The 57,671-nt window shown below is 42.8% G+C and carries 56 protein-coding genes and 1 pseudogene (1 of these 57 running past the window's edge); 19 read left to right on the forward strand and 38 right to left on the reverse strand.

Annotated elements, in window-relative coordinates:
* On the forward strand, window positions 1-268 hold a 268-nt coding region (locus BWD47_RS13925; RefSeq protein ID WP_143474491.1), incomplete at its 5' end, for an IS3 family transposase.
* Between the two features lie 61 nt (window positions 269-329).
* On the opposite strand, the pseudogene rplQ reads toward BWD47_RS13925, so the two are convergent.
* The 18 genes and pseudogenes from rplQ to BWD47_RS14015 form a co-directional block, all read right to left on the reverse strand.
* Window positions 330-596 (reverse strand): annotated as a pseudogene (gene rplQ, locus BWD47_RS13930) (50S ribosomal protein L17); the annotation flags it as partial.
* Entirely contained in the window at window positions 590-1,567 is a 978-nt protein-coding gene (rpoA, locus tag BWD47_RS13935; protein ID WP_075594157.1) for a DNA-directed RNA polymerase subunit alpha, read from the reverse strand. The pseudogene rplQ and the gene rpoA, both read right to left, overlap by 7 nt.
* A gap of 24 nt (window positions 1,568-1,591) precedes the next feature.
* Entirely contained in the window at window positions 1,592-2,212 is a 621-nt protein-coding gene (gene rpsD / locus BWD47_RS13940) for a 30S ribosomal protein S4 (RefSeq protein WP_036974007.1), read from the reverse strand.
* 21 nt (window positions 2,213-2,233) lie between these two features.
* Window positions 2,234-2,620 carry a 30S ribosomal protein S11 gene (rpsK, locus tag BWD47_RS13945; RefSeq protein ID WP_036974009.1) on the reverse strand — a complete coding sequence of 129 codons (387 nt, stop codon included), beginning with the start codon at window positions 2,618-2,620 and terminating at the stop codon, window positions 2,234-2,236.
* Between the two features lie 13 nt (window positions 2,621-2,633).
* Entirely contained in the window at window positions 2,634-2,990 is a 357-nt protein-coding gene (gene rpsM, locus BWD47_RS13950) for a 30S ribosomal protein S13 (protein WP_036974011.1), read from the reverse strand.
* Window positions 2,991-3,118: 128 nt separating this feature from the next.
* Entirely contained in the window at window positions 3,119-3,232 is a 114-nt protein-coding gene (rpmJ, locus tag BWD47_RS13955) for a 50S ribosomal protein L36 (RefSeq protein ID WP_002959476.1), read from the reverse strand.
* Window positions 3,233-3,254: 22 nt separating this feature from the next.
* The gene (gene secY / locus BWD47_RS13960) at window positions 3,255-4,583 is read right to left on the reverse strand and encodes a preprotein translocase subunit SecY (protein WP_036974013.1); all 1,329 of its coding nucleotides are present in this window, start codon (window positions 4,581-4,583) and stop codon (window positions 3,255-3,257) included.
* 10 nt (window positions 4,584-4,593) lie between these two features.
* Window positions 4,594-5,028, reverse strand: a complete 435-nt coding sequence (gene rplO / locus BWD47_RS13965) for a 50S ribosomal protein L15 (protein ID WP_036974015.1) — start codon at window positions 5,026-5,028, stop codon at window positions 4,594-4,596.
* A gap of 4 nt (window positions 5,029-5,032) precedes the next feature.
* On the reverse strand, window positions 5,033-5,215 hold the full coding sequence (rpmD, locus tag BWD47_RS13970) for a 50S ribosomal protein L30 (protein WP_016710201.1): 183 nt from the start codon (window positions 5,213-5,215) through the stop codon (window positions 5,033-5,035).
* Window positions 5,216-5,218: 3 nt separating this feature from the next.
* Window positions 5,219-5,725 (reverse strand): 30S ribosomal protein S5, encoded by a 507-nt coding sequence (gene rpsE, locus BWD47_RS13975; protein WP_036974018.1) that lies wholly within the window; start codon window positions 5,723-5,725, stop codon window positions 5,219-5,221.
* A 9-nt stretch (window positions 5,726-5,734) separates the two neighbouring features.
* Complete coding sequence (rplR, locus tag BWD47_RS13980) at window positions 5,735-6,085, reverse strand: 50S ribosomal protein L18 (RefSeq protein ID WP_036974021.1); 351 nt, start codon at window positions 6,083-6,085, stop codon at window positions 5,735-5,737.
* 9 nt (window positions 6,086-6,094) lie between these two features.
* On the reverse strand, window positions 6,095-6,628 hold the full coding sequence (gene rplF, locus BWD47_RS13985) for a 50S ribosomal protein L6 (RefSeq protein ID WP_036974024.1): 534 nt from the start codon (window positions 6,626-6,628) through the stop codon (window positions 6,095-6,097).
* 13 nt (window positions 6,629-6,641) lie between these two features.
* Window positions 6,642-7,034, reverse strand: coding sequence for a 30S ribosomal protein S8 (gene rpsH / locus BWD47_RS13990; protein ID WP_036974026.1), 393 nt, complete (start codon window positions 7,032-7,034; stop codon window positions 6,642-6,644).
* A 21-nt stretch (window positions 7,035-7,055) separates the two neighbouring features.
* Complete coding sequence (rpsN, locus tag BWD47_RS13995) at window positions 7,056-7,361, reverse strand: 30S ribosomal protein S14 (RefSeq protein ID WP_036974028.1); 306 nt, start codon at window positions 7,359-7,361, stop codon at window positions 7,056-7,058.
* A 10-nt stretch (window positions 7,362-7,371) separates the two neighbouring features.
* The gene (rplE, locus tag BWD47_RS14000) at window positions 7,372-7,911 is read right to left on the reverse strand and encodes a 50S ribosomal protein L5 (RefSeq protein ID WP_036974030.1); all 540 of its coding nucleotides are present in this window, start codon (window positions 7,909-7,911) and stop codon (window positions 7,372-7,374) included.
* A gap of 16 nt (window positions 7,912-7,927) precedes the next feature.
* On the reverse strand, window positions 7,928-8,242 hold the full coding sequence (gene rplX, locus BWD47_RS14005) for a 50S ribosomal protein L24 (RefSeq protein ID WP_036974032.1): 315 nt from the start codon (window positions 8,240-8,242) through the stop codon (window positions 7,928-7,930).
* Window positions 8,243-8,252: 10 nt separating this feature from the next.
* Entirely contained in the window at window positions 8,253-8,621 is a 369-nt protein-coding gene (rplN, locus tag BWD47_RS14010) for a 50S ribosomal protein L14 (RefSeq protein WP_010378257.1), read from the reverse strand.
* 276 nt (window positions 8,622-8,897) lie between these two features.
* Complete coding sequence (locus BWD47_RS14015) at window positions 8,898-10,841, reverse strand: AsmA family protein (protein ID WP_036974034.1); 1,944 nt, start codon at window positions 10,839-10,841, stop codon at window positions 8,898-8,900.
* A gap of 224 nt (window positions 10,842-11,065) precedes the next feature.
* Here BWD47_RS14015 and BWD47_RS14020 point away from each other — a divergent pair, with 224 nt between their 5' ends.
* From BWD47_RS14020 to BWD47_RS14035, 4 genes are all read left to right on the forward strand, one after another.
* Complete coding sequence (locus tag BWD47_RS14020) at window positions 11,066-11,485, forward strand: hypothetical protein (RefSeq protein WP_036974036.1); 420 nt, start codon at window positions 11,066-11,068, stop codon at window positions 11,483-11,485.
* A gap of 8 nt (window positions 11,486-11,493) precedes the next feature.
* Window positions 11,494-11,694, forward strand: coding sequence for a helix-turn-helix transcriptional regulator (locus tag BWD47_RS14025; protein ID WP_036974038.1), 201 nt, complete (start codon window positions 11,494-11,496; stop codon window positions 11,692-11,694).
* A gap of 149 nt (window positions 11,695-11,843) precedes the next feature.
* Entirely contained in the window at window positions 11,844-13,010 is a 1,167-nt protein-coding gene (locus BWD47_RS14030; protein ID WP_065978370.1) for a hypothetical protein, read from the forward strand.
* A 287-nt stretch (window positions 13,011-13,297) separates the two neighbouring features.
* Window positions 13,298-13,975, forward strand: coding sequence for a TorF family putative porin (locus BWD47_RS14035; RefSeq protein ID WP_036974042.1), 678 nt, complete (start codon window positions 13,298-13,300; stop codon window positions 13,973-13,975).
* A gap of 70 nt (window positions 13,976-14,045) precedes the next feature.
* Here the strand turns inward: BWD47_RS14035 and BWD47_RS14040 are convergent, their stop codons facing one another.
* Window positions 14,046-14,939, reverse strand: coding sequence for an aldo/keto reductase family oxidoreductase (locus BWD47_RS14040; protein WP_036974044.1), 894 nt, complete (start codon window positions 14,937-14,939; stop codon window positions 14,046-14,048).
* A gap of 169 nt (window positions 14,940-15,108) precedes the next feature.
* Here BWD47_RS14040 and BWD47_RS14045 point away from each other — a divergent pair, with 169 nt between their 5' ends.
* The 7 genes from BWD47_RS14045 to BWD47_RS14075 all read left to right on the forward strand — a co-directional run bounded on the left by BWD47_RS14045 (window position 15,109) and on the right by BWD47_RS14075 (window position 21,020).
* Window positions 15,109-15,819: a YIP1 family protein gene (locus BWD47_RS14045; protein ID WP_075594158.1), complete on the forward strand. Its 711-nt coding sequence runs from the start codon at window positions 15,109-15,111 to the stop codon at window positions 15,817-15,819.
* 47 nt (window positions 15,820-15,866) lie between these two features.
* Entirely contained in the window at window positions 15,867-17,033 is a 1,167-nt protein-coding gene (locus tag BWD47_RS14050; protein ID WP_036974048.1) for an efflux RND transporter periplasmic adaptor subunit, read from the forward strand.
* Window positions 17,033-17,740 carry an ABC transporter ATP-binding protein gene (locus tag BWD47_RS14055; protein ID WP_036974050.1) on the forward strand — a complete coding sequence of 236 codons (708 nt, stop codon included), beginning with the start codon at window positions 17,033-17,035 and terminating at the stop codon, window positions 17,738-17,740. Before BWD47_RS14050 ends, BWD47_RS14055 begins: the two co-directional genes overlap by 1 nt.
* Window positions 17,733-18,971, forward strand: coding sequence for an ABC transporter permease (locus BWD47_RS14060; RefSeq protein WP_036974052.1), 1,239 nt, complete (start codon window positions 17,733-17,735; stop codon window positions 18,969-18,971). Before BWD47_RS14055 ends, BWD47_RS14060 begins: the two co-directional genes overlap by 8 nt.
* A gap of 120 nt (window positions 18,972-19,091) precedes the next feature.
* Window positions 19,092-19,934, forward strand: a complete 843-nt coding sequence (locus BWD47_RS14065) for an endonuclease/exonuclease/phosphatase family protein (protein WP_065978371.1) — start codon at window positions 19,092-19,094, stop codon at window positions 19,932-19,934.
* Window positions 19,931-20,305, forward strand: coding sequence for a DUF5329 domain-containing protein (locus BWD47_RS14070; RefSeq protein WP_036974056.1), 375 nt, complete (start codon window positions 19,931-19,933; stop codon window positions 20,303-20,305). The genes BWD47_RS14065 and BWD47_RS14070 overlap by 4 nt, the downstream gene beginning before the upstream one ends.
* A gap of 37 nt (window positions 20,306-20,342) precedes the next feature.
* Window positions 20,343-21,020, forward strand: a complete 678-nt coding sequence (locus BWD47_RS14075; protein ID WP_036974058.1) for a nitroreductase family protein — start codon at window positions 20,343-20,345, stop codon at window positions 21,018-21,020.
* On the opposite strand, the gene BWD47_RS14080 is transcribed toward BWD47_RS14075, so the two are convergent.
* The 3 genes from BWD47_RS14080 to BWD47_RS14090 are packed head-to-tail and all read right to left on the reverse strand — an operon-like array spanning window position 21,013 to window position 25,660.
* Window positions 21,013-22,074 carry an efflux RND transporter periplasmic adaptor subunit gene (locus BWD47_RS14080; protein ID WP_075594159.1) on the reverse strand — a complete coding sequence of 354 codons (1,062 nt, stop codon included), beginning with the start codon at window positions 22,072-22,074 and terminating at the stop codon, window positions 21,013-21,015. The genes BWD47_RS14075 and BWD47_RS14080 overlap by 8 nt on opposite strands.
* Window positions 22,064-25,351, reverse strand: coding sequence for an efflux RND transporter permease subunit (locus BWD47_RS14085; RefSeq protein ID WP_075594160.1), 3,288 nt, complete (start codon window positions 25,349-25,351; stop codon window positions 22,064-22,066). Before BWD47_RS14085 ends, BWD47_RS14080 begins: the two co-directional genes overlap by 11 nt.
* A 3-nt stretch (window positions 25,352-25,354) precedes the next feature.
* A complete protein-coding gene (locus BWD47_RS14090; RefSeq protein WP_036974065.1) occupies window positions 25,355-25,660 on the reverse strand; it encodes a metalloregulator ArsR/SmtB family transcription factor in 306 nt (101 codons plus the stop codon).
* A 134-nt stretch (window positions 25,661-25,794) separates the two neighbouring features.
* On the opposite strand from BWD47_RS14090, the gene BWD47_RS14095 reads away from it, so the two are divergent.
* The 3 genes from BWD47_RS14095 to BWD47_RS14105 all read left to right on the forward strand — a co-directional run bounded on the left by BWD47_RS14095 (window position 25,795) and on the right by BWD47_RS14105 (window position 28,176).
* Window positions 25,795-25,983, forward strand: a complete 189-nt coding sequence (locus BWD47_RS14095) for a DUF2892 domain-containing protein (protein WP_036974067.1) — start codon at window positions 25,795-25,797, stop codon at window positions 25,981-25,983.
* 1 nt (window position 25,984) lies between these two features.
* Window positions 25,985-26,329: a rhodanese-like domain-containing protein gene (locus BWD47_RS14100; RefSeq protein WP_036974070.1), complete on the forward strand. Its 345-nt coding sequence runs from the start codon at window positions 25,985-25,987 to the stop codon at window positions 26,327-26,329.
* 62 nt (window positions 26,330-26,391) lie between these two features.
* The gene (locus BWD47_RS14105; RefSeq protein WP_075594161.1) at window positions 26,392-28,176 is read left to right on the forward strand and encodes an alkaline phosphatase; all 1,785 of its coding nucleotides are present in this window, start codon (window positions 26,392-26,394) and stop codon (window positions 28,174-28,176) included.
* Here the strand turns inward: BWD47_RS14105 and BWD47_RS14110 are convergent.
* From BWD47_RS14110 to BWD47_RS14135, 5 genes are all read right to left on the reverse strand, one after another.
* Complete coding sequence (locus BWD47_RS14110) at window positions 28,173-28,712, reverse strand: PH domain-containing protein (RefSeq protein ID WP_036974075.1); 540 nt, start codon at window positions 28,710-28,712, stop codon at window positions 28,173-28,175. The genes BWD47_RS14105 and BWD47_RS14110 overlap by 4 nt on opposite strands.
* 108 nt (window positions 28,713-28,820) lie before the next feature.
* Entirely contained in the window at window positions 28,821-33,137 is a 4,317-nt protein-coding gene (locus tag BWD47_RS14115) for an alpha-1,6-glucosidase domain-containing protein (RefSeq protein WP_075594162.1), read from the reverse strand.
* Between the two features lie 22 nt (window positions 33,138-33,159).
* Complete coding sequence (locus tag BWD47_RS14120; protein ID WP_036974081.1) at window positions 33,160-36,054, reverse strand: TonB-dependent receptor; 2,895 nt, start codon at window positions 36,052-36,054, stop codon at window positions 33,160-33,162.
* A 180-nt stretch (window positions 36,055-36,234) separates the two neighbouring features.
* Window positions 36,235-36,852: a LysE family translocator gene (locus tag BWD47_RS14125; RefSeq protein ID WP_036974083.1), complete on the reverse strand. Its 618-nt coding sequence runs from the start codon at window positions 36,850-36,852 to the stop codon at window positions 36,235-36,237.
* A 181-nt stretch (window positions 36,853-37,033) separates the two neighbouring features.
* Entirely contained in the window at window positions 37,034-37,438 is a 405-nt protein-coding gene (locus BWD47_RS14135) for a DUF3224 domain-containing protein (RefSeq protein ID WP_075594164.1), read from the reverse strand.
* Between the two features lie 78 nt (window positions 37,439-37,516).
* On the opposite strand from BWD47_RS14135, the gene BWD47_RS14140 reads away from it, so the two are divergent.
* Window positions 37,517-39,289 (forward strand): ABC transporter transmembrane domain-containing protein, encoded by a 1,773-nt coding sequence (locus BWD47_RS14140; RefSeq protein WP_075594165.1) that lies wholly within the window; start codon window positions 37,517-37,519, stop codon window positions 39,287-39,289.
* A 69-nt stretch (window positions 39,290-39,358) separates the two neighbouring features.
* On the opposite strand, the gene BWD47_RS14145 is transcribed toward BWD47_RS14140, so the two are convergent.
* Together BWD47_RS14145 and BWD47_RS14150 are read right to left on the reverse strand one after the other, a co-directional pair.
* Window positions 39,359-39,991 (reverse strand): OmpA family protein, encoded by a 633-nt coding sequence (locus tag BWD47_RS14145; protein ID WP_036974089.1) that lies wholly within the window; start codon window positions 39,989-39,991, stop codon window positions 39,359-39,361.
* 69 nt (window positions 39,992-40,060) lie between these two features.
* Window positions 40,061-40,840: an ABC transporter substrate-binding protein gene (locus BWD47_RS14150; protein WP_036974287.1), complete on the reverse strand. Its 780-nt coding sequence runs from the start codon at window positions 40,838-40,840 to the stop codon at window positions 40,061-40,063.
* Between the two features lie 122 nt (window positions 40,841-40,962).
* Between BWD47_RS14150 and chrA the strand changes: the two genes are divergently transcribed.
* Window positions 40,963-42,102 carry a chromate efflux transporter gene (gene chrA / locus BWD47_RS14155; RefSeq protein ID WP_075594196.1) on the forward strand — a complete coding sequence of 380 codons (1,140 nt, stop codon included), beginning with the start codon at window positions 40,963-40,965 and terminating at the stop codon, window positions 42,100-42,102.
* Here the strand turns inward: chrA and BWD47_RS14160 are convergent.
* Genes BWD47_RS14160 through speA form a run of 4 tightly spaced genes read right to left on the reverse strand, consistent with a single transcriptional unit; the run spans window position 42,099 to window position 47,082 of the window.
* The gene (locus BWD47_RS14160) at window positions 42,099-43,352 is read right to left on the reverse strand and encodes a mechanosensitive ion channel family protein (RefSeq protein WP_075594166.1); all 1,254 of its coding nucleotides are present in this window, start codon (window positions 43,350-43,352) and stop codon (window positions 42,099-42,101) included. The genes chrA and BWD47_RS14160 overlap by 4 nt on opposite strands.
* Entirely contained in the window at window positions 43,349-44,272 is a 924-nt protein-coding gene (locus BWD47_RS14165; protein WP_075594167.1) for an acyltransferase, read from the reverse strand. The genes BWD47_RS14160 and BWD47_RS14165 overlap by 4 nt, the downstream gene beginning before the upstream one ends.
* A gap of 29 nt (window positions 44,273-44,301) precedes the next feature.
* Window positions 44,302-45,180, reverse strand: a complete 879-nt coding sequence (locus tag BWD47_RS14170) for an acyltransferase (protein WP_036974093.1) — start codon at window positions 45,178-45,180, stop codon at window positions 44,302-44,304.
* Between the two features lie 21 nt (window positions 45,181-45,201).
* Window positions 45,202-47,082, reverse strand: a complete 1,881-nt coding sequence (gene speA, locus BWD47_RS14175; RefSeq protein WP_075594197.1) for a biosynthetic arginine decarboxylase — start codon at window positions 47,080-47,082, stop codon at window positions 45,202-45,204.
* A gap of 197 nt (window positions 47,083-47,279) precedes the next feature.
* On the opposite strand from speA, the gene speE reads away from it, so the two are divergent.
* Window positions 47,280-48,143 (forward strand): polyamine aminopropyltransferase, encoded by an 864-nt coding sequence (speE, locus tag BWD47_RS14180; protein WP_074989836.1) that lies wholly within the window; start codon window positions 47,280-47,282, stop codon window positions 48,141-48,143.
* Window positions 48,144-48,221: 78 nt separating this feature from the next.
* On the opposite strand, the gene BWD47_RS14185 is transcribed toward speE, so the two are convergent.
* Window positions 48,222-49,823 (reverse strand): methyl-accepting chemotaxis protein, encoded by a 1,602-nt coding sequence (locus tag BWD47_RS14185; protein WP_036974095.1) that lies wholly within the window; start codon window positions 49,821-49,823, stop codon window positions 48,222-48,224.
* Window positions 49,824-50,060: 237 nt separating this feature from the next.
* Here BWD47_RS14185 and BWD47_RS14190 point away from each other — a divergent pair, with 237 nt between their 5' ends.
* On the forward strand, window positions 50,061-52,103 hold the full coding sequence (locus tag BWD47_RS14190) for a glycoside hydrolase family 97 protein (protein WP_075594168.1): 2,043 nt from the start codon (window positions 50,061-50,063) through the stop codon (window positions 52,101-52,103).
* A 57-nt stretch (window positions 52,104-52,160) separates the two neighbouring features.
* Here BWD47_RS14190 and BWD47_RS14195 read toward each other — a convergent pair whose 3' ends face one another.
* The 4 genes from BWD47_RS14195 to acnB all read right to left on the reverse strand — a co-directional run.
* The gene (locus tag BWD47_RS14195) at window positions 52,161-53,402 is read right to left on the reverse strand and encodes a cysteine desulfurase-like protein (RefSeq protein ID WP_074989839.1); all 1,242 of its coding nucleotides are present in this window, start codon (window positions 53,400-53,402) and stop codon (window positions 52,161-52,163) included.
* A 10-nt stretch (window positions 53,403-53,412) separates the two neighbouring features.
* On the reverse strand, window positions 53,413-54,045 hold the full coding sequence (locus BWD47_RS14200) for a 2OG-Fe dioxygenase family protein (protein ID WP_075594169.1): 633 nt from the start codon (window positions 54,043-54,045) through the stop codon (window positions 53,413-53,415).
* 362 nt (window positions 54,046-54,407) lie between these two features.
* Complete coding sequence (locus tag BWD47_RS14205) at window positions 54,408-55,349, reverse strand: hypothetical protein (protein ID WP_075594170.1); 942 nt, start codon at window positions 55,347-55,349, stop codon at window positions 54,408-54,410.
* 217 nt (window positions 55,350-55,566) lie between these two features.
* Window positions 55,567-57,671: the 3' portion of a bifunctional aconitate hydratase 2/2-methylisocitrate dehydratase gene (gene acnB, locus BWD47_RS14210; RefSeq protein ID WP_065978931.1), read on the reverse strand. 493 nt of this gene lie beyond the right edge of the window; 2,105 of the gene's 2,598 nt are visible here — the last part of the coding sequence; its start codon lies off the right edge, out of view; the stop codon is at window positions 55,567-55,569.

Genomic DNA, 57,671 nt, shown 5'->3' on the forward strand with positions numbered 1-57,671 from the left:
AAACAAACAATATCAAAATCATCTCAAGGAAAAAGGGTTGCAACAAAGTATGTCTAGAAAAGGAAATTGTTTAGATAATGCGGTTGCTGAGAACTTCTTCGGCATATTGAAGAGTGAGATGTACCACAACGAAACGTTTAAAGACGTGAATGAGCTTATTGAAAACATCAAAGAATATATCCACTATTACAACAACGAGCGTATTAAGCTGAAACTAAAAGGCCTGAGTCCGATACAGTATCGAAATCAGGCCTTGGCAGCCGCTTAAAAATGAGTCCAACTTTATGGGGTCACTTCACATAAGCTCGGCTTTTTGGTGTCTTTACGACTTACTCTGCAGACTGTGCGTCTTCTTGAACTTCTTCGTTTGTCGCTGGGCGACCAACTAGTTCAATATAAGCCATTGGTGCATTGTCACCAGCACGGAAGCCACACTTAAGAATACGAGTGTAACCACCTGGACGGTCTGTATTACGAGGACCGATTTCGCTGAACAATTTGCCAACTACTTCATTATCACGCGTGCGAGCAAACGCTAAACGGCGGTTTGCTACACTGTCAGTCTTAGCCAGTGTGATTAAAGGTTCAATTACACGGCAGGCGGCCAATTTTCTAGGCGCATACCTAGAGATAGACCACGTGAAGCTAGCACGTCTTTAATTTCAGTTAGAGACTTCTTACCTAAGTTAGGCGTTTTAAGAAGCTCAACTTCAGTGCGCTGAACTAAATCACCGATATATTGAATTTGCTCGGCTTTCAAACAGTTTGCTGAACGTACTGTTAGTTCAAGATCATCAACTGGACGAAGTAGAATAGGATCGAATTCTGGCTTCTCTTCTTTCTCTTCTGGCTCAGTTACATCACGTAAATCTACGAATGCATCTAATTGCTCAGCTAAGATAGTAGACGCACGGCGGATCGCTTCTTCAGGATCTAAAGTGCCGTTCGTTTCCATATCAATGATTAACTTGTCTAAGTCTGTACGTTGCTCAACACGGGCTGATTCAACCGAGTACGCAATACGTTCAACTGGGCTGAATGATGCATCAAGCAGCAATCGACCAATTGGACGCTCATCGTCATCAGAGGATAAACGACTAGATGCCGGCACATAACCGCGACCGCGCTCAACACGAATACGCATGCTGATCTCGCTGCTATCTGTCGTTAGGTGACAGATAACGTGATCTGGGTTGGCGATAGTTACATCACCATCGTGCTGAATATCAGCCGCAGTCACAGGGCCTACACCAGATTTAGTCAGGGTCAGAAAAACTTCATCTTTGCCTTCTAAAGTTACTGCTAGACCTTTAAGGTTTAACAGAATTTCAATGATGTCTTCTTGTACGCCCTCTTTCGCGCTGTACTCATGCAATACACCGTCGATTTCTACTTCAGTTACTGCACATCCAGGCATAGATGATAACAGTATACGGCGTAAGGCATTACCCAGAGTATGACCGAAGCCACGCTCTAATGGTTCTAAAACTACTTTAGAACGCGTTGGGTTGATAGCGTCGATATCGACTAACCTTGGTTTTAGGAATTCGGTAACAGAACCCTGCATTTTATCCTCTCTTAACTCTTAACTTTACTTAGAGTAAAGTTCGACGATTAGTTGTTCGTTAATGTCCGCAGACAGATCTGAACGCTCAGGTAGGCGCTTGAAGCTACCTTCCATTTTCTTACCGTCAACTTCAACCCAAGTCGGCTTTTCACGTTGCTCAGCCAACTCTAGAGCAGCGATGATACGTGCTTGTGTTTTAGACTTCTCACGAATTACAACAGTATCTTCTGGTGTAATTACGTATGAAGGAATATTCACAACACGACCATTAACTAAGATCGCTTTGTGGCTAACTAACTGACGTGCTTCTGCACGTGTGCTAGCAAAACCCATGCGATATACAACATTGTCTAAACGTTGCTCTAAAAGCTGTAACAAGTTTTCACCTGTATTACCTTTAAGGCGAGCAGCTTCTTTGTAGTAGTTACGGAATTGCTTTTCTAATACACCGTAGATACGACGTACTTTTTGCTTTTCACGTAACTGTAAACCGTAATCAGATAAGCGACCTTTACGAGCGCCGTGCTGACCAGGTGCAGTCTCAAGTTTACACTTAGAGTCGATAGCTCTTACGCCGCTCTTAAGGAACAGGTCAGTACCTTCACGACGACTCAGCTTGAGCTTAGGGCCCAAATATCTTGCCATGTTATTTCTCCTAACCTATTGTTAAACGCGACGTTTCTTCGGTGGACGACAACCATTATGAGGGATTGGCGTCACGTCAGTGATGTTGGTGATACGGTAACCAGCAGCATTCAAAGCACGTACAGCAGATTCACGACCTGGACCTGGACCTTTAATGAACACTTCTAGATTTTTTAAACCGTATTCTTGAGCAGCAGTACCTGCACGCTCTGCAGCAACCTGAGCAGCAAATGGAGTAGATTTACGTGAACCACGGAAACCTGAACCACCGGCAGTAGCCCATGATAGTGCATTACCTTGACGGTCTGTAATTGTTACAATAGTGTTGTTGAAAGAAGCATGAACATGAGCCATACCATCAGCAACTTGCTTTTTAACCTTCTTACGACGAATTGGTGCTTTAGCCATAATCTACCCCACCTTATTTCTTGATAGGCTTGCGAGGACCCTTACGAGTACGCGCGTTAGTCTTAGTACGTTGACCACGTAGTGGTAACGAACGACGGTGACGTAGGCCACGGAAACAACCAAGGTCCATAAGGCGCTTGATATTTAATGTAACTTCACGACGAAGGTCACCTTCTACAGTGTACTTGCCAACTGCTTCACGCAATACGTCAAGTGTTTCGTCTGAAAGCTCACCGATTTTTGTGGTCTCGGCGATACCAGTCGCTGCTAAGATAGCCTTAGAGCGAGTCTTACCTATGCCATAAATAGCAGTTAAACCGATAACTGCATGTTTATGATCAGGGACGTTAATGCCAGCGATACGGGCCACTAACACATCTCCTATATTTGAATTTGGTTATCATCTGTTTGAAAAGCCCGTAAGGATACTCAAACGAAGACCAAATCACAACTAAAAACACAGGCCGAGTAAATAACTCAGCCTGCACGACTGTTTAATTAGCCTTGCCTTTGCTTATGCTTAGGCTCACTGCAAATTACGCGTACTACACCAGCACGTTTAATAACTTTACAGTTACGGCATATTTTCTTAACGGAAGCACGTACTTTCATTGCTCAACTCCGTAAACTGACCTTATCGGCCGTAGCCTTTAAGGTTTGCTTTTTTCAGCACAGAATCATACTGATGTGACATCAGATGCGTCTGTACTTGTGCCATAAAGTCCATGATTACAACAACGATAATCAAAATTGATGTACCGCCGAAATAGAATGGCGTTTGCCATGCCATAGTCATGAATTCGGGCACCAGACAGATAAAGGTTATATACAAAGCACCTGCCAATGTCAGGCGTGTCATCACTTTATCAATGTATTTAGATGTCTGCTCACCTGGACGAATACCTGGGATAAATGCGCCAGATTTTTTCAGGTTATCTGCTGTTTCACGCGGGTTAAATACCAACGCGGTGTAGAAAAAGCAGAAGAAGATAATAGCCGCAGCTAAAACCATCGCATATAACGGTTGACCTGGAGTCAATGTTGTAGCGATTGCTTGTAGCACATCAGCGACCGGACCTTCACCCTGGCCGAACCAGCTTGCAATTGTACCAGGGAACAGAATTATACTGCTAGCAAAGATTGGTGGAATAACACCCGCCATGTTTACTTTCAGCGGTAAGTGCGTGCTTTGAGCAGCAAATACCTGACGACCTTGTTGACGCTTAGCATAGTTAACGACGATACGACGTTGACCACGCTCGAAGAATACAACGAGGTAAGTAACAGCGAATACGATTACAGCAATCAATAACAGTACAAGTACATTCAGATCACCTTGGCGCGCCATTTCGGCTGTCGAACCAATAGCAGACGGCAGGTTTGCTACGATACCAACAAAAATCAGAACTGAAATACCGTTACCGATACCGCGTTCTGTAATTTGCTCGCCCAACCACATAAGGAACATAGTACCGGTAACTAAACTCACTACAGCAGTGAAGTAGAAACCGATACCAGGGTTAACAACTAACCCGTCCATCATACCCGGTAAGCTTGTGGCAATACCGATTGATTGGATAGTAGCAAGCACAAGCGTGCCATAGCGTGTATACTGGCTGATTTTCTTACGCCCTTGCTCGCCTTCTTTCTTAAGCTCTATAAACGGCGGATACATATGCGTTAATAGTTGCGTAATAATCGAAGCCGAGATATACGGCATAATACCCAGTGCCAACACTGAAGCGCGCTCAAGCGCACCACCGCTGAACATGTTAAACATTTCAACAATGGTGCCCTTTTGTTGCTCGAAGAAATCGGCAAGTACAGCGGCGTCAATCCCAGGGATCGGCACGAATGAACCTAGACGGTAAATAATGATAGCACCCAATACAAATAGTAATCGACGCTTCAATTCCGAAAGCCCACTTTGTGCACTTTTCATATCTTGACCTGGTTTAGCCATTAGTACTTCCTTAGTCTTCTACCTTGCCTCCGGCAGCTTCGATAGCTTCGCGAGCACCTTTGGTCACTTTAAGACCTTTAACGGTAACTGCGCGTGAAACTTCGCCAGATTTTACTACTTTAACGAACTGGATGTTCTTTTTAACTAGACCAGCTGCTTGTAACGCGTTTACGTCTACTACATCGCCTTCAACTTTAGCGATTTCAAAAAGGTTTACTTCAGTAGATACTAATGATTTACGTGAAGTGAAACCAAATTTAGGTAGACGACGTTGCATAGGCATTTGACCGCCTTCGAAACCAACGCGTACTTTACCGCCAGAACGTGATTTTTGGCCTTTATGACCACGGCCACCAGTCTTACCAAGACCAGAACCAATACCACGACCTAGACGTTTCTTTTCAGTTTTTGCACCAGCAGCAGGTGAAAGTGTATTCAAACGCATCGAATTAACCCTCAACCTTTACCATGTAAGAAACTTGGTTAATCATACCACGCACACATGCTGTGTCTTCTAACTCAACAGTGTGATTGATACGACGTAAACCAAGACCGCGTAATGTAGCTTTATGCTTCGGTAAACGACCGATAGAGCTCTTTACTTGTGTTACTTTAACAGTTTTATTAGCCATGGTTTACCCCGTGATTTCGTCTACGCTAAGACCACGTTTAGCAGCGATTGACTCTGGAGAGTTCATGTTCTCTAGAGCTGCAATCGTTGCACGAACGATATTGATCGGGTTAGTTGAACCGTATGCTTTTGACAATACGTTCTGTACACCAGTTACTTCTAGTACTGCACGCATCGCACCACCGGCGATGATACCTGTACCTTCTGAAGCAGGCTGCATGTATACTTTAGAACCCGCGTGGCGACCCTTGATTGGGTGCTGTAGCGTGTTACCGTTTAGGTCTACACTGATCATGTTACGACGTGCTTTTTCCATTGCTTTTTGAATAGCAGCTGGAACTTCACGTGCTTTACCATAACCGAAACCTACTTTACCTGCGCCGTCACCAACTACAGTTAGTGCAGTGAAGCTAAAGATACGACCACCTTTAACCACTTTAGACACACGGTTTACCGCGATTAGCTTTTCAGCCAAATCAGGCTGTTGTTGCTTTGCTTCTACGTTAGCCATTGTCTACTCCTAGAATTGCAAACCGGCTTCACGCGCTGCATCAGCAAGCGCCTTCACACGGCCGTGATATTTAAAGCCACTGCGATCAAAAGCAATCTTTTCGATGCCTTTGTCAGCTGCACGTTCAGCAACCGCTTTACCAACTGCTTGAGCAGCTGCTACGTTACCTGTGCCTTTAACTGTTTCGCTAATTGCTTTTTCAACAGTAGAAGCAGCAGCCAGTACAGTACCCTCAGCAGTAACTACTTGAGCGTAAATGTGACGTGGCGTGCGGTGGATAACAAGACGCGTTGTGCCTTGTTCAATGTAATTTCTACGAGTGCGCTTAGCACGACGTAGACGAGCTGTTTTTTTATCCATCGTCTTACCTTACTTCTTCTTAGCCTCTTTACGGCGTACATTCTCGTCCGCGTAACGAACACCTTTACCTTTATAAGGCTCAGGTTTACGGTATGCACGGATGTTAGCAGCTGTTTGACCAACTAACTGCTTGTCTACGCCCTTAACTAGAACTTCTGTTTGGCTTGGTGTTTCAATCGTAATACCTTCAGGTACTTCGAAATTCACTGGGTGTGAGAAACCAAGAGTTAAGTCTAAAACTTTGCCCTTAGCCGCTGCACGGTAACCAACACCTACTAACTGAAGCTTCTTCTCGTAACCTTCATGCGTACCAACAATCATATTGTTGATTAGAGCGCGAGCAGTACCTGCTTGAGCCCATGCATTGACTACGCCTTCACGAGGTAAAGTTGTAATAACGTTGTCGTTAACTTGTACTTCAACAGCATCGTTGATAGTGCGAGTTAATTCACCGTTTTTGCCTTTAACTGTGATGTCCTGGCCTTTTAATGTAACTTCTACACCGGCAGGAACATTGATTGGTGCCTTTGCTATGCGAGACATAGTTCCCCTCCGATTAAGCTACAAAGCCAATGATCTCACCACCAACGCCGGCACTACGTGCTGCGCGGTCTGTCATTAGGCCTTTAGAAGTTGATACGATAGCGATACCAAGACCACCCATTACCTTAGGTAATTCGTCACGTTTCTTATAGATACGTAGACCAGGGCGGCTAACACGCTGGATATTTTCAATAACAGCTTTGCCTTCGAAATATTTTAATTCGATTGCTAGCTCAGGCTTCGCTTCACCGCTTACAGCGTAATCTGCGATATAACCTTCATCTTTTAATACTTTAGCTACTGCTACTTTCAGTTTTGAAGTTGGCATCGTTACTGATACTTTCTTCGCTGACTGACCGTTACGGATACGTGTAAACAAATCCGCAATAGGATCTTGCAAGCTCATAGTCTTACTCCCGTGATACTATTACCAGCTAGCCTTTTTAAGGCCAGGAATTTCACCGCGCATAGCTGCTTCGCGAACTTTAATACGGCTCATGCCGAATTTGCGAAGGTAACCATGTGGGCGGCCCGTAACGTTACAACGATTACGTTGACGTGAAGAGCTAGAATCACGTGGTAAAGCTTGTAGCTTTAATACCGCGTCCCAACGATCATCGTCAGATGTTTTCACATCACTGATGATAGCTTTTAGTGCAGCACGCTTTTCAGCATACTGAGCAACTAATTTAGTGCGCTTTGCTTCGCGCGCTTTCATAGAATTCTTTGCCATAACCCTACCCTTATTTCTTAAATGGGAAGTTAAACGCTTCTAACAACGCACGGCCTTCCTCATCTGTTTTCGCAGAAGTAGTGATAGTGATATCCATACCGCGTACACGGTCTACTTTATCATAATCAATTTCTGGGAAGATGATTTGCTCACGTACGCCCATGCTGTAGTTACCACGTCCATCAAAAGACTTAGCACTTACACCACGGAAGTCACGGATACGTGGGATAGCGATTGAAACCAAACGCTCAAAAAAGTCCCACATACGCTCGCCACGTAGGGTTACTTTACAACCAATTGGGTAACCTTCACGCACTTTGAAGCCAGCAACAGATTTGCGTGCTTTAGTGATTAGAGGTTTCTGACCAGAGATTGCTTCTAGATCTGCAACAGCATTATCTAGGATCTTCTTGTCAGCTAGAGCTTCGCCCACACCCATGTTTAATGTGATCTTTTCGATCTGAGGGACTTGCATGACAGAGCTGAAACCAAACTTCTCTTGAAGTTCAGCCACTACTTTGTCTTTATATACTTCATGCAGTTTCGCCATCATTCTACTCCAACTATTAGATAGTTTTACCAGTAGATTTAAAGATACGTAATTTCTTACCATCTTCAATCTTGAAACCTACACGATCTGCTTTACCCGTTTCCGAGTTGTAGATCGCAACGTTTGATACGTCGATAGACGCTTCTTTCTCAACAATACCGCCAGCTTGGTTCAACTGAGGAACAGGCTTTTGGTGCTTCTTGATTAAGTTGATGCCTTCGACAAATACTCGACCAGACTCAGTAACAACTGAAAGCACTTTACCGCGCTTACCTTTGTCTTTACCGGCTAGTACGATTACTTCGTCATCACGACGGATTTTTGCTGCCATGATAGACTCCTTATAGTACTTCTGGTGCTAGTGAAACGATTTTCATGAACTTTTCAGTACGAAGTTCACGAGTCACAGGGCCGAAGATACGAGTACCAATTGGCTGTAAGTTATCATTTAAGATAACAGCCGCATTGCTATCGAAACGGATCAAAGAACCGTCCGGACGACGAACGCCTTTTTTAGTACGCACAACTACTGCGTTTTTAACATCACCTTTCTTCACTTTACCGCGAGGAATCGCTTCTTTTACAGAAACTTTGATGATATCGCCAACCGCTGCATAGCGACGGTGCGAACCGCCAAGGACTTTAATACACTGCACTTTGCGAGCGCCGCTGTTATCAGCAACGTCCAGCTGAGTTTGCATTTGGATCATGTTAATGACCTCCGGTGTAGATATTACAACACGCCTTAATTTTGTTTAAAATCAAGACATTTCGGTTAAATTCCACTCAAAAAACACACGAGTTGTCTCTTAAGGGCGGGCAATTGTATCAGCAATAGCAATGAAGTGGTAGGTTATTTTTTAATTAATTTATAATAAAGGGTCGCTATATCAAGGTGGGCTTACAACCGTTGACTGGTTTGTTATTGATTATAAAACAAACAGGGCGCCGATGCGCCCTGCTTTAAGGATTAAATTAAATTTTTATTAATTTCCAAATAAGCCTTTAAGCTTATCTTTTATTTTATCTTTCGCTTTTTCTTTCACTTCTTCTTTGGCCGCATCACTCACATCGAGGCTATAACCCACATCATGGAATGGGCCTTTAATACGCAGTGGAATTTTAAAGCCTGTGCTGTCATCTGTGGTACCTTGCCCTTCAATTGAATCAACGATGCCTGTCACGAGACGATAATCAACGTTGGTCATCGGTAAATCCACCTTACCAGCCCCCGAAATTCGAATAAGCGGGCTTAATAATGACAAGTCACGGTTTTCACCCACCCCATTAGTGAAATTAAAGCTGCCTGTTAACGCTGAGAAATCTGTTTGCTCAGAGTTATCGAAGCCTGTATCGAGACCTTCTGATACGGCCCCTAAGTTACCTTTGATTAGCTCTTTTGCTTTACGGACCATTTCAGCAATGTTTGCGCCTTTAACTGCCCCATCTGCAAATTCAAATGCTAATTTACCATTCAACGCATTAATAAAGCTTTTCTGGCTTTGACCCGTTGTCGTTAAATTCCAGTTTAATGAACCTTTACCCATTAACTTATCAAAACCTGCTGCGTCAGTTAATAATGGCTGCGCATCTATTTTATCTAAAGCGAAGTTAGTTGAGATTGCATAAGGAGCTTGCTTTGCATTGAGTGTAATAACACCTTTACCATTGCCCTCATAAGCAACAAATTTGTCTAGGCTTACTTTCGCTACAGCATTTTTAAGGTTTACAGTGAATTGGTTCTCACCGAGTGTGATCTTCTTGGCTTTTAGACCACTTGAGCGAACAACTACACTCGCATCCAAGACATTTAAACCACTTAAATCAATTTTAGTATCATCCCATACGATAGGCTGAGCGGGTGCATCTTCTGCAGGTAAAGGTTGTGCCTCTTTTGCAACGCCTTCTGGAAGGTACGGATTTAAGTCGAGCATGCCTAAATCAATATCCGCATTGACCGCTAAGCGATTACCAAGGTTAATGTCGCTTTTACCTTTGATTTGTAATTCATCTAATGTTGCCAAAAGCTCTGTTAGTTTGAATTTGTCACCTTGTAGATGCATGGCCCCTTTAACATTAAAGGCATTAAAAGCATTGTCTTTGGCATTTAAGTCCACACCTTGCCAATTAGCAATATTTTTAACCGAATCACCGCTGATAGACAATTGACCTTGTACATCTTGACCCATTTCAGCAATCGCACCTTTAAAAGTCATATCTACCAAACGTGAATCAACCTCTGTACTGACATTAAAAGTCGCTCCTTCAATCACTTTCACGGGTGTATCAAGGGTTACATCAAGTTCAAAGCGCTCCCCCATATATGTAATCCCGCCTTTAAGCTCTAATGTTTTACGCAGTGATGGGAGTAAAATAGCCAGCTCTAAGTCACTAATCTGTTGTTTTGCGCCCGTTTTACCATCTAGATACGTGAAGGTTCCGCCATAAATTGCCACTTCACCTAACTGAATATCAAAGTTATCAGGCAAATTTACAGCTCCTGAGCTCTTTTGTTGCTCAGTCTCTGGTTGTTCGGCTACGCCATCAAACAACTGCCAGTTAGCTTTGCCATTTTTATCAGTTTCTAACAAAATTGTTGGCTCGTTGATAACGAACTTATCAAGTTTAAACTCACCACCGAAAAGCGACATCCAGGGAATATGAATGGCCAACTGTTGCATGCTTGCCATGTCTTTTTGTGAACCCGTTTGCATATTAGCAAAATGCACATCATTCAGTTCAAGCTTCAACGAAGGGAAAACCGACAGTTTTTTATCACCGTTAATGGTGAGGCTTCGACCCGTCGTTTGTTCAACTTGCTGCGAGACTTTGTTAAAGATTGCATCAGTTGGGATAAGAAACGGTGCGGCGATTACTAAGGCAATTAGTAATACGAATATGACACCAATAATCTTTAGTAAGGTTTTCATAATCATCCTTAAAAATGGGCAAACATTGTTCATATCATAGCGGGTGTTAAGCCGAAAATCATTGCTAAACAAATAAAAAGGCTATTCAGCAAGCTTAGGTAGACAAATATGAATCGTCGCTGAAATATTTTGAAACCTTTAGGTTACATTAAATAGTTGACTAGATGATACCCAAAGGTTACATTGATACCTATAGGTTACAATTAAAATTAAAAGGAAGATTTATGTCAAAGCAAGATATCCAAACGGAAGAGAAATTTATGAGCCAAAATGCATGGTTTTCAGTGTTTATGGGGATCACTCTACTCATTATCAGTGTTTACCCTGCGCTTAATCAAACATCGGCCCCCTTGTTGTTTTTAGGCAGTGCTGCTTTTCTGGGATCATTCTGTATGTTTGTGATAAGAGGTGGATTTACATGGAAAATGAAATATCGCCTTACTTATAAAGATGAGTTTTTAAATACGATTGACACCATTGCCTATAAACATGTTGTACTTGGTTTACTCTTTAGTATGGGTGCGGTGTATTTATTGTCTGATGAGTTAGCTTTAGATGTTTCTCATAGCATGATGGCTACCTTTTACCTGGCTGAAATGAGTTTAATATATGGCATCTCAATTCTTTGGCAAAGTAGAGACTAGGAGCAATAGTGCAAAATCATATTGCAAAATATCGCAAAGCCGCAGGGCTTTCGCAACAAGAGCTAGCCGATGCTATCGCTGTTTCACGTAAAACAATTAGTACGGTCGAAACGTCTCGCTTTACGCCTTCAGTGATCATTGCATTAAAGATAGCCCGGCAGTTTAATACAACTGTCGAGCAATTATTTTCACTAGACGAAGCAGATTAACGCCTTTAAATGCAATCTTGTGCAGATTTAACTTATCAAGATTGCATCCCCTGTATTCTTCGGTATGATGCACGCCCCTGTTGCTGTTAGCTTATTTAAGCTAAAATAAAGTGACTAAAAAATATATCAAACTGGAGAGTCTACAAGGCATGAAGAAACTGCTTATTTCACCGTCAAAAATGGCGCTTAGCGAGCAAGAAAGTCAAATTTATCAAAATATTCTCAAGCAATCTTCAGAGCTAAGCCTCAACCTAATGGCCGTGAAAGTAGACAACCACCCAGAAGACTTTTTAGGTTGGTGCTATGAGCTACTCAGTGCAAGCCGCGATCGTATTAACTATGATTTATTAGAAGATAAGCAGTTACCGACATTAAAAAAACTTCACGACTTACTGATCTCTGCCATTAGCTTCTTGCAATTGAAAACGCTGCGCGTTGCACCTTGGCCTGTTGTTACTGGCTTTATTGAGCAACATAAAGAGCTCATTGCGCTTGATGAGCAATTACGTTTAGCAAACTACATTGGCACAATTAAATCACAAACTTTAAAAGAAATGATTCCAGAAGACCGCTTGGCTTTTGCAGGCAAACACACGGCTTCTCTTGACCCAAGTAGCTATAACTTTGATGTTGAATGGTTTGCTTCAACCAAAAGTGCCAAAGGGTTTCATCAAATGCTGAGCGACCTGCCTGCGGCTTTTGACGAGGCCCTAGCGCACATTCCCCTAGAAGGCGATGTGACGCAAGAACACTATCAACATTTTATGGTTGCTTACTTTATGGCCTTTACAGGCAGCGAAGAAAAACCAACGCTTGCGCCTGCAACACGCTTATTAGCAATGCGCCGCCCAGATGTATTTACGCCTATTACAAATAGTAAGCTTGATGCGCTTTGCGCTTCGTTGGGAGTTCCTAAATTAAACAACCGTGATTTTGAACGTTATTGGCAAGACGTGGTTACTGCAATTCATAGCATGCCTTGGTTTAAAATGGCTGCTGCAGCAAATGATCATGAACAATCACTTATTGAGATAAAAGCGTTACTACCGTGCTTTTTCTATTATGCCGATAACACCACGGCTGATAACTCTAACTACATTAAACTGCTTAGCAAACCGAAGAGCACGGGCAGTTCTGCAGGCAAAAAAACCGTGCGTCGCGGCAAAGAGTCTGCTGAGATTTTAGTAGACCGCGCGCTTGCAAGTGACGATATCCCCGAGCATATAAAAGCAAAACGAGACTCTATCGTCAGCGAAGTTGAAAAAGGCCGTAGCGTTGAAGAAACAATCAGCCTAATGCGTGCCATTTTTGGCTAAGTCTCTATCAAACAAGAAAAACCTGGTTGCTTCGCGATTGTGCAACCGGGTTATTTTTTGCACCACAGGTGTGCGCATGAACAATTCAAATAAATCTAAACTTTAAAAAATAACACGCTTAAAAGGCTGTTTTTAAAGCAGTTAAACATAAAATATCCCTTTCAGAATTAACTTGGCACAACCAGTGCTACATCGTATCCAGACAACACATAAAAACTGTCCTCAAATAATAACCAGACTGCAATCTGAAATGGGGCAAATCAACATAACAACAGGATACGAGAAACATGCTAAAACTAAAAAAAACGGTCGTAGCAAGCGCCATTGCGCTATTAACTTTGAGCTCAACATATAGTTATGCAGAAGTAACAGCAAACGCTGCGGCTACTTCAAACTATTTATGGCGTGGTCAAGAGCAAACTGGGGGTGATGCTGCAATTCAGGGCGGTATTGATTACGCAAGTGAATCTGGCTTTTACGCAGGTACTTGGGTATCGAATGCCAGCTGGGCTGACGACATGACTTACGAGCTAGACCTTTATGCAGGTTTTGGCGGTGATATCAATGAAACATTTAGCTACGATGTTGGCTACATTTATTATGCTTACCCTGATGCAGCATCTTATACTGACGCTGACTTTTCAGAGATCTACGGTAGCATCAGCATGGGTAGTTTCACTTTTGGTGCTGCAATCCTTGCTACATCAGCAGCCAGCGGTGACGGTACAGATTTTGGAGATTCTTTATACTTAAATGCTGACTATAGCTTCCCAGTTGGCAGTACCGGTGCAGAAATGGCTCTTCATCTGGGTCATTACTCAGGCGATTTCATTGGTGATGATAATATCATTGACTACGGTGTTTCTGTGTCAAAAGACGGCTTTACATTTGGCGTGTCTGACACAGACATTGATGGCTCTGATGTAAAAGTGTATGTCGCTTACGCAGTTGACTTTACGCTTTAAAAAAGAATGTGTTACTTGCTGCAACACGAAGGGCCGAAAGGCCCTTTTCTCGTTAAAGCGCACTTTAAAATTATGGCACACTGTGGCCTGTAGAGCCTTGCCAAATACGATACCATTGCTCACGATTCATCGTGAATTCTTTCGCTGCGACGGCTGATTTAACCCGGGCAATGTTGCCTGTACCCAATACTACCGATGGCAAACTTGGGTGCATGAGTAACCAAGTATACACAACTTGATCGATAGAGCTGGCTCCAATTTCGTTGCCAACTTGCTCCAACACCGCACGCAAACGCACTGCTTTTTCATCGTCATTTGAAAATAAACGCCCGCCCGCTAAAGGTGACCAAAGCATGGGTTTAATATCAAGTAATTGGCATTGATCCAAAGTCCCATCATCAAGCGCTTTCATCTCATAAGGCGAAAACTCTATTTGATTCGTGACTAAATCAAAGTCTAAACGGGACTGCAGTAAGCTGAGTTGTGACGGCGTGAAGTTTGAAACACCAAAGTCAATAACATCACCATTTGCTTTTAAAGTATTGAATGCTTCAGCTACTTCATCTGCATTCATTAAATAATCAGGGCGATGGATCAATAACACATCTAATCGGTCGGTATTAAAGTGTTTAAGCGATTGCTGAGCGGATGCGATGATATGGGCTGCACTCGAGTCATAATGATTCGCTTTGCCTTGCAAGCCTAAACTGGGAAATGCGGGTTTAATTCCACATTTAGTGATTATTTTTATTTCATCACGAATACTCGGCTTTAGTTGTAACGCTTTACCAAATTCAGCTTCGCAGCCGTATTCACCATAAATATCAGCATGGTCAGTGTGTGTAACCCCTACTTCAATGGCTTGCTCTAAAAAGCTTAAGCATTGCTGTGGTGATATTTGCCAATCTAGCAAGCGCCAAAATCCCAGTACTAATTCATCAATACAACGCACATTGTTATTCACTATATATACCTACTTAATCTTGATTATTACACCTATCTTACTCTTTAAAGAATAACACAATTTCCCTATTCACAACTGTTAACATATAGTTACAAATCAGACTTCTAATTAATAATAAATCAGGGTATTTTAGTACCTAAAAATAAATGTTACTTAACAAGGAATAATAATGAAATCGTCGAATGCAGTGACAGCACTAGTTGATATTTTTATCAGCCCAAGCAAAGCGTTTAATGGAGTGAAGGAGGCAAAAGGCTGGTCTTTTGTTGCTTTCATATTACTTGCAGGCATGCTCGCGGCAAGTATGCTCGCTTTTTATAACAAAGCAGATCCTCAGTTTTTAATCGATCAGCAAGTCGCTGCAGCCAGTGTTGATGCCACAATTGCTGAGCAAAAAATGATCCGTCAAAGCATGGAGCAAACGCTTGATATGCAGGTATGGTTTGCGCTCTTTGGTGGTATTATTGGCTTAGCTGTTATTAATGCATTGATGGCGGGTTACTACCTATTTGTATCAAAGCAAGATCCAGAGGCTAACTATAGTTACGGTGCGTGGTATGGGTTTGGCGTGTGGACCATGATGCCAATGGTTATTTCAAGCTTGGGTATATTGATCCTCGTTTTAACTGCCAGCAACAACCAGCTTTCACCAACCCTCTTTAATTATGCCTCAATCAATCAATTGCTCATCGGCCTTGAGGTCGGTCATCCTTTTTGTACCATGCTTGAAAGCCTAAACATTTTCTCTATCTGGGGCATTGTACTAGCGGCAATCGGTTTAAAGTGTTGGACTAACTTCAACTTTAATAAAGCACTCCTGTTTGCTGCCCTACCCAGTATCGCGATCTACGGTATTTGGACAGTTATTGCAATCATCTAGCTATCAAATGAGCGGCATTGCCGCTCTTACTCCCACAAGGAAGTAACATGAAAAAAGCCATCATTATTGGCCTTGCTATCACGGCATTTGCAGCATTACTCATATCTAAGCAAATAACAAACAGCAAAAAAGTGCCTGAAATGCATGTAGCAAGCGTTGAACAAGGTAGTATTGCTGATTCAATTTTGGCCTCTGGTAATCTGGTATTTAACACCCAAGTACAGTTACGCTCAGAAGTCACTGGGCGGGTTGCGAAGGTATTTGTTGAAGAAGGTGAAAGTGTCACCGAAGGCGATATTTTAATGCGCCTTGATACCACTGCATTTGAATCTGAGGTGGCGCGAAACAAAGCGGTGTTACGTGCAACCGAGATTGATATTAAACACAGCGAAACACGCCTGAAAAATATTGAGCGACAATTAAGTCGACAAAAAGAGCTCTACGAAGTCGGACTTGCAGGCCAAGAAGTGTATGAAAACCTACAAAACGCGCGTGATTTAGCCGAAATTGATATTGAAGCGAAACGTGAAGCCTATCATCAAGCACAAGCGTCGTTACTGATTGCCGAAGACCGTTTAAATAAAAGTGTGTTTCGCGCACCCATGAGTGGGCTACTCGCTTCGGTCAACATTAAAGAAGGTGAAACCGTGATAGCCGGTACGACAAACATTATTGGTTCAGACCTAATGCTAGTCGCCGACCCCAGTGCAATTTTAGCGGAGTTACGGGTTGATGAAACTGATATTGCTGGCATAAAGTTAAATCAACATGCCGACATTTATGCCGCAGCCTACCCTAATCAACCCTTTACAGGAAAAGTCATAAACATTGGCACTTCAGCAAAAAACCAACCAGGTTCGCAAGGGCTATCGTTTAAAGTCAAAGTGCTGCTTGATGCCACTGAGCGTCAACTTTATGCTGGTATGAGTTGCCGAGCTGAAATTGCCACAAGCATTACCGAAAATGGTTTAAAACTCCCCATTGAAGCAATTCAAAAGGAAGACGATACCTACTTTGTATGGAAGCTAAACGCCGATAACACCGTCACTAAATCGCCAGTTAAGGTGGGAATTTCATCAGATATAGAACAAGCGATAACACAGGGTGTAACGGTGGGTGAACGCATTGTGATTGGTCCTGCAAGACCGCTTAGTTCATTAAAAGATGGCGATACCGTGGCAATTAAAGACAGCCTTGTAAAAGGGGCATCCTGATGTCTGTGGTAATCAAACTGACTAATATTAATAAACAATACAAAATGGGCGAGCAAGTTTTCAAAGCCCTGGATGACATCAATATCGAAATTGCACAAAATGAGTATGTTGCCATCATCGGCCCATCGGGTTCAGGTAAATCAACCTTAATGAATTTGCTTGGCTGTTTAGATACCCCAACCAGTGGTGATTACTATTTAAAAGATAAGTTAGTTAAACAAATGAGTGAAACTGAGCTTGCTCATCAACGTAATGAAAGCGTGGGTTTCATATTTCAAAGTTTTAACTTATTACCCCGCGCTTCCGCACTGGAAAATGTTATGCAGCCGCTCGTTTATCGTTTTATCTCCGCGAAAGAACGCAAAAAAAAAGCGCTTGAGTCATTACAGCGTGTTGGCCTTGGCGATAAAGTGAACCATTTATCTAGCCAGCTATCTGGCGGTCAACGACAACGTGTAGCCATTGCCCGCGCGCTCGTAACCAAGCCACACATTCTACTTGGTGATGAGCCAACCGGTAACTTAGATAGCAAAACGACCACCGAGATCATGGCCCTATTTGATGAATTACATAACGAAGGCCACACCATTATTTTAGTGACTCACGAGCAAGATATTGCCGACCATTGTCAACGCGTTATTCGACTCGTCGATGGGAAAGTGGTGAGCGACACTCGTAAAGGTGAAGGAGCAAGGCTGCATGTTTAGATCTGCTATTGCAATAATGGAAGGAAGTAAAGCGGCACTCATGGCAATTAAAGCCAATGCCATGCGCAGTGCCCTCACCTGTTTAGGGATCATCATCGGGGTCGCTGCGGTTGTCACTGTGGTGGCCGTTATGCAGGGTTTTACCAAACAAATTAATGACCAACTCGCTGATATGTCTCCAGATGTAACCAATATAAAGCCCTATACCAGTGTTGAAAAAGAAATGGTGGGACAGCAAGCCAAGCTAACTTATAGCGACTTCTTAACCTTAAAGGCGCGAATAAAAGAGGCTGAAACCTTCACTGCATTAATGTTTACATGGCGATTTTCTGGCGCTGCTGAGTATGGCAACAAAAGCCACTCGTCACGAGTGATGGGCACCGAACAAGATTATCAAAGAGCCTACCGTACCTACCCTGAATTAGGCCGATTTATTCGCGCAGAAGATGACGAAAAGCGCCGTCGCGTTGCTTTTATTGGTCCATCGATAATTGAAAAGCTTAACTTACCCGACAACCCCGTTGGCGAGTACATTAAACTGGGCGGTGAGTGGTTTCGCATTATTGGTGTAGCTGAAAAGCAAGGGAGCTTACTTGGCTTTGATCAAGACGATTATATTAATATTCCGATCAGCACCATGAGCGCCCTCGAAGGGGGTAGCGTTGATACGAATGTACAAATGATGTTCCGCTTAAAAGACGACGCTAACGAAGCACAAGTGTTGGCTAAAATTCGTCGAATTCTCAGACAGCTTCATAAATTAAAAGATGGTGATGAAGACGACTTTGAATTTGAGACCGCGGAAAAAGTCCGTGCTAATGTTGATAAATTTACAGGTAGCGCAACTGCCATTACCGCTGGAATTGTAGGTATAAGCCTAGTCGTCGGTGGAATTGGTGTGATGAATATCATGCTGGTTTCGGTAACGGAACGTACCCGCGTTATCGGCACCTTAAAAGCCTTAGGGGCAACACCTGGTTTTATCATGCTGCAATTTCTAGTTGAAGCTGTCGTGCTATCGCTGTTTGGCGGCTTAATTGGTTTAGCGATTGGTTATGGCGCTGCCGCACTGATTTCAATATTAGTGCCGAGCATGCCAGAAGCCTACATACCGGGTTGGGCGATTATGCTGTCGTTTGGCTTTACTTCATTGATTGGTATTGTGTTTGGTTTAGCGCCCGCTATTAAGGCTGCGCGTTTAAACCCAATTGATGCGCTGCGTTATGAGTAAAACATCGCAGTGTTTATATGTGATTGAGTACCAGAAAAGCATCTCTTTTTTAGCATGCTTACTTTGAACTAAACTTAAGTTGTCTTCAACTAACGGTTAGGTCAGCAATTTAGGGGCATTATGGCATCGTATCTGCACTTATTGTTTTTGAGTTTATTATCTTGGCACAGTCTTTCAAGTGAGCCACTTTCTGATGAACAACAAGGGATCACAAAAACGGCGGCTAATTTAGCTGGCTGCCAGCAACAATTAGCACAAAGCCGTCTGCAAACTTATGCGGGACACTATATATTGCCATATCAATTTGAACTGCTCAGTTGGAATATTTATAAAGCCCAAATTGACGGCTTACTCAACGACTTAAACACACTCAATGAGAGTGCAGATATTGTCTTATTACAAGAAGCCATTAAAGACTCCACCCTAACCAATCTAAAGCCTTATTGGCGTTTTGCCAAAGGCTATAAAAGTGGTAACGTGCAATCTGGTGTCATGACCTTAAGCCGCTGGCCAGCTACCGTACACTGTACATTAACGCATGTAGAACCGTGGCTGCGCAGCCCAAAAGCGACCAATATCGTTGAATATGCCTTACCAAATCAACAGTTATTACTCAGTGTTAACCTACACGCTATAAACTTTACCTTGGGCATTAGCGACTTAAAACAACAACTCGATGATGCCGCAGACATTATGCGCCATCACACCGGCCCCATTATATTTGCTGGCGACCTCAACACCTGGAGTGATGAAAGACAACAACTCGTCACACAAACACTCAAAAACCTTGGTTTACATGAAGCCATCTATTTAGACGATAAACGCACCAAAGCATTTGGATTAGCACTTGACCAAGTGTGGGTACGTGGTGTCAAAATAGAAACAACGGTTGTACCTGAGCTTGAAAGTTCAGATCACAATCCCATAATTGCAACCCTCACGATAGAGCAAGAAGCACAATGAAAGTAATGATCAAAGGATATTGGCTACTGAGCCTGATGTTACTATCTGTTAGTCAATTAAGTTATGCCAACACTGCAGAGCAAGAGATTAATCATTTAATAGATTTTGTGGCGCAGAGCGATGCTATTTTTATTCGCAACGGGACCGAACATTCAAGTAAAGATGCCGCCGAGCACTTGGCGATGAAATACAGTAAAGCAACTCGTTACGCTAAAACCGCCGAAAAGTTTATAGAGAATCTCGCCAGTAAAAGTTCATGGAGCGGTAAGCCCTATAAAGTCAGACTTAGCAATGGCACGTTACTTACATCAAAAGACTGGTTAAGTAATGAGTTAGAAGACTACCGCCGAAACCTGCATACACAACTATAATGTGATGACATCATTAACAGATAAGAAGCGAAAAGCCATGCAAGAACACAAAAATAAGCCACTCAATGATTTTATTGAATACCCTCATGACGAAATGCTCAAGCGTGCAGAAGAATTTTTAGCCGTGAGTCAGCGACGACACAGTATTCGCAGTTTTAGTGACCGCCCAGTACCAAAAGAAATAATTGCAACCTGTATTAAAGCCGCAGGTACTGCACCGAGTGGCGCAAACCATCAACCTTGGCACTTTGTTGCGATACACAGTCATGACGTTAAAAAACAAATTCGTGATGCGGCAGAAAAACTGGAACGCTCCTTTTACGAAGGCCGTGCTGGCGAAGAATGGCTGAACGCTCTAAAACCACTTGGCACCGATGCCAGTAAACCCTACCTTGAGCATGCCCCTTGGCTGATTGCTGTATTCAGTCAAAAGAAAGGCGGTATTACATCCGATGACAAAAACACCAACTATTATGTGCATGAATCTGTCGGCCTTGCCACAGGCTTTTTGATTCAAGCCCTGCACAGAGCAGGACTTGCCACACTAACGCATACGCCAAAACCAATGAGCTTTTTAACCGAGATTTGTGGTCGAGATAAAGATAACGAACGCCCTTATATGCTCCTTATCGCAGGCTACCCGAGTGCTGATGCAACCCTGCCTGAGCATGCCTTAGTGAAAAAGCCACTGGACGAGATAGCAACCTTTATTTAAGCTCAAAATCAACAGCCAGCACATCACCAGGGTTTAAGCCTGTAACGATGTGCTGCTTATTACGCACCATTTCGCCTAAGCGTACGTAGCGACGCACAATATGACCGCCTTCTTTCACATACACCATACTTAATTGACCATATTGATGCACCCAGCTTGGGTCAATCAATACGCCTTTGGCAGTGACCAATGGTAAACGTAATTGCGCATACAATCCCGGCATTAACCCTATTTGAGCCTGCGTTTCTAAGCGGATTTCCATACTGCGGGCTGCGCTATCAGCTACGGGAACAATTTCGGTTACCGTTGCGCTCATAGATGTCGATAATGCTGGAAGCGTTACTGTTAATGTTTGCCCAACAGCCAACTTAATAGCTTGCTGCTCCCTGACATTAAACGCCAATTGCAATTGTTGTGGGTTATAAAGCGCAAGTAACGGTTTGCCCGGAGTAGCGGTATCACCCGGTTCAGCAAATCGCTCTACGACCACGCCTGAAATAGGCGCTTTAATTTTTGTAAAACTCAATGCCACTTGCGCTTGAGTTTGCTGCTGCTTAGCAATGGTTAGATTTGCGCTTAAATTATCAAACCTTGCTTTCGCATCATCATAATCACTGACTGACACTAAACCTTGTTTGAAAAGGTCATTAACTCGCTTGAGCTGCTTTTCAGCTTGGGTAAGCGAGGCATTAATAGCATTAATTTGTGCGTCACTTTGAGCAAGCTGTGCTTTAAAATCGTCTTGTTGTAAGGTAATTAATACATCACCTTGGCGCACAGTGTCACCAGCACGCACATTTAAACGTTCAACTTGCGCCATAACGCGCGATGATATTTGGGTATTTTGCTTAGCAATAACGGTCCCTGGCACAATTTCATCACGTGCAATATCAGCCAATGTCACGGTTAGTAACTGACCTGCGTACTCACTCGCCGCGGGATTTTTTATGCCTGGGGCTTGTTTATCAGAAAAGCTGCCAGCCATGTAAAGTACCGCAACAATAATGACCATTAACGCGATAATTGAACCAATTAGTTTCGATTTACCCTGCATGAGCGTGTTCCTCTTTGGCTGCATCCTTTGCAAACACTAAATAATAAACCAGTGGCACAACAAACAATGAGAACAGTGTTGATGCCACAATACCAAAAATAATCGCAATCGCTAGGCCACTGAACACAGGGTCTAAAGTGATTACCAAGTTACCTAATAAAGTGGTGCCTGCGGTCAGTAAAACAGGCCGCATACGCACAGTACCCGCTGCAATAAGTGCTTCTTTAATAGCCATACCTTGCCCGCGCGCTTGATTAATAAACTCAACTAAAATAAGTGAGTTACGCACAACTATCCCCGCAAGCGCAATCATGCCTATCATGGCCGTTGCAGTGAACAGCACAGGCTCAGGGGCGCCAGCAATACTGCGCTCACCAAATTGATTCAATAACCAAAAACCCGGCATGATACCAATGACCGTCAAGGGAATAGCCGACATAATAATCAGTGACAAACTGGCAGAGTGTGTTTGAATACGCAGAATGATAAAAATGGCCGTTAATGCAAACGCAAACGCAATCCCCATGTCACGGAATACATCAATGGTTATGCGCCATTCACCTTCACCACTGAAAGTGACCTCTGTCCCCGCAGGTAATTGCCATGACGCGGTGCCACCGTTACTAAAAAAATGCCTGCTTTGCCAATCACTTTGCTTGAACGCATTACTGCTAACAGCTAAATCTGCATTAACATCGGCAATTACCTCAGCGGGTGTCCGGCCATTGAGTTCAGCCATGACGTAAATCACATTTCGCTGATCTTTACGCATAATCGGTTTTGCAACATCGCGATATTTAAATGCCCCTAACTCAGATAATGCCACCAGCGGGCGTGGCGCACTTTGCAGCCCAAACTCATCGCTGGTTTTTGCAAGCTCTCTGTCGCCACGAACTTGCAATGCGAGTAACTGAGCAAATTGGTTACGATCTTGATATGGTAGCTGCAATTTAATAGCGACAGGGTTAGTTTCTCCACTAACATACAGCACACCAACATTTTGGCCGTGCGAGGCAATCGCTAAAGCGTGTGCGATATCTTGGGTTGAAACAGCCGATAACGACGCTTTGGTTTTATCCGTTATGAAGCGTTGTAATGGCGCACTGGCAGCCATACTGGTATCAACTTCGACTACATGCGGTTCTTGTTTAAGTCTATTTGCAACAGCAGCTGCAGCCTGATGGTGCGTGTGTGTATCAACAAATGGATCACTGTATACTTCGGCCACCAAGGTGCTTAGGACAGGAGGCCCTGGCGGTACTTCAACCACTTTTAGCACAATACCCTCGGTTGCCAGAGGGGCTAATGCAGCACGTAAGCGCATAACCACACCATGAGATTGATGGTCACGCTCGGTTTTATCAAGTAGTAATACTCTAAGCTCAGCAAGGTTTGCGGCTTCTCTTCGGTAATACCCACGGACCATACCATTAAAGTCCATGCTTGATGGCTGGCCGACATACGCTGCGGCTTCGCTCACTTCATTTAATTGCCAAGTGACCGATTGCACTTTTCGGGTAAAAGCGGCTGTTTGCTCAAGACTGGTGCCTTCTGGCATATCGATTAAGACTTGGAGTTCGTTTTTATTATCAAACGGTAGCAACTTTAATGGGACAGCGCGCATTACTGGCAGCATGGCACTGGCGATAAACAACCCTAAGGTGGTCCATAGTACTAGTTTTGCACGGCCTTTAGATTCAAGTAATGGCGACAAAATACGCTCATATAAACTATGAGGGTTGGCCTCTAATTGCATGTTGTCATCAACGGGGGCTTTGAGTAATTTCATGGCCAGCCATGGCGTCACAAAAAACGCCACCATAGTTGAAACCATTACACTAACAGGCACATTGAATGCCATAGGTGCCATGTAAGGGCCCATCATGCCAGTAATAAACGCAAGCGGAATGAATGCCACCATAATGGTTAGAGTCGACATAAATAGAGCCACTCTAATTTCACTCATGGCATCAACAATATTTTGTTTTTTATCACCTTTTTTAGTTATAAAACGGCTGATATTGTCGATTCCTGTAATAGGATCATCAACAAGTAAGCCCAGAGATAAAATCAGTGCAAACAGTGTTACTCGGTTAATGGTATACCCAAATACGAAATCGAGCGTTAAAGTAATACCGTAGCAAATAGGCACCGCAAGACCGACCACAATAGCGGGTCGCCAGCCTAAAAACACGCCAACAAAAATAACCACTGTAAATACTGCAAACACCAAACTAGAAGTGAGGTTATTCACTTTTTCATTGGCAGTTCGGCCATAGTCACGCAGTACCGTGTAGCCAACTTCATCAGGCAATAATGTCACCGATAGCTGGTTCATCACATCATGCACTTGATTCGCAACAGCCACCGCATTTGTGCCTGCTTGCTTGGCAACACTAATCGTCACTAATGGCAGTTGCTGCTCAGTATCTGACTGAGCAAGCCATTGATAACTTTGGGCTTCGCTGGGACCATCGGCGACAGTCGCCACATCATTCAAATAAACACTTTTACCATTTACTACGTTAACAACGAGGTGTTCAATTGCCGACTGAGTACGTAATACATCCCCCACTTGCAAAGCAATGTGCTGTTTACCATCTACAACACTGCCAACATTAACTAGCTGGTTAGACACCTTGAGGGCATAATATACGTCGTTTAAGGTGGTTTGGTGTGCCGCTAATGCACTGGCATCAAGGTCGATAGTGAGCTGCCGAGTTCGACCTGCTATCACTTTGACTTCGCTGGTATTTTCAATGCGCTGTAAGCTTGTGGCAATTTCATTCGCAAAACGCGTTAACTGGTAGTCATCATAGAGTTTTGGGTCTTTGCTGAACAACCCAAGCATCACAATTGGCACATCATTCACCTCAACGGGGCGAATTTGCCACGATGTAATCACTGACGCCATAGTGTGCTGGTAACTGTAAAGCTTGGCATACGTATCGAGTATCGCTTTTTCGCGATCATGGCCCACTTCAAAGCGCAATGTAACCACGGCATTATTACTGTGTGTCGTCGAGTAGATGTGTTCAACACCGGTTAATTGCGCTAATAGCTTTTCTAATGGTTCTGTCACTAACCGAGCGACTTCTGGGGCTTCAACATTCGGGGCAGCAACATAAATATCGAGCATGGGCACCACTATTTGTGGTTCCTCTTCGCGTGGTGTTTGCTTTAGCGCCATGAGACCAAGCAGTATCGCCATTATAAAAATAATGACTGGAATTCGCCCACTTAAGCTATTTTTTACGGCATTATCGATAGCATTCATCCCTTAACTACCTTTACAAAATAAACCATGAAGTGTTTCTAAAATAGCCATCACACTTTTATCAACGACACGATAGTAAATTGTTTGGCTTTCACGACGAGTCGCCACAATTTCAGCTTTTCTGAGTGCAGCTAAATGCTGAGACAAAGCAGACTGTGCCAGAGGAACCGCTTCATTAAGCTCACTGACACTCAGTTCTCCCTCTTGCAATGAGCATAGAATCATCAAGCGATTTTTATTCGCTAAGATCTTTAATATTTGCTCTGCTTGTTCAACATTGTCGGCCATTGCCGCAAAATCGATGTTCATAATCACACCACTCTATATTCTTAAATACCCGTAAAGTATAGATAGATATATTAGAAAAGTCTAATATTAGAATTTACTAATGTAGATTTTTCTAATATATTAATTACATCACCCTTTGTTATTGAGGTTTAATTATGAAACTAAATGACGCGCTCCGCCTTATTGCTGGTGTAATGATCTGTATTTCATTGTTGCTCCAACAGTTTCACAATCCTATGTGGATTTGGTTTACGGTATTTATTGCTCTAAACTTAATTCAATCGGCATTCACTAAGTGGTGTCCTATGATCACCCTATTACGCAAACTTGGCATGGAGGATTAGTATGCTAACCCCAATTCCTGACCTAATGAAAATTGTTGCCCCTAATCAGCGCCGCATTAGTGCAGAGCAAGCAAAACAAGAATTAAGCGAAAATCATGGTTTATTGATTGATGTACGTGAGCCCGCCGAGCATGCCACAAAAGCCGCAACAGGTGCGATTAATATCCCGCGCGGTGTGCTTGAAATGAAACTAATGGAAATTGAAAAAGACCCTGCTCGGCCAATCTATTTGCACTGTGCAAGTAGCGCCCGGGCCACACTCAGTGCTGAAGCACTAACCCGCGTAGGTTACGAAAATGTCACAGTAATTACGTGTAATGCTGAACAAATCTGCCACGTTTTTTAGCTTCACAGAACAGTAACACTGGTCGGATAAGCTCTTACTTTTCTATTAACAGGTACAGAGCAATGACATTTACACGAAGACATTTTTTAAAAGCATCGGCGGCCGGATTTGGGGTCGCCGTTTTATCTTTAGGCTTAACGGGCTGCACTTTAGACGACGATGAAGATGTCAGCACCCATGTCAGTTTTGACCATGGCGTTGCAAGTGGTGACCCACTGGCCGATAGCCTTATAATTTGGACCCGCGTTACGCCTCTTGATACCGCAACCTCCAGTATTAAAGTCAAGTGGCAAGCATCTACCGATGCTAATTTTGACACGATTAGCCACGATGGCGAGACCGACGTAACAGCGGCAACTGATTTCACCTTAAAAGTTGATCTACAAGGATTAACTGCAAACACCACCTATTATTTCCGCTTTATAAGTAATGGCAAAACATCACCTATTGGGAAAGGTAAAACACTCCCTACGGGCACCATTGAGCAAGTAAAATTTGCAGTTGTGTCATGTGCCAACTACCCCGCAGGCTTTTTCCATGTGTATGGTGAAATAGCTAAGCAAACCGATTTAGATGCGGTACTGCATTTGGGTGATTACATTTACGAATACGGTAATAACGGCTATGCCACAGAGGATGCAGCCTTACTTGGACGCTTACTGCCCAATGATAACAGTGAAGAAATTATTTCGCTTACTGATTACCGCAAACGCTATGCCCATTACCGTACAGATAAAGACTTACAAGCCGCACACGGTAATTGCGCATTTATAACGGTGTGGGACGACCACGAAATTACCAACGACACGTGGAAAAATGGAGCTGAAAACCATAACGAAGGAGAAGGCGATTTTACCGAACGTAAGCTGCACGCCTTACAAGCCTATTTTGAATGGATGCCAATACGCAATGTCGCCGATAAAGAACGAATTTATCGCCGTTTTGAATTTGGTAATTTAGTGTCATTGCACATGCTCGATACGCGTGTTTTAGCCCGTGATGAACAACTAAACTATGCCGACTTTGATTTAACAAGTGCACAAGGACAAAGCGATTTTGCCGCTGCAATCAGTTCACCATCGAGAGCCCTATTAGGAAACGAGCAACTCACTTGGCTTACCGATGGGTTAAGTACGGCAACAACACAATGGCAAGTACTGGGTCAGCAAGTATTAATGACTAAAATGCACTTACCTTTTGAAATACTGCAACTATTAATGTCAATTCAAATAGCACAAGCCGGAGGCAATGATCCCAGTGAGTTACTTGCAAAAGCCAATGTATTATTCAGCGAACTTGCGCAAATTAAAGGACGCATTTTAGCGGGGGATCCAAGTGTGACAGCACAAGAACGAGCACGGGTAGAAACAACAGCACCTTATAACCTAGATGCATGGGATGGTTATGCTTACGAGAGAGAAGTGATACTTGGCACGGCAATCACTGCAGAGAAGAACCTCGTGGTCCTCGCTGGCGACACTCACAATGCATGGGCAGGCCAACTCGTTACCGATGCGAGTAATCCGTTTGCAGCGTCACACACTGCCGGCGTTGAGTTTGCAACGTCTTCTGTATCATCACCTGGCCTTGAAAACTATTTGGCACTCAACAGCCAGTCAGCCGATACAGTTGCACAGATGGAACAAGTGATCGCATTACTGGTTAATGACTTGGCCTATAATAACCTAGTTGAACGCGGTTATTTAACAGTCACTTTCACCGAACAGCAAGCGCATGCAGAATGGCAATTTGTAAGCAGTATTAAAACGGCCAGTTACACCATGCTCAATGATCGCAAAAAAGCCTTTACGCTAAAAGCTGGAAGCACAACGTTGCAATCTGTTTAACGCTTTTCATCTAATAGCGTAACTAACATTTGCTCAATGTTTTTTACGCTATAGGTCAGTGAACGCAAAAGCGCTAACTGGCTATCCTCAGATTGTGGCTCAGCCTTAGCGCTTGTTTGGCTTATTTCATCCTTTTGCTTTAGGATGGCTTCACGAAATTCAGCAGCATCAATCACGCCGAGTAAAGACACCAAAGCCCCCTGCCCAGATTGCCCAGCCGTTTCGAAGCTGAGTCGGTACAAACCAAACTGACGCATTAAAGGCCCTTGGCTTAATGCCACATCAGTGATTTTTTCAAGCGGTATTGATTTTTCTTCTTTGAAGAACACACCTCGTTTAACCACCAGTTTTCGCGTTAATAGCTGTGCCGACATAGCGGCTAGAATACGCCCTGCCACCAGCCAAATAATAAGAGCAACAATAGGGATAAAAGGAATACCTATCATACTAATCACACAGGTAAACATACCCAGTAATAACCAATACTGTTTTACTTTAGGATTAAAGCGGGCGCTCAATATACTTGTTTCTGACATCACAGGCTCCTTTATAGGTGATTTATCACCATAAACAATCTTCAGCTCTGCTTCAATAAAAATAAAAAAAGCCGAGCAAAGCCCGGCTTAAGGGTACTGCAGGGAAAGCTATTCCACAGCTTCAACCATTACTGTTAGTTTATTCAGATCAGGTCCTTGCACTGTAAAACGATAGTTACCCGCCTGTGTAATACTCAATGAGATATTGGCACCGACAGCTTCTAACGAGGCCGCTTCGCCAAGAACAGCGAGTGGCGATTCACCACTACCACCTAAATTCACTGTGTTCCAGTCACTAGACGCAACTTTGAATTCATAATCGTCAACATCGAGTGCTATTGTCGTACTATATATAGCATCGCCTGCATAGGTTAATAGGTTAACTGGATCCCAATTGTTCATACTTCCACGCAGATAGACAGGGGTTTCACCAAACATTTCTGCGTTAAACACGGTCATGAGTGGCTCTTCAAGGTTGCTAGCATCAAATACAAACTGATATTGGCCATCCCTTGCAATGTCGATAGTCATGTTTGTACCTTTCACTGCAAGCAGTTTCTCAGTTCCTACGGTAACAACCGCACTGCTTTCACCTGAACCATAATCCACCGTTTTCCAATCTCCAGAGGCTACTTTGAACTCATAGCTGCCAGCTATTAATTGCTTAGTGAAGGTGTAAACGCCTTTACCTTGATACATCAATTCGTCACTGGTACTCCAATCATTTAAATTACCACGTACATAGATTGAAGTACCCACAAATGGCTCCTCGTTATACACTTTAAGCACTGGGTTCTCGATGTCGGTTGCATCAAATGAGAACACATAGATAGCGTCCATTGTTGCAGTAAAGGTCATATTGGCCCCACTGCGTGCAAGTGGCTCGTCTTCACCTTCAATCACTTCAGCAACATCTGCAGAAAGCGCACCAAAATCAACCGTAGACCAATCTTCAGATGCCACTTTAAACTCATAGCTACCTGCTGTAAGTGGGATGGCAATTTTATATTCGCCATTACCTACATAGTCAAAGCCGTTTGCCGTACCCCAATCGTTTAATGAGCCACGAACATAAACGGTTGTACTACCGAATGGCACGATATCTGGTGCACCCGCAGTAGCATTAGCACTTAGACCTTCACCTTGCGTAACACCTTGTGGTTTCACAAACACAGCAATCGTGTAAGCAGGAACTGTAAAAGTCCCCTCCCCCTCACCTGTCATAAAGCTTGCTGCTGACATACTTGAATCAACACTCGCTTTTAAAACAGGATGTAACTCAAAACCGTAGGCAGTAGATATCGTATGCGATAAGCTTTGCTCGGTTCCATTCATAATCACTACAATCGCATCATACTGGCTATCAAGGTCCGTCAAACCAACGCCATCATCAATGCTCATAACCACTAAACCTTGCTGTTGACGTTTTCCAATATTATGGAAACCTACGCGGTCTAATATGTCTTGTTCCGTGGTTAGGCTAAATAGCGGACTACTACTGCGAATTGATAAGAACTCAGTAAATACATTACTTGCATATTCAATGTCGCTTGCCATCGCTTGCGCATTGGTATTTGCTGAAATTGGTGCGATTTCGCCCCATTTAGCTTGGTTATCTTGTGCCGGTGGTAAACCGACATTCCAGTTATTAGTTGCTTTACTGAAATCAACAAAATTGAACCAATCGCCAGAATCATAGCTGTTACGATCCATTGATTTAGAACGCAACATATCCGCACCCATTTGCATAAATGGAATACCTTGGCTCATTAATGGCATCGCTAGAGCCATATTGTGAATACGCACACGCTCTTCAATATTTAGGTTATTGCCGTGTTTATATTGCAGCTGATCCCACAATGTTTCGTTATCATGCTTAGAGACATAGTTAATACTATCAGCAGGGTCCAGTGCATAGGCTGCAGGCTGCGTATTCCAACTAAAGCTACTGCCTTTTGCTGAATTGCCTTTAAAGTCTTTAAGAATGTAGTTTTGTAAGTTACCGGCAAGCGATAAGCGAAGCGTATCTTGCTCGGCTAAGTTGCCATCTGTCGCACTATTACTAAAGAAAGCACCACCACGAATTGCTTCACGAATTCGGTCATTAAAGGTACCGACTTCTGTGCCAGCCATATCTATTTGCTTAGCTTGCACAAACAATCGATTATCAGCTACTTCCTCAAAGTTCCAACCTTCACCGTAGAAATAGGTATCAGGGTCAACCGCTTGCACTGCACTAAGAGCCGTCATAATTGACGCTTTTGGCATATGCCCCATCACATCAAAGCGGAAGCTATCGTAACCAAAATCACGAGCTAGAATCACCATAGAGTCAGCAACAAACTTATCCATCATGACATGTTCTGTTGCTGTATTTTCACAACAAGTTGAGCGTTCGATATCACCGGATATTTCGTTATATCTGTGGTAATAACCTGGTACCAGTTTATCGAAGACTGATTTATCCCAGACACCTGATGACGTGGTGTGGTTATAAACAACATCAAGCACGACACGTAAACCAATTTCTTGTAAAGACTGAATCATCGCACGCGTTTCTTTAACTCGTGCTATACCTTCAGGCGATGAAGCGTAAGAGCCTTCTGGGGCAATAAAGTGATGCGGATCATAACCCCAGTTAAAACTATCAACACCACGCATTGCATTGGCAAGTGCTTGTGCATCATCAGACCCCGGTAGGTATGAAGCCATTAGGTCAATAATCAATGCGCTCTTATCTTCAGTTTTACATGCATCGGCATCATCGTTAATGCGTGTACATAAATCACCTAACGTTGCTGTAATATCTACACGTTGGCTCGCATCTTCGTCAATAGTGCCAATATCTGTCAGTGGCAGTAAGTGGAAATGTGTTAAGCCATTATCAGCTAGCTTTTTAAGATGTCGCATTGGCGCACTATCAAGCTCAGTAAACGCAAGATACTTACCACGGTTTGCTTCACTTACCGTTTCATCGCGAACACTAAAGTCACGTACATGGCCTTCGTAAATCACCGCTTGTTCGGGGTAATCAATGGTTGGTACAACACGATCATCCCAGCCACTCGGTTTAGTATCGTCATCATCAAGATTAATTAGTTGGCTGTATAAACCATTAGTTGAAACATTTAAAGAGTAAGGATCTGTGCTCCATAAACGTTCAATTTGCTTGGTAGTAGGATGATAAACATCAAACATAAAACGGTAGTAATGGCGATCGTGACTGATATCGACATTACTAGACCAAATACCCGTTGTGCTATCAAAGGTCATAGCAAGTTGTTCAAGCTCAGTTTTATTAGCATCGTAAAGCGCTAATTTCATATTGCTTGCAGTAGGCGCCCATACCGAGATATCAATGCCATTATTGGCGTAATGCACACCTAGTTGTGCTTCATTGGCATCACTTTCACCGCTGGTGTACAAGTCATCGAGAGCTTTAGCGGTTTGCACATAAGTTGCTTCAATTAGCTTGCCATCAGCATCATAGCCTGCCACAACCAACTGGTGTTTAATCAGCTCTTTTGCAGCGGCTGCATCCCAGCTACCTTGGTAAGCATTCCATGCAGCAAGGTGTGGCACTTTAGCTACTTGCTCATCGTTCAAAGACGTCGATGTTAGTTCAACCACTTGACCATTTAACTCACCAGTATCTTCATCGACAGCTAAATCTGCACTGCTTGAAGCGTGCAATTTAATAATACTCGTAAGCTCATTGCTTGGTTTATAAATCACCGTTGAAAGATCAATCCAATGCGCAGACGCACCAGAAATACTCACCGGACGCTCACCTAAGCTAACAATTGGGTATTCAAATACTGATGGTTCACCATGAATGGTAAAGTTCATACGTTGGAACTTTTCATCGTCTTGCATCAATGGCATTTTTAAATCGACATCACCAAACGCTTTGCCTGAACCTTCAGTACCAATATGTACAATGAAGTTGGCACACTCGTTGTAGCCGTCTTTGAGTTTTACAATCCAGTACGCGCCATAGTTCGGATCGATACCATCGTATTCATGACCATTTGCCCAATCCGTCGCATCAAACGGTGCTGCATATGCATCACACACATCATTATTCCACGTGTGCAAACGATACCCTTCATAAGCATCATCACTGGTACGGTTATAGAACAAAATGGCTTCGTCACCCGCTGGAAAAACCACAGGATCAGGCAGTGTTGGATCAGCCCCAACTACACAGCTCTCATTATTTTCATCAGGCACAGTTGGGGCCGGACAATTAATCGGGGGTGGATCAACACATTCAGTACCCGCTGCATTGGGGATCTGCGGTACGCTACAGGTCAATAAAACTTGCCCTGAATCAATATCATTACTAGCTCCACCACCACATGCAGCTAGCAACGCTATGCTACAGGTAATGAGTAAGCGGTTAAAATCAGCTATTATTTTCATATTATTATCTCCAGCTTACTGATCAATGGTTATAGGTAAAACCTAAGTAAAATTGGCGACCAAAGAATTGCGTGGTCCCTGTTTTACTGGTTGTACCGAAGTAGCTTTGTGTAGGCTCATCAGTCAGGTTATTCACTTGTAATAACATGCCAAATGAATCTGTGAACTGATACGATGTTTGGAAATCGATAACGGTTTCCGCATCAAAGTTCACCACTTGCTCATTGACAGCAACTTGCTCAGAGACAAAATCATCGCGATAGCGCACATTTAAGCGTGTTTCAAAGTTTTCGTAGCTGTAAAAAAGTGTCCCGTTAAAGACGTTGTTTGAGAGACCCGGTAAGTCTTGCGAAACAGAATCACCACCTAAATCGGTGATTGATTGCACTTCACTCTCGGTATACGAATAACTGGCATTAATCCCTAGCCCTTCAAACGGTGATGGCAAGAAAGAGAAAACTTGCGTATAAGCAAGCTCAATCCCGCGAATATACCCCCCTTTAGCATTGTTAACCGCAGTTGTGTACACACCATTAGTGGTTTCGATTTGCTCACCGCTTACAGGGTCGACAATGTACTCAGGGACGTTGAAGCCATTCCCTTTAAAATCAAAGTTTTCAATAGCTATCGTATCTATGAATGAATCAATATTCTTATAGAACGCCGCCACGACTAAGGCACCATCCGTATCTTCAAAGTATTGCTCATAAGAAATATCGTATTGATTCGCATAGAAAGGTTTTAAGAATGGGTTATTCGTACTTGAACCATTAATTTCGCCATCATTATTAACCGATGCACTGGCGTCACCCGCTAAACGGTTAATCGGAGCACGTGCCATCACTTTTGCTGCAGCAAAACGAATTTGCGTTGCATCACTGATTTTAAAGTTAAGGTTTAATGATGGTAGGTAGTCTGTGTATTTAATGCCTAATATGTTTGGTGCATAAAGGTCGTTAACAATGCCGTTATCATCGACAATGTATTGCGCACCGAGTTGTGGATCACTCCCAACGTTTTCAAGCACCGTCGCTGATTGGTCCGTATCAACACGACGAATACCAATGTTACCTGTGACAGGCAGTTTGCCAATTTCGGTATCAATATTGAGCATGAGATACGCTGATACCACTTCTTCATACACTGAACCACTTTGTAGCATGGTCCATGAGTAGTTAGTGGTATAACCTTGTGTATCTGGCTCACCATCACCATCTAAATCAACAACCCCCTCAGCGTTACCCCAAGTTTGAACAGGTTGTGGGATGCCATTAGGGAACCACGCGTTTAGTGCTTTATCCAAATCTATCGCTAAGTATGATGGGAAATAACTAAACTCACCCTGCCAATCAACCACGGTGGTCATGTCATCAGTCAAACGAAGTGGAGGTTGAGTGGCTGAGAATGCGCCATCGTTACCGTACTCAAATACTGACCGATTATTGCTGTATTCACGGTCTGAGTAACGCGCACCAAATTCAATTGAGCTAAACCAGTTATTCTCTAACTCATATTTAAAATCGAGTCGGAACGCTTTGACTTCATCTTCATTTTCATACGGGTAAATGCCGTATTTACTAAGCATAACGCGATCAATATCGCTGAATGCATCAGCTTGATTAAAACCAATATCAGGTAAATCAAGACCGTTTAATTGATAATTTAGTGACACATTGGTATCAAATACCGGATTATCAATTGTAGCGTCTTCCGCCACCAGTGCCCAAAGTAAGCCATTGCGGAAATTACTCTTCGCGCGTGATAACGACACATCAGCATTGACATTTAAGCGCTCGGTTACTTGCCAATCGGCGTTAATTCCATAGCTATCAACTTCATCAAAATCTTGATTATCATCATTGACTATTTCAACACGGGTAAAGCTATTTGATGTGCGGTTGATTGCTCCACCGATTACCGCATTGCCGTCAAGTAAGGGGTTCGCATAGACAGCTGACGGGCCACCAAATTTAACCCGAAAACCACGGGCAAATGATTCGCTATCAAAACGAGATAAAAACGCATCACCTTTCAGTTTAAAGTTATCGGTTGGTGCCCATTCAATCGATGTTAAATAGCCATTACGCGTTTCTTCACCACCTAAATGCTGAAGCTCGAAACCTTCACTGATATATTCATTAGCGGGGTTATCTGCAGGGCCATCGATGTCATTTGCAAGTCCGTCAACATCTTTATTACCGTTATATGCTAGACCGATAAACTGGGTGGCAACACTAGGTTGGAATAAGCGAGCATAACCTAGCGCTACACCGAGGGTATCATCAAAGAACTTACCCTGATAAGAAAAGCTAATACGGTCGCCATATTCAGTGGCATCAAAAACCTCTGAAGCACGATCGTTATACATACCGCGCACATTAGCGGTAAATTTGTGTTGCTGGTCATTATCCAGTGGGCTGGCTGTTTGTAACTCAACAGTACCGGCAACGCCCCCTTCGATTAATGATGCTTTGGGTGACTTATACACAGCTGCCGAACTAATTAACTCAGACGGATACTGATCGAACTCAATACTACGGCTACCACTGGTCGATACTTGCTCTCGACCATTGAGAGTCGAAAACACGAATCCACCAGATAAACCTCGAATATTAATTTCGGCAGCTTGGCCACCTGTTCGTACCGCCGAAATACCCGGTAGTCGTGTTAATGCATCTGCCATAGATACATCGGGAAGTGCACCTAAGTCATCAGCAGATAACTGCTCTGATACGGTGTCACTAAAACGTTTTTGGTTTAATGATTGAATTAAACTGCGACTAAAGCCGCGCACTTCGATTACTTCAAGCTCAGGATCAAGTTCCTTTGCAGATGTGCGTTCTGCTTCATTCGCTGCCATAGCACTGTTTGCTGCAACCATTGCCAGCATTAATGCACTTAGCTTAAATTTCCCCATTGGATTCCCACTCTGTTGTCATTGGAGGCGTTATGTTTATTCTTGTTGTCAAAAAACAACCAACAAAGTGTAACCAAAAGGTAAATATTGTGTAATGAATACGTATGCACTATACGTTTCCTGGGGATAAGCAGGAGCTCCTCTCACGTTTTACTATTGAGAGAGGAGCAATAGAGAGCTTTAAAGTGTTATCACGACACGCACTGCAAGTGCGATAAAGATCATGCCGAGTAGTTTTTCAAAAAGTGGATTCGCTTTAGTAAAACCAAAGCGCTTTTTTGATATTTCTGTGAGTAAGGCAACCAACAAATACCAGCCAGTATCCAGTACAAATACGGTTAAGCACATGATCAAGCCAACCTGTAACGTGAGATTTTCTGGGTCAATAAACTGTGAGAAGAGCGCTAAAAAGAACACCGCAAGTTTGGGATTCAAAAACGCAATAGCAAAACCATCTTGTAACGCAGCGCGTTGACTAGGTATGGCTTGTTCAACTTTCACGGCTTGCGAACTGGGTTTTGCCAGTAATATACGTATACCTAAATAAGCAAGGTAGGCGGCACCACCATACACGAGTACATTATAAAGTGTAGGTAACTTGGTCATCAGTGCGCCTAATCCAAGCAAAGAGGCGCTCGCATAAAACCCCACTCCCACACCATGACTCACGGCCGCCAGCATGCCGTTTTTCATACCACCGTGAAGGCTATGCTTTAACACAACCGCTAAACTTGGCCCTGGCGACATAGCACCCATGATACAAATTAACACTAAACTCAACCACTCTGTGAGTGTCATAATTCATTATTCTCTACTAACAATAAAACGGCCGTTATTTGACCATAAAAACCGGTGGCTATGGTGATTGTTTTAACCTGCCAGCCAGATTGGCCTAACTCGTACACTTTCTGATTTAACGCAGTGATATCAAGTCCACCCAGAAAACGTTTCTTTTTAAATTCAATAATTTTTTTGCATATTAGCTTGTTAACTCATACTCAAAATCATAGTAATGAATTCCCGCCTCAATGCGGATTGCCATTTTACCCGTAAGCCCCACCAGTTCACCAGCGCCTGAATCTGGCACGACTTCTAAAATTAACCTGTCTGTGCCTTTATCCATGGTGCCAAAATGTTGTAATACAAAGCTACCTTGTTTGCCATTCAGACTACCAACCACTTGTTCAATAGCAACATATCCTGCACTGCCTTGGGTTGCCGTCATTGCGCTCAGCATCTCTCCTTGGCTAGTTGCCTCCAGAGCGCCTGTAAACGTTTTATCTATCGACATACGGCCAAGATTCACGCTATCTTGACCTGTCGCATACCCTCCAATTGGGTTTAATTTCACGTTAAATTGACCGCTTATCACTGTTGATTCCATACTAATCCCTTATTTTACTGTTGATTTTTAAAGCGATGATAACCATATCTATACCCTATTCACAAATAAGAATCTAGCATGGCAATTAACAAAGAAAAGGCCGCGTTCAGTAGCCTGTTACCCGTTTTAGCGTTTATTAAGCCCTACAAATGGGTGGTATTTGCAGCCCTTGGGGCATTATTACTCACCGCAGGCGTTAACTTGTCACTCGGCCAAGGAGTGAAGTTTGTTATTGATCATGGCTTTATTGCAGGCTCTCAAGAACAACTTCAACAAGCAGTAATGGTTCTTATTGGCCTTATCAGCCTATTAGCAATCGGCACATTTTGTCGTTTTTATTTAATGTCGTGGATAGGTGAACGAGTCAGTAATGATATTCGTAACGCGATTTTCGAGCGAATTGTAACGTTACACCCAAGCTACTTTGAAGAAAACCGTAGCGGCGAGCTGATGTCACGACTCACCACCGACACCACATTGCTGCAATCGATTATTGGCTCATCATTTTCTATGGCGCTTCGTAGCAGCTTAATGTTAGTAGGTGGCCTTGCTATGCTGCTAATTACTAATTTAAAACTTACCTTAGTGGTCGTTGCCTGTGTACCTATGGTGTTAGTTCCTATGCTAATTTTTGGTCGTAAAGTGCGTAAACTAGCAAGTTCGAGCCAAGATGCCATTGCCGATATCAGTACTTATGCAGGCGAAATTATTCAAAATATTAAGGTCGTACAAAGTTTTAGTCATGAAGCGCGCGAAAAAGCGGCTTTTGCTGAAGAAACGAATAAAGCATTTTTGGTCGCGAAAAGTCGTATTAAACAACGCTCACTTTTAATTGCTGCAGTGATCTTTCTAACCTTTAGTGCCATCAGCGTGATGCTTTGGGTAGGCGGCAGTGATGTGCTCGCGGGTACCATGACGGGCGGCGAGCTAGGTGCCTTTGTATTCTATGCCATTATGGTGGCTATGTCGGTTGCAACAGTTGCCGAAGTGTACGGTGAGTTACAACGCGCAGCAGGTGCGGCAGCAAGACTGTTAGAGCTGCTCGCTGTTGAAAGTATGATTCAAAACCCCGCACACAATAAAGATGATCAGCTCGAATTAAATAAAGCTGACCACCCTGCTATTCGTTTTGACAATGTATCATTTAATTATCCATCTAGACCCGATAATGCAGCACTTAGTACACTTAATTTAGAAGTAAAACAGGGTCAAACAGTCGCCATTGTTGGTCCCTCTGGTGCAGGCAAAACAACATTATTTGAATTATTGCAACGATTTTACGATCCGAGCGCAGGGAGTATTTCATTAGCTGGCATTAATATTAAAGAATTATCTCTTCACTGTTTACGCCAACAAATGGGCATGGTGGCACAAAACCCCATTTTGTTTAGCTGCGATGTAATGCATAACATTCGCTATGGCAATCCCCATGCGAGTGACGAGCAGGTATACACGGCAGCCAAATATGCACACGCCGATGAATTTATCACGCAGCTACCGCAGGGCTATCACAGCTTTTTAGGTGAACAAGGGGTACGTCTTTCTGGTGGGCAAAAGCAGCGGATTGTGCTTGCTCGCGCTATTTTAAAGGATCCAGCTATTTTATTACTCGATGAAGCAACCAGCGCACTTGATGCACAAAGCGAGTCTCATGTGCAAGCGGCACTCGAGCACTTAATGAAAGACAGAACAACACTCATTATTGCCCACCGCTTAGCCACCGTAAAACATGCTGACGTCATCGTGGTAATGGACAAGGGTGAAATTATAGCGACAGGTACACACCAGCAGCTATTGACTAGTAACCCACTGTATAAGCAGCTTTGCGAATTGCAATTTAATCGGGATTAATATCCAAGGAGGGATGTCAGGTTTGAAAGGGCATATCAAACCTGACCACAAATCTAGACTACATTAAGCCTAACCTTGTGTGTTTGGTACGATTTGAATCTCTACACGGCGGTTTAAAGCACGACCATTGGCTGTATCATTACTCGCTACAGGGCGTGTTTCGCCATAGCCACGTGTGCTAATACGTGCCGACATAATTTGATGATTAACTAAATAATCTTTAACACTTTGCGCACGTTGCTGCGACAGTGTCATGTTATAGCTGTCTTTACCTGTGCTATCAGTGTGACCTTCAACACTTAAGTAGGTTTTTTCGTATTTGTTCATCACTTGTGCAATGGCATCAAGGGTGCTGTGAAAGCCTGATGAGATATAAGATTGATCTGTCGCAAAAGTGATGTTTGATGGCATAACTAAGCGAATATTATCGCCTTCACGTACCACTTCAACACCCGAGCCTGCTAGCTCGTCACGGAATGCTTCTTCTTGCTTATCCATGTAGTCACCGACAGCAGCACCCGCTAACGCACCAATGGCCGCACCAATAAAGATACGCTTATCATCATGATCGCCTGTTGCTTTACCTAATACCGCACCTGTTGCGGCACCGATTGCAGCACCTTTACCTGTGTTAGTTGTTTCACACCCCGTTAATAAAACGGCTAAAACACCCACTGTTAAAATCGACTTGCTGAAACTCATGTGTCTCTCCATGGCATTTAGTAATTTTGATCTATTAACAATTATGAACACTAAATCATGAACATTAGGTTAATAGTTCTCTTTAATAAGTGTAACAGCTGGTAGGTTATACGCTTTAACTAATTCTGTTAAACGTCCATTACGTACAAGAGCGTGTAACTGAGATTGAATTTCCTTTGCTAACGAGGTGTCGGCAAACTGTTTACTAACAGCCATATGGCCGTAAATAATGTCTTTATAGCGATAAGGCATTTTGACGATCTGCTGTGAAGGGAGTTGTAAATAACCCGAGGCATGATCCGCGGTATCTTCAACTGAAATAACGAGTTCGACGCGATCTTTAAGCAGCATTTCAAACGCATTACCTTCACTCAAAGCCTCCACTTTAGTGAGTGAGCTGTCATTATCAAAACGCGAAAAATAAGCGGCTCCTCGCATGACCGCGATGCGCTTTCCTAGCAAGTCTTGGTAACGATTTATAACGATGTCACGGTCTGCTCTTGCATAGAACCCAAAAGAAGAAGACAACATCATGTACGGAGGAGACATAAACTGCATTTTTTGCTCACGCTCGCTGGTACGAATTAACCCGCCCATCACATCCACTTCATTTTGTTCGAGCATTTTTAAACAGCGAGAAAATGGGCAAGCGACAAATTCTAATTTCATCGGTATGGTACGTTGCAGCTCACGCATAATATCGACCACCGCGCCACTCACATGCCCTTTTTCAGACACAACGCCGTAGGGAGGAGAATGATCAACCGCAACAATAACCCTCTGCACAGGTTCTGCATACAAGGAGCTTGATATAAGTACTAATAATAGGCTTACGATACTCAGTCTCATAGGGTTACTCGTTACTACGTTCATACCTTACTATATATCCTAGCGATGTGTATGTCATAAAAACCACAAAAATGTCATAGAAATTTGTCATAATTAGGTGATTAGATTCGATGGCGAAAACAATGTTACTAGTTATATTTAAGCAATTTTTTTTATTAGGCTGCATGAGTTTCGGTGGCCCCGCAGCGCACTTAGGCTATTTTAAACGTCACTTTGTCGATAACTTAAAATGGTTAAATAGCGAGCGCTACGCACAACTAATAAGCTTAAGCCAAGCATTACCGGGTCCTGGGTCAAGCCAAGTAAGCTTTGCGATTGGGGTTGAGAAAGGCGGTCTATTGGGCGGTTTGTGTGCCTTTATTGGGTTTACTCTACCGTCTTTTTTAATTATGTTTTTTTTGGCACTGAGTGCCCACCAATTTGGTAACATTTATTTTGCTGTTATTGCGGGACTTAAATTATTTGCCATCGTTATTGTCGCTGATGCAACTTACAGTATGGCGGTGAGCTTTTGTAAAACACATTTACTTAAACTTATCGCGGTATTAAGCACGTTATCGTTGATTATTTTTTCACAGTTTTCCAGCCAAATTTTTGTGTTAATTATAGCTGCGATTATTGGCTGGCTTTATCCACAACATAAACTCCCTCAGCATGAGAATGTAAGTAAACCCGTTAAAGTATCGTGGTTACCTTTTATCATTTTTGCAGTATTGCTTATCGCGAGCTTTTTACCCTTTGGCGAGTGGTCCTCACTATTTGCTCAATTTTATCAAACAGGAGCGATGGTGTTTGGTGGGGGGCACGTTGTGCTACCTATTTTGCAAGCAAGCATACCAAGCCTTGAAACCGAGCAGTTTTTGTCAGCCTATGCCAGTGCACAAGCAATTCCTGGCCCTATGTTTACAATAGCGACCTACTTAGGGGCTGAACTGACACCTCATTCTCCCCTATTGGGAGCACTTATTGCGACGCTATTGATTTTTTTACCGGGCTTTTTATTGATGCTTGCATTTTTAAAAAGCTGGCTACAATTGGCTGATAAACCACGCTTTGCTGGCAGTATTGCCGCTCTCAATGCTGCGGTAGTCGGGTTTTTAGCGGCAGCACTCTACTCGCCGATTTGGCTCAGCACAATCACCAACATATGGCAGATTGTATTAGTGGTTACAGCCTTCACATGGTTAAGGGTCGCTAAGCCCCCTATTTGGTGGTTATTACTTGGCTTTATTGGTATCGCTTTGGCAGTGCAGTCGCTCTAGTCTTTACTTTTAGGCGCCGCGTTAATCACTTTAATACTTGGTTTATCTACGACATGCTGCTCATTAGCCGAAAATTGCCCCGTCACACTCTGATATGGGCGCAATCCAAAAATAGGCAATACTGCAAGCAGGTGATCCATGATCTCTGCTTGTAGATGTTCGTACGATATCCAACGTTTGTCTTCGCTAAAGCAATAAAACTCAATTGGTAAGCCATGATTAAATGGCTGAAGTTCTCGCACCATGAGGGTCAAATCACGGTTAATTCTTTCATGCTGTTTCAAGTATCCTTCAGCATAACGACGAAATAAACCTAAATTCGTAACAGGATCAGGTAACGTTGTCACACGAATGTAGTCGTGCAGAGGTATCGCGCTATTTATTTGCGTATGGAAAGCCTCATCAACTAAACGAATGCTGTTCATATCTATATTTAAAGAGCGTTTAATTCGACGACCACCCGACTCCTGCATACCCCGCCAATTTTTAAATGAACCGGCCACCAACATGTAGGTAGGAATGGTGGTAATCGTGTTATCCCAGTTACGCACTTTTACCGTGTTCAAACCAAGGTCGATAACCTCACCATCAGCGCCATAGCTATCAACTTGAATCCAATCACCATAAGTAACTAAGCGATTAGCAGCAATTTGAATACTGGCAACAAACCCCAAAATAGTGTCCTTAAACACTAACAAGGTCACCGCTGCAATGGCACCAAAACCAGATAAAATATAGGTGGGCGACTTTTCAAGTAATATACTGACGATCAAAATAGCGCAGATCATGAAGGTGATCAGTTTCACAACTTGAATCAAACCTTGTATGGGCACTTCTCGGGCAAACTCCAGCTGGTTATAAATGCCCCCAGCAATACTGACAATGCTGCTGATGATAAAACCGCCATAAATAATCAGAACAATTTGACCAATGGTTTTTAAAACTAACGCTGCCACCTCTGTGACAGGGTAAACATTGTCGAATGTTGCTAAATACAACACGCAACATAAGGTGCCTGCAAAACGTCTATTAAGTTTAGTTAGCATGGGTGCTAATGCACCAATGCGTTCTGGCGAAAGGCGCGTTACAACACTTTGTATTCCAGGAAGCATTAAGCGCCGAGTAAAGACATACACCAGCAATAAAGCACTCACACCAATTGCGGTGGCTGTCAGCGCACTGAAAAGCTCCGCATCTGGCATTGCTTCAAACCAAGGCATAACCAATTGTTGCAAGTGAGTTTGCTTCATGGTGCTTCAACTTCCTTACTGATATTTGCTACCAGACTACCTTGTTTGGCCTGATAATAATTAAATAATTGCGCGTCTTTTTGAAGCCAAATTTCATTGATTCGTTGCTGAAATGCGGTTCTAAATTCACGGTCATGTTGATAATCACCAATCATCTCAGCACTGATAGCCTGCACATGTATATCTACTTTAATGAGCGCTAATCGGCCACGCATTAAGTTGCGACAAATATGACTGCCCTCACCTTGGTAAATAATAGAAGTATTAAGTAACGCATCAAACTGTTCACCCAGCACTTCCAGCGCAAACGCAATCCCTCCCGCTTTCGGCTTGAGTAAATAACCAAATGGACTGTTCTGTTTTGTATGCTTTTGCGGGGTAAAACGTGTCCCCTCAACAAAATTAATAATGGTGGTTGGGTGATTACGAAAATCACGACAGCTTCGCTTGGTCCGTTCAACATCAAGGCCTTTAAGCTTTGGGTTTTTAGCCAGCTGCGACTTACTGACACGCTTCATAAAAGGCATTCCCATCGCCCACGCACCCGTGCCAATAAAAGGCACGTACTTTAGCTCATCTTTTAGAAAAAACTTTGGCGCCGGTAATACATCAATCGCACTAAGCACCACAATATCTAACCAACTCATATGGTTAGAAATAAGTAAGTACCAGCTATCGCGATTAACATTGCCTTTAATATTAATTTCAATATTCGGGCAACCTAGCCACAGAGCAAAACGATTCCCTTTGCACCATCCCCGATAAGCACCATGCAAAATGTGACTAATGATGTTGAATGGTAAAATAAGTTTCAACACACCAAACAGCAACACAAGGGTTCCCCAAAGAATGACATTGGCAAACAGCACAATACTGACCAACAATCCGGTTAACCAATTAGGTAAAAATTTCTTTAACATATGTGTGCTCTCAGCTGTGCCAGCAGCATCTACTCAGCTTGCGATTCAAACTGGGCAAGCTGCTGGTTTTTCTCTTCCCAAATACGATTTAACTCCGCTTGAAAATTCACTCTAAAGTCTGCATCACCAGTGTAATCACCTATTAAATTAGGACTGACATCCATCACTTCAACGCGAACATCGATTTGCTTCACTCGGCCACTGGCAAAATCCACAAAACTTGGAATACCACCCGGGTAGTGAATGGTGACATTTACAACTTTTGAGATCTGCTCACCCATAGCTTGCATAACAAACGCCACACCACCCGCTTTCGGTTTTAATAAGTACTGAAAAGGGCTCTTTTGACGCGCATGTTTTTCAGCGGTGAAGCGCGTGCCTTCCACAAAATTTACGATGCTTACTGGCATTTCTTTAAATTTTTCACAGGCTTTACGCGTTGTTTCTAAATCTTTTCCGCGCAACTTTGGATTTTTCTTAAGCTGTGACTTGCTAGTACGCGTCATAAACGGAAAGTCTAACGCCCACCATGCAAGCCCTAGAAAAGGAACGTATATCAATTCCTTTTTCAAGAAAAAGTTTAAAAACGGGATACGGCGATTAAAAATACGCTGCATGACTAAAATATCAACCCAGCTTTGATGATTAGCAATCACTAAGTACCAGTCTTTTGAACGAAGTTGCTCAAGGCCCGTTACATTCAGTTGATAAGAAGCAAATACATTTTGGTTTATACCATTGCACGTAACCCACACTGTGGCACATTGCTTAGCAATCCAACTCATCAACTTTTGTAATGGTTTAATTGGAATGAGTTTAACCAAACCACACAAAAAAATAGGCACGAACCAAAACAGCGTATTTAGGGTGTAAAATAAAATACTCAATACACAACGAATAACGGACATTACTACTTATTCCTTTAACCTTTAATCTTCAAAATACGTATAGCCAGCAAGGCCCGCATTTAATTCAGACAAATATTGTGCCTTAGATTGCGCATCAATTTCCAGCTCATCCACACGTTTTGCGAAGTTGGCAGCCAGAATATCGCTATCATAATCAACGAACTTTAATACGTCCTTAACACTGTCGCCTTTAATCGCATTGGTTAATTGGTAGCCAGCCTCTGTCAGCTCTACATGCACTGAATCGGTATCACCAAATAAATTATGTAAGTCGCCTAAGATTTCTTGATAAGCACCAACTAAAAACATGGCAATGTGGTACTGCTGACCTGATTTATACTCAGGGATAGGTAAGCTGCTTTCAATGCCTGTTCCCTCAACATAATTGCGAATTTGACCGTCTGAATCGCAGGTAATATCTTGAATGATCGCGCGTTGAGTGAGTGGTTTATGTAAATTTTCAACAGGCATTACAGGGAATAATTGCTGGATCCCCCACACATCTGGCAACGACTGAAACAGTGAAAAGTTAACAAACAACTTATCGGCAAGCTTCTCATTTAAATCGTCGAGCACTTCACGGTGTGCACGCGCATTGTCGCTCAGTGAAGCGCGAACGCGATGTAAAATAGTAAAATAAAGTTGCTCAAGCTTCGCCCATTCCAGCATCGTCAGAAGACCATGGACATATTGATCATGTGCTTCGCTAAATAAATGCATTGCATCATGATAAATCTCCAGCGCCATGCGAGGTGTTAAGCGCTGTAAGCATTGCCACATTTCATCTAGCACTAAAACATTGTTTGACTCTGGCGGAGTTGGATTTACATGATTTGGCGCACGCTCGACATCAATCACATCGGTAATCAATACCGCGTGATGCGCCGTTAGCGCACGCCCTGATTCGGTGATTATTGCAGGCTGCTTTAAGCCATGTTGTTGGCACACTTCTGCAAATGCATTCACAACATTACGCGCATACTCATCAACACTGTAGTTCATAGAACACGCACTACGTGAACCAGACCCTTCGTAGTCAACGCCTAGACCCCCACCTACATCAACGGTATTAAGTGGTACACCTAACTGGGTTAGTTCGGCAAAATGACGTGCACATTCACGAAGTGCGCGATGAATGTCACGAATATTGGCAATTTGAGAACCGATATGAAAATGCACCAATTGCATTAAATGTAATTTGTTTCGCGACTGAAGTAATTCAACCGCAGACAGCACCTGCCCAGCAGTTAAACCAAACTTACCTTTTTCACCCCCCGTGTTCTGCCACTTGCCTTTGCCCACAGAGTTTAAACGAATACGAATACCAATCGATGGTTCAATGCCCAAGTCATCAATTTCAGCTAATAAGGTGCTAAGTTCTGACAGTTTTTCTACCACAATATGCACTTTGTGACCTAAACCTTGACCGATACACGCTAAACGTAAAAATTCACTGTCTTTGTAGCCATTACAAACAATGGTAATCGGTTCTTTGGCAACACCTAAAATTGCCATTAATTCAGGTTTAGAACCCGCCTCAAGACCCACTAAACCACTTGGGTGAGCAAGTAGCTTTGTTACGACCGAACGTTGCTGGTTCACTTTAATTGGGTAAACACACGTATAAGTGCCTTGGTAGTCGCGAGCTTGACGAGCTTTAGTAAAAGCGCTTGTCAGCGTATCAACCCGATTTTGCAAGATATCAGTAAATCGAACTAAAACAGGTAAGGTAAGACCTTGCTTCTTAAATTGCTCGGTGAGTTCAGATAAAGAAATTGCAGATTTAGTTTGATCACCGTCAGGGTAAGCGACCAGCTCACCTTGTGCGTTAATATCAAAATAACCGTCACTCCAATGAGCAACATTATACGTTTCGCGTGCTTTGTCTAAACCCCAAGTCATGGCCATGTCTTCTGTAAATTCGTTAAATATAAACGCGCATTTTAATACGCTCGCGCCTACCACGCTAACAAAAATTGCCCTATATGCCAAAGTGATAAAAAATATTCGCTATACTGATTAAAATTTGATTGAGCAATTGGCCAAGCACTGGCAGAATTGCCCCCTTTTTTACCATTAACTAAAAGTGTATAAGCAAGATGGCTAATTTAGATCAAAACAACTGGTTCACTGAAATTAGTGACCGTGATGGTAGCGCCTTTTCACTGCGTATAAACAAAAAGCTTGATGAACAGCAATCGCCGTTTCAAAAAGTAGAGATGTATGAAACAACTGACTTCGGTAATCTTATGATTATTGACGGTTGTACAATGGTAAGTAGCCGTGAGAACTTCTTTTATCACGAAATGATCAGCCATCCTGCTCTTCTTGCGCACCCTAATCCTAAAAATGTAGTGATTATCGGTGGCGGTGACTGCGGCACATTGCGTGAAGTATTAAAGCACCCTGGTGTTGAAAGCGTCACGCAAATTGATATTGATGAAGTTGTAACGCAAATGTCGCTTAAATACTTCCCTGAATTATGTGAGTCAAACCAAGACCCGCGTGCCACAGTGATGTTTGATGATGGCATTAAATACATGCGTGAAGCTGCGCCAGAATCAATTGACGTGGTTATTGTTGATGGCACCGATCCGGTGGGCCCAGGTGAAGGGTTATTCAACCATGCTTTTTATACAAGTTGTCTAACAGCACTTCGTCCTGGCGGCATACTCATTCAACAAAGTGAATCACCGCTTATGCACATGCCTTTATTAGTTGAGATGCGTGACGCGATGAAAGACGTGGGCTTTAATGACCTACAAACGCTGCCATTTCCACAACCAATTTACCCAAGCGGTTTATGGTCAGTTACTCTTGCACGTAAATCACAGGCATTTGATGGCTTTCGTGAAGACGACGCGAATACACTAGCTGAAGGAACTGAATACTACAACGCTGGTATTCACTACGGCGCACTAGCAACACCTAACTACATGAAGCGCGCTTTTGAGAAAAAGTAAGGTAAGGTTGTTTATTGATTAAAAAGGGCTCGCTGAGCCCTTTTTTAATTCCTTTAGAATAGTTTACGCAGAGGGGCATTACACCTTAAAACGGTTCACTAAATGATTTAGCTCATTGGTGAGCTGATTCATTCGGTTTGCCACTTCTTGTGTTGAACTTGCCAAGCCGCCTCCTTGTTGGGTTTGATCATTTAAATCAGATAAATTCTGGCTAATTTCATCTGCAACAGCCGTTTGCTCTTCAGTGGCCTGTGCTGTTTGCATTGCCATATCATTCACTTTTACCGATGAGGCTTGCATCGCATTAAGCACGTCATTCGTTTGTGTGAATGATTCAACAGCTTCATCGGCAAAACGCTTACCACTGTTTATAGCCTGCAAAGATTGCTCAACGCTTGAAGCAAATTGTTCAACCATGGTTTGAATATCGTTCGTGCTTTCTTGAGTACGCGTTGCCAATGTTCTTACTTCATCGGCAACCACTGCAAAGCCCCGACCTTGCTCACCGGCACGCGCAGCTTCGATTGCCGCATTCAGTGCCAGTAAGTTAGTTTGCTCTGCGATTGCACGGATCACTTCCAGTACCTTCGCTATATTATCTGAGCTTTGTTGTAACTCGGTAGAGCGCTGCGTTGCGTGATCCATATTCTCAGACAAAGCAACGATTTTCTTACTGGAATTATCAACCGCTGATAACCCCTTCTTAGCCAATTGCTGAGAATTATCTGCTTCATGAGAAGACTGTTGCGCCACATTTGCGACTTCACGGCTTGCAACACTCATTTCGTGTACTGCACTCACAATTGACTCGGATGCCTGACTAAGCTTTTGATTAACTTGATGGTTCTGATTTGAAAACGAATCTAGATCATGACCGAGACTTTGTAATTCTTTGGCTTGTTCAAGTATGTCTTTTATCAATTGCTGTAAATTATCCAAGAAGCGATTAAACGCGGTTGCTAAATCTGCAAACTCATCTTGGGTTTTAACATTAATACGCCCAGTTAAATCACCATCACCAGACGCAATTTCGTTTATTCGTTCAGTAACATAATTCATTTGGGTCGTTAACTGTCGTGGAATGACATAACTAAACCAACCCGCAACCACTAATACCACGGCAATCATTATCATTAGTAATGCTTTAAAACCTGTGATTTTATCCATTAGCTTTTCAGTTTCGGACTGCGAGGTTTGTTCTGCCACCTCACCCGCTTTATCTAAAATGTCACGAAGCGCCGAAAAGGACTGTTCTGCCATTTGATTTTGAGACGCACTGGTTGCGCTATTAATATAGGCTGTCGATGCCGAATACCATGCATCAAAAGCACTATTAAAATTACGAAACTGTGCTAACACTTCTGGATAAGGTGACATGTAAGATAAATATTGTTCAAAGCGCTCTTGCACTTGGTCAGCATTTTCTTGATGTTCCGCTAGAAAAGACTGATCACCTTTATCCATAGTCACTAAGTGCAGCTCTGCCACTTTCGCTTGATACAAATCTCGATCTGCATTCACGATAACTGACACCGCATTTAAAAATCGCTCCGATTGCGTATCTATGGCTTCTTTTTGTAAGTTAATTAAATAACTGTAGCCAGCTATTAATATAATAATAGCGACCCCAAGCAACACAATGGGCAGTGAACTTTTGACACGAATACTCTGTAACTTCATACGTTTTCCTAATTCAAATTCGAAACCAGCTCATTCCTTAAGATCTTAGTAGAAAAATAGTAAAAGTGTGCGAAATTAAAAATACAAAATGAGGCGATTTAATTAAGGCGGCTATTACAACCTGAAAATTGAATACGTATGCAGATCACTCGTATTAGCAGGCAAGTCAATTTATGCTTAAAGCTTATAGGAACATATACGACAACAATCCATATTCTGCATCGCCAAGGAATAATAATGAAATATACAGCCTTACTACTCGCTGCCTTCTCAGGGACGTGTTTAGCACACACTACCACGGTCAGTTCGCCTGATGGGCAAATTAAAGTCACGATTTCTGATGAACAACACACCCCTAGCTATGAAATCAGCTTTGCGGGAAAGCAAGTTATTGCACACTCTGCTTTAGGACTTGTTTTTAAACAACAACCTGCAATGAGTGAAGGCTATAAAATTAGCAGCCAAACGACTAATTCTGTAAAAAGCAGCTGGGAACAACCTTGGGGTGAACGCCAAACGGTAGTTGATAACCACAACGAAGTTGCTGTCACCTTTAAAAAGCCACAACCCCAAGGTGGCACCTTTACCGTGCGTTTTCGTGCCTTTAATGATGGGGTCGGTTTTCGCTACGAACTACCGAATCAATCAGGTTTTGAAGATGTAGAGATCACCAAAGAGCTCACTGAATTTGCAATCACCGATTCAGCCAATGCAACTGCATGGTGGATACCTGCTCGCGGTTGGAATCGATACGAATATGTTTATAACACCACGCCTGTTCACAAAGCTCCTTTAGTACACACTCCGTTTACTATTAAAAACAAAGAAGGTGTTCATATCAGCATCCACGAAGCTGCGCTGGTCGATTACGCGGGTATGGTATTAAACCAACGCCGTGATGGCACTTTCCAAGCTGACTTAACACCGTGGTCCGATGGGGTTGCCGTAAAGAAACATGGCGCATTCAACACGCCGTGGCGTACTATTCAAATTGGCGATGAAGCGGTTGATTTAATTAACTCTGACATCATTCTCAACCTTAATGAACCAAATAAACTCGGTGATGTATCTTGGGTTAAGCCCGGTAAATATGTGGGTATTTGGTGGGGTATGCATATTAATGAAAATACGTGGGGAAGTGGAAAAATTCACGGCGCAACGACCGCAAACACCAAATACTATATGGACTTTGCCGCACAATATGGCTTTGATGGTGTACTTGTCGAGGGATGGAACATTGGTTGGGATGGCGACTGGTTCTATAACGGTGATGTATTTAGTTTTACCAAACCCTATGACGACTTTGATATTGCAGAGCTTACTCGCTACTCCAAAGAGAAAGGTGTACAGCTAATTGGTCATCACGAAACCTCGGGGAATGTCACTAATTATCGTAACCAAATGGAAGATGCCTTTGCACTGTATGAAAAATCAAACGTAAGCCAAGTAAAAACGGGCTATGTTGCAGACGGTGGCAATATTAAACGTGTTGATGAAAATGGCATAGTGCGTAAAGAGTGGCACGATGGTCAATTCATGGTGAATGAATACCTTTATAACGTGAAACTTGCAGCAAAGCACAAAATCAGCATCAACACTCACGAACCCATTAAAGATACTGGCTTACGCCGCACTTATCCAAACTGGATTGCACGTGAAGGCGCGCGAGGCCAAGAGTTTAATGCTTGGGGCACACCGCCTAATCCACCGGAGCATATTCCAATGCTTGCCTTCACACGTATGTTAGCGGGACCAATGGATTTCACCCCTGGTATTTTTGATATGGGGTTCAATGGGTTGGGTGCTGATAGTAATCGTCCACAAACAACACTTGCAAAGCAACTGGCGTTATACGTAGTACTGTACAGCCCTATTCAAATGGCTGCTGACTTACCACGCAATTACTTAGCAAAACCGGATGCGTTCCAATTTATTCAAGATGTGCCTACAGATTGGCAACACAGTATTGCGCTGCAAGGTGAAGTAGGTGATTACGTTGTCTTTGCGCGCAAAGAGCGTAAACGCGATCACTATTCAGGCAATGACTGGTACCTAGGTGCAGTCACTGATGAAAATGCACGTACACTGCAAGTTAAACTCGACTTTTTAGAGAAAGGTAAACGCTTTGAGGCGCAAATTTACCGTGATGGCGATAAAGCTGAATGGGTTAACAATCCCTACGACTTAACAGTAGAGAAACGCATTGTGTCTGCAAGCGATAAACTCACTTTAAAACTTGCCACAAGTGGTGGTGTCGCGATTCGTTTTAAAGCGCTGTAAAATAAAGTCACAAGAAAATGATGCTACAACCACGTTGTAGCATCATGTTTAAAGGTATTAATTTATTTTTAATAACTGATCAAACAAATCGAACACCTGATCAAGCTCTTCAATTGTGTTGTAATGCATACAACCAATACGCACTACACCCCCCGTGTCTAATACACCTAATTGCTTGCATAAACCTTGTGCATAAAAGTTGCCATCCCATACACAAATGTGATGTTTACCTAAAAATTCAGATACAACACGCGGTTCAATGCCTTCAAAGATTAATGCAAAGGTTGGAGTACGCATTGATAAGCGCGCAACGTCATTAATACCAAACAATTTAATACGTGAGTAATCGGCTAAGCGAGTTAAGAAATGCTTACTGAGCGTCATTTCATGTTGTTTAGTAATAGCAAAAGCAGCCGCTAATTTTTCTCGGCGCGAATGACTATCATCCAACTCGCTAATAGCAGCAATGTAATCAACGGCAGCAATTAAGCCAGCTAAAGCTTCAAAGCTTTGTGTCCCCGTCTCCCAACGGCCTGGGATGACGTCTTTCGCGGGCTCTACTTTATACGGGGTGAAACCTTCTAAATGCTCACGCTTACCGTATACAAGACCCAAATGAGGACCAAAAAACTTATAGGCAGAGCATGCTAAAAAGTCACAATCAAGTGCTTGAACATCAATCAGCTCATGCGGTGCAAAGTGAACTGCATCCACGTATACAAGAGCACCAACAGTATGGGCAAGCTCGACAACACGTTTAATATCGTTAATTGAACCAGTGGTGTTTGATGCATATGTCACGGCAACGAGTTTTGTCTTACTTGATAATAAACTCTCAAAATGAGCCATATCTAAGCTACAATCGGCTTCGTTAATTAAAGCCGTTTTAACTAATGTGCCTTTATCTTCAGCTGCTTGCTGCCAAGAGGATACATTTGAGTAGTGATCTGCGTTAGTGACAATAATTTCATCATCAGCAGTCCAATCTCGAGAAATCGCACGGCTAAAGCTAAACGTGAGGCTTGTCATGTTAGCACCAAACACGATTTGCTCTTTAGAAGGCGCATTCAGTAAGTCTGCCGCTGCTTGGCGAGCATCGGCCATTAGCTCAACAGTTTTATCACTTGAGAAAAAAGCACCGCCTAGGTTTGAGTTGAAATAACCTAAATACGCACTCATGGCACTTAAAACAGACTGCGGTACTTGTGAGCCACCGGGACCATCTAAGAAAACTGGCGATGTACCAGCCACATTTTGCATTAATGCCGGAAATTGACGACGTAATTGCGTTAAGTTCATCGTATTTTCCTTACGCAGTAAGCACGAAGCAATCAAGGTAACCCTCTTTGCTTGCATCTAATTTATTCATTGGTGTTGCGTTGTGCCACACTTCACGGTCATTAATGAGTGCGAACATGCCGTCTTTAATTTCCATTTTAAAGCAAGGCTCAGCTTGTTGATTCTCGTAAACAAGTAGCTCACCGCCTTCGAGGTTTTCATGTGATACACCACAGACACATACATGGTCGAAACCATCTTGGTGAACCCCTTCAGGTGCAGCAGGTGTGTCACTGTCGATCGCAAGCATTCTAAATTGATGAATTTCAATATCACGGTCAGCACTGATGCCGGTCATTTCACGGAATTGATTAACAATTTGCTTCATGCCATCACTGGCTAATAAGCTGTCTTCAAGATTCTCATAGGTACGCTCTACATTCCCTTGAAACGTATTGATTGAATCATCTTGAACAAATGCTTTTGTTGGTTGTAATTTTAATTCGCCATCAACCACTTTAATTACCGAATAGCGACGTTTACGAAATGCACCATCTGCGTATGGGTTAGCGGGTAAATTAGCAAAAGAAGGCTTTACTGCGTCAATATGTGATTGGCTTACAAAACGAAGTTGTAGGAGGTTCTGGTTGTTTAATGTAGTCATAAAGATCTCGCCTTAATACGTTGAGAATATTGACGAGGATTTTAATGCAATTGATGAGGAAATTTTGCGTTTTTATGTAAACACAACCGGTCTATTGTTTAATTTTAAGATCGTTTTTATTCTTATTTTAGAAGTTTAATCTAAAAAATAAAAAGTGCTGAAATACACCGTTTAAGCTTAGGGTACCTATTTCAAACCGCTAAATAACAAGACAATGTGAAGTTGATAAAAAGCCACAGCGAACCGTGGCTTTTAGTTTACTCAATAAGTTATGGTCGTCGTATCTGAGACGCTTACAAATTCACTCGCGTAATCTGCTTATCGGAATGTACAGTCTCATTAAAAAAGTGAATCACCGAGTATTAATAGCTCCATTGTAAGCCTAATGCAAACGATACATTACTGTATTCAACTTCAGGTACACGAAGGCGTTGACCGTTTTCTAGATTCTTGGTCACAATATCACGTGACTTATACTGAGCATCGATTCCACCAATCAATGCGATATGAGACAGTACTTGATATCGCATTCCTACCCGCCCCATAACACCCCAACCATTAAAGCTATCGGTGAGTGTCGAGGTTTCAAATTGCGTATTCTGAATCTCAGAATACATAGGTGTACTTAATTCAGTTTCAATATACCAACTATATTTATTAAAACTCTTTTGCAAGCGACTATCGTAACGCGCTCCTATGGTCAGCAAGATCCCCATTTGATCTTCAGAAACCGAAATAACCGGACGTAACTGCGAAGCATAATCCTGCTGCTCTCCTGTATTATTACCTGAATTCATACCGGGTAATGTAAATCGCGCGGGATTATTTGGGTCATCTGATAATGCGATTAATGCTTCGTCGAATGCTGTTGCACCGGGTTGTACAAATGCAAAATTCGAACGCGTGAAACTAGAAGTAAAAAACTTTGTCCCTAGTGTAAATTGCACTGTTTGAGAAAAATTATACGCCCCCTTAAAACCTATTTCATTCGCTTTCGTTTTAAATGCATTTTCTTGAATAGCACCAAAGTCATCCATGTACCACGTCTCAGTTTCAATTTCTGTGGATATTGTTGCAGCACTTTCAATATAAAAGCCCCAGTTATCATCGATACCTGTGTATGAAATTTGCCGTACGGCAGGGTTTGTTACATCAATAGATTGATTAAGTTTCCCAAAGCCTGCAACATCATTTAAAGTTTCGCTGTAGCTAATTGTTTCGAAACCTACTCTAACTTCACTAAAAGAGGGGTTAACTGCCAATACAGAACTACTAAATGGGAGTAGAAAAAGGAGTGCTTTCATTATTCAGTTCCTTGAAATACAGAGTCTGCGTCGCCAAGAAATAGATGCAGCCCTTCCTTGGTTACACTTTTAAACATTAAGTTACACTAATTAACTTTTTACATTAATCAGTGTAGACAAACGTATTAGTATTTCAAATAAAACTGAACAAAAAGTTAATAAAAAAGCCCGCATATATAATGCGGGCCTTTTACAGTAAAACTCAATTAGTTACTTATTACACAGCTTGCTGAACAATTACTTGATCTGCCTTTTTAGTGTATTGAGGCATACGGTGGAAGTTCAGGTAGCGATAAGTATCAGCTGCTGTTGCGTTGATCTTATCTGCGTACTCTTGATATTCAGCCGGTGTAGGCAGCTTACCTAGAATTGCAGCAACCGCTGCAAGCTCTGCTGATGCTAAGAATACGTTTGCGCCAGTACCAAGACGGTTAGGGAAGTTACGAGTAGACGTAGACACAACTGTCGCCTTATCAGCAACGCGTGCTTGGTTACCCATACATAATGAACACCCTGGAGTTTCAATACGCGCACCTACACGACCAAAGATACCGTAGTAACCTTCGTCAGTAAGCTGATCTTTATCCATCTTCGTTGGAGGAGCAACCCATAACTGAGTTGGAATACGACCGCTGAAGCCATCAAGAAGTTTACCCGCAGCACGGAAGTGACCAATGTTAGTCATACAAGAACCGATGAATACTTCGTCGATTTTCTCGCCTGTAACGTCAGATAGTAAACGTGCGTCATCTGGGTCATTTGGCGCACAAAGAATAGGTTCTTTGATTTCAGCTAGGTCGATTTCAAGTACGTGTTTGTACTCTGCATCGGCATCCGCTTCCATAAGCTCTGGGTTCGCTAACCACTCTTGCATTGCATTAATACGACGTTCGATAGTACGAACATCACCGTAACCTTCAGAGATCATCCACTTAAGCATGACAATGTTTGACTCAAGGTATTCAGCGATAGATTCTTTAGAAAGTTTAACGGTACAACCTGCCGCTGAACGCTCAGCTGACGCATCAGAAAGCTCAAATGCTTGCTCAACTGTTAAGTGCTCAACACCTTCGATTTCTAGTACACGACCAGAGAATTCGTTGATTTTACCTTTCTTCTCAACAGTTAGAAGACCTTCTTTAATACCGTAGTAAGGGATAGCATGTACTAGGTCACGTAACGTGATACCTGGCTGCATTTCACCTTTGAAACGTACTAAGATTGACTCAGGCATATCAAGTGGCATTACACCTGTTGCAGCTGCGAATGCTACCGCACCCGAACCTGCTGGGAATGAAATACCTAGAGGGAAACGCGTATGCGAGTCACCACCCGTACCTACGGTGTCTGGTAATAACATACGGTTTAACCATGAGTGGATTACACCGTCGCCTGGACGAAGTGATACACCGCCACGGTTCATGATGAAATCAGGAAGCGTATGATGAGTGTTTACATCGATTGGCTTAGGATATGCTGATGTATGACAGAAAGACTGCATTGTTAAGTCTGCCGAGAAACCTAAACATGCTAGATCTTTAAGTTCGTCACGTGTCATAGGACCTGTTGTATCTTGCGAACCAACGGTAGTCATTTTCGGCTCACAGTATTGACCAGGACGTACGCCAGGCATGTTACATGCTTTACCAACCATTTTCTGTGCAAGCGTAAAGCCTTTGCCAGAGTCAGTAACAAGAGCAGGTTTGCGGAAGATATCTTCTGCTTCTAGACCTAGAGATGCACGCGCTTTGTCTGTTAGACCACGACCGATAATAAGTGGAATACGGCCACCAGCACGCACTTCGTCAAGAATTACGTCTGATTTTAAAGAGAACGTTGAGATAACTTCATCAGTGCCGTGACGCTTAACCACACCTTCGTAAGGGAAGATATCGATTTGGTCACCCATGTTTAGTTCATCAACAGGTAATTCGATTGGTAATGCACCAGAATCTTCCATCGTGTTGAAGAAAATAGGCGCGATTTTACCGCCTAGACATACACCACCAACACGCTTGTTAGGTACGTGAGGGATATCATCACCCATGAACCAAAGCACTGAGTTAGTTGCAGATTTACGCGATGAACCCGTACCAACTACATCACCAACATACGCGAGCGGTAACCCTTTCGTTTTAAGCTCTTCTAGTTGTGAAATTGGACCAACTTCACCAGGCTTGTCTGGGTTGATACCGTCACGCTCGTTTTTAAGCATAGCTAAAGCGTGCAGTGGGATATCTGGACGAGACCATGCATCAGGTGCAGGTGAAAGATCATCAGTGTTTGTCTCACCCGTTACTTTGAAAACAGTAACAGAGATTT

Origin of the sequence: Pseudoalteromonas sp. PAB 2.2 (assembly GCF_001938575.1) — a bacterium.
GTDB lineage: Bacteria > Pseudomonadota > Gammaproteobacteria > Enterobacterales > Alteromonadaceae > Pseudoalteromonas > Pseudoalteromonas lipolytica.

Coding starts and splice junctions, on each gene's coding strand:
- BWD47_RS14090 (WP_036974065.1), bottom strand. CDS start 25,660: ATGAACATCGATTTTGCGGCAATGGCCGACAATGTTGAACAAGCAGAG.
- chrA (WP_075594196.1), top strand. CDS start 40,963: ATGTTACTAGTTATATTTAAGCAATTTTTTTTATTAGGCTGCATGAGT.
- BWD47_RS14020 (WP_036974036.1), top strand. CDS start 11,066: ATGTCAAAGCAAGATATCCAAACGGAAGAGAAATTTATGAGCCAAAAT.
- BWD47_RS14110 (WP_036974075.1), bottom strand. CDS start 28,712: ATGTCAGAAACAAGTATATTGAGCGCCCGCTTTAATCCTAAAGTAAAA.
- BWD47_RS14080 (WP_075594159.1), bottom strand. CDS start 22,074: ATGCAGGGTAAATCGAAACTAATTGGTTCAATTATCGCGTTAATGGTC.
- BWD47_RS14095 (WP_036974067.1), top strand. CDS start 25,795: ATGAAACTAAATGACGCGCTCCGCCTTATTGCTGGTGTAATGATCTGT.
- rpsK (WP_036974009.1), bottom strand. CDS start 2,620: ATGGCTAAAGCACCAATTCGTCGTAAGAAGGTTAAAAAGCAAGTTGCT.
- BWD47_RS14060 (WP_036974052.1), top strand. CDS start 17,733: ATGTTTAGATCTGCTATTGCAATAATGGAAGGAAGTAAAGCGGCACTC.
- rpoA (WP_075594157.1), bottom strand. CDS start 1,567: ATGCAGGGTTCTGTTACCGAATTCCTAAAACCAAGGTTAGTCGATATC.
- BWD47_RS14195 (WP_074989839.1), bottom strand. CDS start 53,402: ATGAACTTAACGCAATTACGTCGTCAATTTCCGGCATTAATGCAAAAT.
- rpsE (WP_036974018.1), bottom strand. CDS start 5,725: ATGGCTAACGTAGAAGCAAAGCAACAACAGCCTGATTTGGCTGAAAAG.
- rplO (WP_036974015.1), bottom strand. CDS start 5,028: ATGCGTTTGAATACACTTTCACCTGCTGCTGGTGCAAAAACTGAAAAG.
- rplE (WP_036974030.1), bottom strand. CDS start 7,911: ATGGCGAAACTGCATGAAGTATATAAAGACAAAGTAGTGGCTGAACTT.
- BWD47_RS14185 (WP_036974095.1), bottom strand. CDS start 49,823: ATGAAGTTACAGAGTATTCGTGTCAAAAGTTCACTGCCCATTGTGTTG.
- BWD47_RS14160 (WP_075594166.1), bottom strand. CDS start 43,352: ATGAAGCAAACTCACTTGCAACAATTGGTTATGCCTTGGTTTGAAGCA.
- BWD47_RS14105 (WP_075594161.1), top strand. CDS start 26,392: ATGACATTTACACGAAGACATTTTTTAAAAGCATCGGCGGCCGGATTT.
- BWD47_RS14125 (WP_036974083.1), bottom strand. CDS start 36,852: ATGACACTCACAGAGTGGTTGAGTTTAGTGTTAATTTGTATCATGGGT.
- BWD47_RS14065 (WP_065978371.1), top strand. CDS start 19,092: ATGGCATCGTATCTGCACTTATTGTTTTTGAGTTTATTATCTTGGCAC.
- BWD47_RS14145 (WP_036974089.1), bottom strand. CDS start 39,991: ATGAGTTTCAGCAAGTCGATTTTAACAGTGGGTGTTTTAGCCGTTTTA.
- BWD47_RS14140 (WP_075594165.1), top strand. CDS start 37,517: ATGGCAATTAACAAAGAAAAGGCCGCGTTCAGTAGCCTGTTACCCGTT.
- BWD47_RS14200 (WP_075594169.1), bottom strand. CDS start 54,045: ATGACTACATTAAACAACCAGAACCTCCTACAACTTCGTTTTGTAAGC.
- rplR (WP_036974021.1), bottom strand. CDS start 6,085: ATGGATAAAAAAACAGCTCGTCTACGTCGTGCTAAGCGCACTCGTAGA.
- rplX (WP_036974032.1), bottom strand. CDS start 8,242: ATGGCAGCAAAAATCCGTCGTGATGACGAAGTAATCGTACTAGCCGGT.
- BWD47_RS14030 (WP_065978370.1), top strand. CDS start 11,844: ATGAAGAAACTGCTTATTTCACCGTCAAAAATGGCGCTTAGCGAGCAA.
- speA (WP_075594197.1), bottom strand. CDS start 47,082: ATGACTTGGGGTTTAGACAAAGCACGCGAAACGTATAATGTTGCTCAT.
- secY (WP_036974013.1), bottom strand. CDS start 4,583: ATGGCTAAACCAGGTCAAGATATGAAAAGTGCACAAAGTGGGCTTTCG.
- BWD47_RS14115 (WP_075594162.1), bottom strand. CDS start 33,137: ATGAAAATAATAGCTGATTTTAACCGCTTACTCATTACCTGTAGCATA.
- rplF (WP_036974024.1), bottom strand. CDS start 6,628: ATGTCTCGCATAGCAAAGGCACCAATCAATGTTCCTGCCGGTGTAGAA.
- BWD47_RS14100 (WP_036974070.1), top strand. CDS start 25,985: ATGCTAACCCCAATTCCTGACCTAATGAAAATTGTTGCCCCTAATCAG.
- BWD47_RS14135 (WP_075594164.1), bottom strand. CDS start 37,438: ATGGAATCAACAGTGATAAGCGGTCAATTTAACGTGAAATTAAACCCA.
- BWD47_RS14045 (WP_075594158.1), top strand. CDS start 15,109: ATGAAATCGTCGAATGCAGTGACAGCACTAGTTGATATTTTTATCAGC.
- BWD47_RS14050 (WP_036974048.1), top strand. CDS start 15,867: ATGAAAAAAGCCATCATTATTGGCCTTGCTATCACGGCATTTGCAGCA.
- rpmJ (WP_002959476.1), bottom strand. CDS start 3,232: ATGAAAGTACGTGCTTCCGTTAAGAAAATATGCCGTAACTGTAAAGTT.
- BWD47_RS14120 (WP_036974081.1), bottom strand. CDS start 36,054: ATGGGGAAATTTAAGCTAAGTGCATTAATGCTGGCAATGGTTGCAGCA.
- BWD47_RS14015 (WP_036974034.1), bottom strand. CDS start 10,841: ATGAAAACCTTACTAAAGATTATTGGTGTCATATTCGTATTACTAATT.
- rplN (WP_010378257.1), bottom strand. CDS start 8,621: ATGATCCAAATGCAAACTCAGCTGGACGTTGCTGATAACAGCGGCGCT.
- BWD47_RS14165 (WP_075594167.1), bottom strand. CDS start 44,272: ATGTTAAAGAAATTTTTACCTAATTGGTTAACCGGATTGTTGGTCAGT.
- BWD47_RS14205 (WP_075594170.1), bottom strand. CDS start 55,349: ATGAAAGCACTCCTTTTTCTACTCCCATTTAGTAGTTCTGTATTGGCA.
- BWD47_RS14190 (WP_075594168.1), top strand. CDS start 50,061: ATGAAATATACAGCCTTACTACTCGCTGCCTTCTCAGGGACGTGTTTA.
- BWD47_RS14075 (WP_036974058.1), top strand. CDS start 20,343: ATGCAAGAACACAAAAATAAGCCACTCAATGATTTTATTGAATACCCT.
- rpsH (WP_036974026.1), bottom strand. CDS start 7,034: ATGAGCTTGCAAGATCCTATTGCGGATTTGTTTACACGTATCCGTAAC.
- rpmD (WP_016710201.1), bottom strand. CDS start 5,215: ATGGCTAATAAAACTGTTAAAGTAACACAAGTAAAGAGCTCTATCGGT.
- rpsD (WP_036974007.1), bottom strand. CDS start 2,212: ATGGCAAGATATTTGGGCCCTAAGCTCAAGCTGAGTCGTCGTGAAGGT.
- BWD47_RS14055 (WP_036974050.1), top strand. CDS start 17,033: ATGTCTGTGGTAATCAAACTGACTAATATTAATAAACAATACAAAATG.
- rpsN (WP_036974028.1), bottom strand. CDS start 7,361: ATGGCAAAGAATTCTATGAAAGCGCGCGAAGCAAAGCGCACTAAATTA.
- BWD47_RS14170 (WP_036974093.1), bottom strand. CDS start 45,180: ATGTCCGTTATTCGTTGTGTATTGAGTATTTTATTTTACACCCTAAAT.
- speE (WP_074989836.1), top strand. CDS start 47,280: ATGGCTAATTTAGATCAAAACAACTGGTTCACTGAAATTAGTGACCGT.
- BWD47_RS14150 (WP_036974287.1), bottom strand. CDS start 40,840: ATGAGACTGAGTATCGTAAGCCTATTATTAGTACTTATATCAAGCTCC.
- BWD47_RS14085 (WP_075594160.1), bottom strand. CDS start 25,351: ATGAATGCTATCGATAATGCCGTAAAAAATAGCTTAAGTGGGCGAATT.
- BWD47_RS14070 (WP_036974056.1), top strand. CDS start 19,931: ATGAAAGTAATGATCAAAGGATATTGGCTACTGAGCCTGATGTTACTA.
- BWD47_RS14035 (WP_036974042.1), top strand. CDS start 13,298: ATGCTAAAACTAAAAAAAACGGTCGTAGCAAGCGCCATTGCGCTATTA.